Below are 57,671 nucleotides of genomic sequence, written 5' to 3' on the forward strand. Positions count from 1 at the left end.
GCGCCTATCCCGCTGCGCCGGAGGCGATGCGCGAGCTGCTCGGCAACCAGCTCGCCGCGCCGGTGCGCTTCGTCGAGCTGGTGGAGTCGCTCCACGCAGCAGGCGCGACCACCTTCCTCGAGGTCGGTCCGCGCACGGTGCTCGGCGGCCTCGTCCGCGCGATCCTCGGCGAGCGACCCCACCATGCTATCGCCGTCGATGCGTCGCAGGGGCAGCGCGACGGCCTCGTCGATCTCGCCCACGCCCTGGCGGCGCTCGCGGCCCGTGGCCACGAGGTGCGCCTCGAGGCCTGGGAGAATCGGCAGCAGCCGCCCCGCAGCGGCGCCGCGCCCCGGCGCCAGATGCGCATGAACGTTCCCCTGACCGGCGCGAACCACCGCGCGCCCCAGCCCCCGCTTCCGCGCAAGGAGCGGCAGGCGCCGCGCGAGATCCCCGCGCAGCCCGAGCCGCCGGCACGCACCCCGGAGATGCCGATGTCCCAGCCCACCGATCCCCAGTCGACCGCGCTGCTGCTCGAGGCGCTCCGCGCCAACGGCGAGACCCTGCGTGCCCTGCAGCTGCTCCAGGAGCAGACCGCGCTGGTGCACCAGCGCTTCCTCGAGGGGCAGGTGGCGGCGCAGCAGAGCTTCGCCGCGCTCCTCGGCGCGCAGCAGCAGCTGGTGACGCAGGCGGTGGGCGGTCCGGTGCCGATGCCGATGCCTATGCCGGTGATTCAGCCGATGCAGCCGATGCAGCTGCCGACGCTTCCCGTCGCGGCGGCGCCGGCGCCCGCGTTCGTGCAGCAGCCGATCCCGGCGACCGCGTTCGTCCAGCAGCCCGTGCCCGCACCTGCGCCTGTGCACGCCGCGCACGCGAATGGCTACGCCGCTGCTGCGCAGCAGAATGGCCACGCGCCCGGCAACGGCGTCTCCCACGCCAACGGCGTCCAGCACCACGCGCCCGCTCCCGCCCCCCGCCCCGCAGCGCCCGCCCCCGTCGCCAACACCGCGGTGGCAGCAGGCAAGGACGTGGTCGCCGAGCTCCTCGCCGTGGTCTCCGAGGCCACCGGCTACCCGCAGGAGATGCTCGAGCTCGACATGGATCTCGAGTCCGATCTCGGCATCGACTCGATCAAGCGCGTCGAGATCCTCTCGCTCCTCGGCAAGCGGATCCCCGACGCCCCCGCCGTCGATCCCGAGAAGCTCGGCAACCTCCGCACCCTGCGCCAGGTGGCAGCCTTCGTTGGCGGCGGCGACGCGAAGCCCGCGCCCGCCCCCGCCGTGGCAGCGGCTGCCCAGCCCGGCGACGCACAGGGCGTCCTCCTCGCCGTGGTCTCCGAGCTCACCGGCTACCCGGAGGAGATGCTCGACCTCGAGATGGATCTCGAGGCCGACCTCGGCATCGACTCGATCAAGCGCGTCGAGATCCTCTCGCTCCTCGGCAAGCGCCTCCCCGACGCCCCCGCCGTCGATCCCGAGAAGCTCTCGGGCCTGCGCACCCTGCGCCAGGTCCTCGAGTTCTGCGCCCCCCGCGAGCGCGGCGCCCGTGCCGCCACCGCCACCAGCGCGGCAGAGCCCGCCCCCGACGCACAACGAGCGTCGCTCCTCCGCCGTGAGGTCGTCGCATCCAGGCTGGGCGAAGGCGCGCCGCGTGCGCTGCCGCAGGGCCCGATCGCCATCACCGACGACGGCGACGGCCTCGCGGGCGCCCTGGCTGCCCACCTCGTCGCGCAGGGCGCCGACGCGAAGGTGCTCCCCCTCGGCGCGGCAACCGACTGTGCCGCGCTGGTGATCTGCGCCGGCCCCGACTGGACCGAGGCGCGCCTCGCCGACGCCTTCGCCCAGGTGCGCGCCGCAGCGCCCACCCTGCGGGAGAAGCGCGGCCTGCTCGCCACCGTCGCCCGCCGCGACGGCGGCTTCGGCCGCCTCGACGCGAGCGCAGGCAACCCCGCCCACGGCGGCCTCGCCGGCCTCGCCAAGACCGCAGCGCGGGAGTGGCCCGAGGTCGCCTGCAGGGCCCTCGATCTCCACGCGCACCTCGCCCCTGCGGAAGCAGCGGCGCTCCTCGCTGCCGAGCTCCGCAGCGAGGGTCCCGAGGAGGTCGGCCTCGGTCCCGCAGGCCGCGTCGGCCTCGCCCTCGCCGCAGCGGAGCAGCCGCAGGCCACCGACCGGATCCGCCCCGGCGAGCTGGTGGTGGTCACCGGCGGCGCCCGCGGCGTCACCGCCGCCTGCGCCGTCGAGCTCGCGAAGGCACGGCGTCCCACCCTCCTCCTCCTCGGCCGCTCGCCCCTCGAGGCGGCGGAGCCCGCCTGGCTCGCAGGCGCCGACGACGAGGCGGCGATCCAGCGCGCGCTCCTCGCCCACCGCTTCACCGGCACGCGCCCCACGCCGCTGCAGCTGCGCAAGGCCTGTGCGGAGGTGCTCGCCCAGCGCGAGATCCGCTCGACCCTCGCCGCCATCGAGGCGGCTGGCGCCACCGCCCTCTACCGCGCCGTCGACACCCGCGACGCGGCGGCCCTCGCGCAGATCCTCGAAGGGACGCGGCGCACCCACGGCCCGGTCCGCGGCGTCGTCCACGGCGCCGGCGTGCTGCGCGACAAGCGGATCGAGGAGAAGAGCGACGAGGATTTCGCCGCGGTCTTCTCCACCAAGGTCGACGGCCTCAAGGCCCTGCTCGCCGCCTCGGCAGGCGACGACCTCGCCTTCCTCGCCCTCTTCACCTCGGTGAGCGGCCGCTTCGGCCGCCGCGGCCAGGTCGACTACGCGATGGCGAACGAGACCCTCACCGCCCTCGCCCTCGCCGAGTCCGACCGCAGGCCGGGCTGCCGCGTGGTGGCGCTCGACTGGGGCCCGTGGGAGGGCGGCATGGTCACCCCCGCGCTGGCGAAGGAATTCGCCCGCGAGGGGATCGCGCTCATCCCGGTGCAGGCCGGCGCGGCGCTCCTCGCCGGCGAGGTCTGCGCAGCGCCCGGCGGCGCGGTGGAGCTGGTGATCGGCGCGGGCTTTCCCGGCGGCAGCGCACCCGAGGTCCCCGAGAAGCGCATCGCCGCAGCGGTGCGCGTCGATCCCGTGACGCACCGCTACCTCGCGGATCACCAGCTCGCCGGCAAGCCGGTGCTGCCGGTGGTGATGCAGATCGAGTTCCTCGCAGCGGCAGCTGCACGCGCCGTCCCCGGCGGCGTGGTGCTGGCGGTGGAGGATTTCCGCCTGCTCAAGGGCGTGATCGTCGAGGGCCCGGTGGATCTCACCGTCTGGCTCGCGGCCCCGACGAACGGCAGGATCGAAGCGGAGCTCCGCGGCGCAGGCGACAGGATCCACGCCCGCTGCACGGTGGTGCTCGGCGCCGGCGCGCCCCTCGCGCCGCTGGTCGAGCCGCAGTCCCTCGCCCCGGCGCCCTACGACGCAGAAGCGATCTACGCCGAACGGCAGCTCTTCCACGGCCCGCGCTTCCACGCGATCGCGGCGGTGGACGGGATCGGCGCGAAGGCGATCGCCACCACGCTCCACACGAAGGCGATCGATTGGATCGAAGGCGCCACCTTCACCACCGCGCCCCTCGCCCTCGACGGCGTCTTCCAGGCGCTGGTGCTCTGGTGCCGCGCCCACCTCGGCGCCCCCTCGCTACCGAGCCGCCTCGGCGCCTGGCGCCAGCGTGCGCTCCCCTTGCCGGCGCAGGTGCGGGCGGTGGCGCGGGTCCGCGCCATCGAGGGGAGCACCGCGGTGGCGGACGTCGATCTGCTCGACGAGAGCGGCGCCGTGGTCGCGCAGGTGGAGGGTTACGCCTGCACCGCCAGCGCCTCCCTCGAAGCAGCCTACGGGAGCGCCGCAGCTTGAAGCCTTTTGCGATCGCGATCTGCGCGGCGGCCTGCCGCTTCCCCGCCGCCCCCGATCTCGAGGGGCTCTGGGATCTGGTGGTCGCCAGGAAGAGCGCCGTGCGCGAGGTGCCGAAGGGCCGCTGGCCGGTGGATCCCGCGGCGATGCACGTCGGCAAACTCGGCGTCCCCGACCGCGCCGCGTCGCTGCGCGGCTGCTTCCTCGATCCGGTGGCGCTCGATCCGGCGCTGCGCATCCCCGGCCTCGATCCCGACCGCCTCGACGAGGTCCACCGCCTCGCGCTCCAGGTGGGCGCGGAGGCGTGGCGCGGCGCAAAGACCGACGGTCTCGACAAGGCCCGCGTCGGCGTGATCCTCGCCAACATCGCCCTGCCCACCGAGCGCCTCTCGGCGCAGACCCGCGCCCTGCTCGGCGACGACTTCGCCAGGCGCGCCACCGGCACCGAGGCGCATTTCACGCCGGCAGGCGCGAAGCCTGCGGCAATCGAGCGCCACACCCTCGCCCTCCCCGCAGCGCTCCTCGGGCAGGCGCTCGGCCTCGGCGGCGGCACCACCACCCTCGACGCCGCGTGCGCCTCCTCGCTCTACGCGATCCAGCTCGCCTGCATGGAGCTCGAAGCGGGCCGCGCCGACGCGATGCTCGCCGGCGGCGTCTGCCGCCCCCAGTCGATCTACACCCAGGTCGGCTTCAGCCAGCTCCAGGCCCTCTCGCCCAGCGGCCGCTGCGCCCCCTTCGACCAGAGCGCCGACGGCCTCGTGGTCGGCGAAGGCGCGGGCCTCTTCGTGCTCAAGCGCCTCGAGGATGCGGAGGCGCAGGGCGACACCATCCTCGGCGTGATCCGGGCGGTGGGCCTCTCCAACGATCGCGGCGGCTCGCTCCTCTCACCAGAGAGCGAGGGGCAGCTCCGCGCCATGCGCGCCGCGTGGGATGCGGCGGGCTGGGCCCCGGGCGACGTCGACCTGGTGGAATGCCACGGCACCGGCACGCCCCGCGGCGACGCGGTGGAGCTTTCGAGCCTCGTGGAGCTGCTCGGCGACAGCGACGCCGCCTTCGGATCGGTGAAGGCCAACGTCGGCCACACCCTCACCGCCGCAGGCGCAGCGGCGCTCTGCAAGGTGCTCCTCGCCCTGCGCCACCAGACGCTTCCCCCCGCCACCAACGCCGCAGCAGCGAGCGCCCGCGCGCACGGAAACCTGCGCCTCCTCGAGGCGCCCGCAGCCTGGGAGGCGAAGGAGCGGCCCCGCCGCGCTGCGGTGAGCGCCTTCGGCTTCGGCGGAATCAACGCCCACCTCCTCGTCGAGGAGCACCGGCCCACGCAGCGCGCCACGCAGCGCGCCGCACCGCAGCCCGTGCCGGTGGCGATCGTCGGCATCGGCGCCCACGTGGGCAGGCTCGCGGGCAAGCGGCGCTTTCGCGAAGCGCTCCTCCGCGGCGAGAGCGTGCTCGACGCCCGTCCCGCCTCCCGCTGGCATGGCGTGGAAGGCGAGCCGCTCCCGGGCGCCTGGCTCGAAAGCCTCGAGGTCCCGGTCGGCAGGTACAAGGTGCCGCCCCGGGAGATCCCCGCGCTCCTGCCGCAGCAGCTCCTCGCGCTCGAGACCGCCCGCGAAGCGGCGGCGGACGCGAAGGCCCTCGGCGAGAAGAGCCGCACCGGCGCCGTGGTGGGCCTCGGCCTCGATCCCGACACCAGCTCGTTCCACCTGCGCTGGACGCTGCGCCAGAGCGCGAAGTGTTGGGCGGAGGAGGCGGGCCACCCGCTCGACGACGCGGCCCTCGACGCCTGGGTGGAGGAATTGTTGCCGGCCCTCGGCCCCGCGTTGGACGCCCCCCGCGTCCTCGGCGCCCTCGGCGGCGTGGTGGCGGGGCGGATCGGCAGGGAGCTCTCCCTCGGCGGCCCGAGCTTCGCCATCGCCGGCGCGGAAGGCGCCGGACTCCGCGCCCTCGAGGCGGCGGTGCGCCTGCTCCAGCGCGGCGAGGTCGACGCGATGATCGTCGGCGCGGTGGATCTCGCCGGCGATCTGCGCGCGGTCCGCGCCACCGACGAGCTGCGCCGCTACAGCCGCAGCGGCAGCACCCGCCCCTTCGACGAGAGCGGCGACGGCCCCACCGTCGGCGAGGGCGCGATCGCCCTGGTGGTGAAGCGCCTCGACGACGCAGCCCGCGACGGCAACCGGATCTACGCGGTGGTCCGCGGCCTCGGCAGCGCCACCGACTACGAACAGGCCCTGTCCGCTGCCTGGGCGGAGAGCGGGATCGATCCCGCCAGGGCGACGCTCCTCGCTGCCCACGGCAGCGGCGATCCCGAAGAGGATCACACCGAGGCAGCGGCGCTCCACCGCTTCTTCCCGGCAGGTGACGAGAAACGCTGCGCCATCACCTCCACCCGCGGCGTCCTCGGCGACACCGGCGCCGCAGCGGGCCTGGCCTCGGTGGCCCACGCGGCCCTCGCCCTCTTCCACGAGGTGCTGCCGCCGCTCGCCGGGATCCACACGCCCCGGAAGGGCCTGCCCTGGGACGAGGGCCCCTTCCACCTGCCGCGGGATCCGCAGCCCTGGCTGCGCGACCGCGCCGAGGGAGCCCGGGTCGCCGGCGTCTCCTCCGTCGGCCTCGACGGCATCTGCCAGCACCTCGTCCTCGAGGGCTTCGAGCACGCCCCCGAGGCCTTCCGCGACGAGCGGGCGCTGCCGCTGGGCGAGCGCGCCGCCTCGCTCTTCGTGGTGCAGGGACGCGACGAGGCGGAGCTCGCCGCGCGCATCGCCGATCTGCGCCGCCGCGCCACGGGCGCCCTCGAGCCGCTCGCCGCAGCGTGGTGGCGGGAGCACGGCGTGCAGCCCGGCCTCGCCACCCGCGCCTTCGTGGCGGGGGATCGCGACGAGCTCCTGCGCGCCCTCGAGCGTCCGACGGTGGCCAGGCCGATCGAGGGACGGATCGCCTTCGTCTACCCCGGCTCCGGCAACCATTACGTCGGCATGGGCCGCGCCCTCGGCCTCGCCTTCCCCGAGCCGATCCGCGCCCTCGATCGCACCACCGGCCAGCTGCGCAAGCAGGCGATGCAGGCCTTCTACGCGCCGTGGCGCTGCGACTGGGGCGAAGGCGCCGAGGCCGACGCGGCGCGGCGTCTCGCCGGCGAGCCGGCCCGGATGATGCTCGGCCAGGTGGGCCACGGCATCACCACCAGCGCGGTGCTCCGCCACCTCGGCGTGCACCCGCAGGCGGCGATCGGCTACAGCCTCGGCGAGTCCGCGGCGCTCTTCTCGGTGGGTGCGTGGACCGACCGCGACGGCATGTTCGAGCGCACGCTCGCGACGCCGCTCTTCACCGAGGAGCTCGCCGGCAGCTACGAGGCGGCGCGCCGCGCCTACGGCGAAGCGGGCTGGCACGTGGCGGTGGTGAACCGCGCCGCGCCGGAGGTGCGCGCGTCGCTCCGCGGCGCGGCGGCGCTCCTCATCGTCAACGCGCCGGGTGAGTGTGTGATCGGCGGCAGCCGCGCCGACGTCGAGGCCACCATCGCGGCGCTGGGCTGCGAGGCCCTGCCGCTCGAGGGTGTGCCCACCGTCCATTGCGAGCTGGCGCGCGACGCGGCGCAGGCCTACCACGCGCTCCACGTGCAGCCGACGCAGGTGCCCGACGGTGTCACCGTCTACTCCTGTGGCGACGCTGCGCCCTACGTGCCCACGCCTGGCGCCTGCGCCGACTCGATCCTGCAGAACGCGCTCCATGGCTTCGATTTCCCCGCGGTGATCGAGCGGGCCTGGAACGACGGCGTGCGGATCTTCGTGGAGGCGGGGCCGCAGGGCTCCTGCACCCGGATGATCGGCCGCATCCTCGCGGGGCGCGAGCACCTCGCGGTGAGCGTCTGCCAGCGCGGCGTCGATCCGGCGCGGAGCGTGCTGCAGGCGCTGGCAAAGCTGGCGGAGGCAGGTGTCCCGATCGATCTCGCGCCGCTCTATGGGGTGGAGGGCGGGATCGAAGTCGCGGCGCCGGAGCGGCCCGCGGCGACGGTGCGGGTGGTGGTGGGGCGGGAGTCCGCGCCGCTGCCGCTGCCGCTGCCGCCCTGGAGGAGGAGCGTGGTGGAGAAGAAGGCCCCCGATTACCAGGCGCCCGCGCCCGCCGCGGCACCGGCGCCCGCCGCAGCAACGGCCGACCGCCTCCGCGCGGCGCAGGGTCTGCTCGCACAGGCCGCGCAGACCGCTGCAGCCCACGGCCGCTTCCTCGAGCACGCCGCAGGCTCCTTCGCGCTGCAGCAGCAGGCGATCGCCCAGCGCACGCAGCTGCTGGCCCGGCTCGGCGGCGCCACGGTCGCGCCGGCACCGACGCCGATGCAGGCGACCCCCGTCGCGCCCAGCCACACGGCCGCCCCGATGCAGCCCAACGCCGCGGCGCCCAACCACGCGGTCACGTTCGAAGCCCCCCGCAGCCTCGACCGCGACGCCTGCATGGAATACGCGATCGGCTCGATCGCGAAGGTCCTCGGCCCCCGCTTCGCCGAGGTCGACGGCTACCCCACCCGCGTGCGCCTCCCCGACGAGCCGCTGATGCTCGTCGACCGGATCACCGCCATCGCGGGAACGCCCGGCAGGATCGGCCCCGGCCGCGTCGTCACCGAACACGACGTGCACGAAGGCGCCTGGTACCTCGACGGCGGCCGCGCCCCGGTCTGCATCAGCGTCGAGGCAGGCCAGGCCGATCTCTTCCTCTCCGGCTACCTCGGCATCGATCTCCTCACGAAGGGCGAGCGCGTCTACCGCCTCCTCGACGCGCAGGTGATCTTCCACCGCGATCTCCCGAAGGCCGGCGAGCGGATCCGCTACGACATCCGCATCGATCGCTTCATCCGCCAGGGCGACACCCACCTCTTCTTCTTCGCCTTCGACGGCACCATCGACGGCGAGCCGCTCATCACCATGCGGAGCGGCTGCGCCGGCTTCTTCAGCCCGGCGCAGCTCGCCTCGGGCAAGGGGATCATCGGCGACCTGCCGAAGGACGACGCCCCGCCCCGTGCCGGCAGCAAGCCCTTCGCGCCGCTCCTCCCCGTGGCGCGGGAGAGCTACGGCGACGCCGAGGTGGAGGCGCTCCGCCGCGGCGATCTCGCGGCGGCCTTCGGCCCCGCCTTCGCCGGCATCGACCTCGCCGAATCGCTCCGCCTGCCCGGCGGGCGGATGGCGCTGGTCGATCGCATCGTCGAGCTCGATCCGGCAGGCGGCCGCTACGGCAAGGGGCGGATCACCGGCGAGGCCGACATCGCCCCGGACGATTGGTTCCTCACCTGCCACTTCTCCGACGATCCGGTGATGCCGGGCACGCTGATGTACGAGTGCTGCCTGCACACGCTCCGTGTCTACCTGCTCCGCCTCGGCTGGGTCTTCGACGCGGCGGACGCCCCGGCGGATCTGCACGTCGCGCCCTTGCCCGGCAACACCAGCAAGCTGCGCTGCCGCGGCCAGGTGACGCCGACCACGAGGCGGGTGCGCTACCGCGTCGACATCCGCGAGATCGGCTACGGCCCCGAGCCCTACGTCCTCGCGGACGCCTCGATGTTCGTCGACGACCTCCACGCCATCGAGATGGAGGGGATGAGCCTGCGCTACGCCGGCGCCACCGCCGCGCCGATCGAGGCGCGCTGGCGCGAGGAGCGCCACCCGACCTTCGGCAGGGATCACGTGCGCGCCTTCGCCGGCGGCAAACCCTCCGCCGCCTTCGGCGATCGCTACGCCCGCTTCGACGGCGGGATGCGCATGGCGCGGCTGCCGCGGGCGCCCTTCTCCTTCGTCGACGAGATCCGGGCCACCGCCGGCAGGCGCTGGGAGCTGAAGGCCGGCGCCGCTGCAGAAGGGCGCTTCGCCGTCGTTCCCGACGCCTGGTATTTCGGCGCCGGCCGCTCCGGCGAGATGCCCTACGCCGTGCTCCTCGAGGTGGCGCTCCAGCCCTGCGGCTGGCTCGCCGCCTACCTGGGCGCTGCGCTGAAGAGCGAAAACGAGCTCTTCTTCCGCAACCTCGAGGGCAGCGCCACGCAGCACCGCCCCGTGCTTCCCGACGAAGGGGAGCTCGTCACCACCTGCACCCTCGACTCGGTCTCCGAGGCAGGCGGGATGATCCTGCTCCAATACCGCTTCGCCACCGTGGGCGAGCGGGGCCCGGTGATCGAGGGCACCACCCGCTTCGGCTTCTTCCCCGAGCGCTCGCTGGAGAAGCAGGCGGGGCTCGGCGTCGACGGCGCCTCCCTCGAGCGGCCCACCGCCGCACCGGTGGAGCTGCCACGCGAGGCGCCGCTCCAGCCCCACGAGGCAGGCGTCACCGGCGATCCCGATCAGCTCCGGACCAGCTGGCCCGCCCCTGCCCTCGGCCTGCCCGCAGGCGCCTGGCAGATGCTCGACCGCGTGGCGCTGCAGCACGAGGGCGGCCCCGACGGCCTCGGCCTCGCCGCGGGCCTGCTCGACGTCGATCCGCAGGCCTGGTTCTTCCACGCCCACTTCTTCCAGGATCCGGTGATGCCCGGCTCGCTCGGCGTCGAGGCCTTCCTCCAGCTCCTGCAGCGCTGGCTCCTCGGCCGCTTCCCGGAGAAGGCGGCGACCCACCGCGTCGCCTCCGCCAACGGCGCGCCCCACCGCTGGATCTACCGGGGCCAGGTCCGCCCGAAGGATCGGACGGTCGAGGTGATCGTCCACCCGACCGCCATCACCCAGGGTGAAACACCGACGGTGAAGGCAGACGGCTGGCTCCTCTGCGACGGACAGGTGATCTACTCCATGCGCGACTTCAGCCTGCAGCTCGTGCCCAAGGATGCCCGCTGATGCGCTGGTCCCGGGTCCACGTCGAGGCGATCGGCTACGAGCTCCCCGAGGAGAAGGTGCGCTCCACCGATCTCGAGGCGCGCCTCGCGCCGCTCTACGAGAGCTTGCGCCTGCAGCCCGGGCAGCTCGAGGCCCTCACCGGGATCCGGGAGCGCCGCGTCTGGCCGGCGGGCACCCGGATGTCCGACGTCGCGGCGAAGGCAGCACGCAAGGCCCTCGCCGACGCGGCCCTCGACCCGCACGATCTCGGCGCGGTGGTCTACGCAGGCGTCTGCAAGGACGACCTCGAGCCCGCCACCGCCTGCGCCGTCGCGGCGGCGCTGGGCACCAGCCCCGACGCCTGGGTCTTCGACGTGGCCAACGCCTGCCTGGGCGTCCTCAACGGCATGGTGGAGATCGCCAATCGGATCGAGCTCGGCCAGATTCACGCCGGCCTCGTGGTCTCGGCGGAGAGCTCCCGCCACATCGTCGACCAGACCATCGACCGGCTGCTGGCGGCGCCCTCCCTCGAGGAGCTGCGCAGCTGCCTCGCCACGCTGACTGGCGGCTCCGGCGCCGTCGCGGTGCTGCTCACCGACGCCTCGCTGGCGAAGAAGCGCCACCGCCTCCTCGGCGGCGCCGCCCTCTCCGCTCCGGCCCACCACGGCCTCTGCCGCTGGGGCCCGCCGGCGGGCCTGCTCGGCGAGATGCCCTCGGTGGCCAACACCGACGCCTCGGCGATCCTCACCCACGGCGTCGATCTCGGAAAGCGCACCTTCGCCCGCTTCCTGGGCGCACTCGACTGGCAGGGCGCCGACATCGACAAGGTGATCTGCCACCAGGTCGGCGGCGGCAACCGCAAGGCGATCCTCGGCACCCTGGGGATCGACGAGCGCCGCGACTTCTCCACCTTCCCGACCCTCGGCAACATGGGCACGGTGGCGCTCCCCGCCACCGCCGCCATCGCGGATCAGGTGGGCTTCCTCCGGGCGGGCGACCGCGTCGGCTTTCTCGGCATCGGCAGCGGCCTCAACTGCCTGATGCTCGGTGTGCAGTGGTGACCGCCATGACCTTCGACCTCGCCCCGCATCGCAGCGAATATCCCTGGACCGGCAAGCACCTCGACGTCGGCGGCGGCGTGCGCCTCCACTACCTCGACGAAGGGAGCGGCGAGCCGGTGGTGATGCTCCACGGCAATCCCACCTGGTCCTTCTACTTCCGCCACCTGGTGCGGGCGCTCGCGCCGACCCACCGGGTGATCGTGCCGGATCACGTGGGCTGCGGCCTCTCCGACAAGCCCGGCGACGATCGCTACGACTACACCCTGGAGCGCCGCGCTCGGGACATCGGCGCCCTCCTCGATCGGCTGGAGCCCGAGCGGAAGATCACCCTCGTGCTCCACGACTGGGGCGGGATGATCGGCCTGGTCTGGGCGATGCGGCACCTCGAGCGGATCGAGCGGATCGTGGTGCTCAACACCGCCGGTTTCGGTCTGCCCGAGGGGCGGATCCTCCCCTGGCAGATCGGGATCATCCGCCACCTGCCCCAGGTGCTCACCGGCGCGGTGCGCGGCTTCAACGCCTTCGCCCGCGGCGCAGCGGCGCTCTGCTCCACCGTGCCCGGCAGGATGACGCCGGCGGTGAAGGCCGCCTACCTGGCGCCCTACGACAGCTGGCAGAACCGCATCGCGGTGCAGCGCTTCGTCGAGGACATCCCCCTGCAGCCCGGTGACAAGAGCTGGGAGCTGGTCGCGGCGGTGAAGAACGACCTGCCCCGGCTCGCCGGCATCCCGGTGTTGATCTGCTGGGGCGCGAAGGATTTCTGCTTCGACGACCACTTCCTCGCGGAGTGGAAGAAGCGCGTGCCCCATGCCGACGTCCACTACTTCGAGGACGCGGGCCACTACGTGCTCGAGGACGCCCACGAGCGGATCGTGCCGCTGGTGCGCTCCTTCGTCGGGGTCGGGGCGTGATCCGGGAAGCAGCGCCGCAGCAGCCGGGCTGCAACATCGCCTCCCACCTGCCGGCGATGGCCAGGCTCCAGCCCCACCGCCGCGCGGTGGTGGCGCCTGCAGGCAGGGACGCGCAGGGCCGGGTCACCTGGTCCCACCTCACCTTCGCCCAGCTCGACCAGCGCTCCGACGCCATCGCCAGGGGCCTGCGCCGCGTAGGCGTCGCGCGCGGCACCCGCACCGTGCTGCTGGTGAAGCCCTCCCTCGACTTCTTCGCCCTCACCTTCGCCCTCTTCAAGCTCGGCGCGGTGATCGTGCTCATCGATCCGGGCATCGGCCGCAAGGCGCTGGTGCGCTGCCTCGACGAGGTGGAGCCGGAGGCCTTCGTCGGCATCCCCGCCGCCCACGTGGCGCGGCTCCTCTTCCGCAAGCCCTTCCGCAAGGTCCACACCCTGGTGACCGTGGGCCGGAAGCTGTGGGGTGGCCACACCCTCGAAGATCTCGTCGATCCGGGCCCCTTCGAGATGGCGCCGACGACGCCCGATGAGGTGGCGGCGATCCTCTTCACCTCCGGCAGCACCGGGATCCCCAAGGGCGCGGTCTACACCCACGGGATCTTCGACGCGCAGGTCCGCCTCATCCGCGCGCTCTACGGCATCGAGCCCGGCGAGATCGATCTGCCTACGTTTCCGCTCTTCGCCCTCTTCGATCCGGCGCTGGGGATGACGGCGATCCTGCCCGACATGGACGCGCGCTTCCCGGCCCGCGCCGATCCGGCCAGGCTCCTCGAGGCCATCACCGATCACGGCGTGACCAATATGTTCGGCTCGCCGGCGCTCCTCGACAATCTCTCCCGGCACTGCGTCGCCAGGGGGCTCCGCCTGCCCACCCTGCGCCGCGTCCTCTCCGCCGGCGCGCCGGTGCGCAGCGACGTGCTCGCGCGGACCGCCGCGCTCCTCGATGCGCCGGCGCAGGTCTTCACCCCATTCGGCGCCACCGAATCGCTGCCGGTCTGCAGCATCGGCAGCGAAGAGGTGCTCCGCGAGACCGCCGCGGGCACCGCAGCGGGGAAGGGGATCTGCGTGGGCCGCCCTGCGCCGGAGATGCTGGTGCGGATCATCCACACCAGCGACGAGGCGATCGAGCGCTGGTCCGACGAGCTGCTCGTGCCCCGCGGCACCGTGGGCGAGATCACCGTGCGCGGCCCCGTGGTCACACCCGGCTATTTCGCCAGGCCCGAGCAGACGCGGCTCGCCAAGATCGACGACGGCGGCCAGGTGGTCCATCGCATGGGCGATCTCGGCTGGGAGGACGAGGAGGGCCGGATCTGGATGTGCGGCCGCAAATCGCATCGGGTCGAGACGGCGGCAGGTACGCTCTACCCGGTGATGGTGGAAGAGGTGCTCAACCAGCACCCGGCCGTGCTCCGCACCGCGCTGGTCGGCGTGGGGCCGAAGGGTGCGCAGCAGCCGGTGCTGCTGGTGGAGCCCGAAGCCCACGCCTCCACCGCCTGCCTCGTCGACGAGCTGCGCACGCTGGCCGCCGGCAACGCGGCCACGGCGGGCATCGAGGATCTCCGGCTCCACGAGAAACCCTTCCCCGTCGACGTCCGCCACAACGCGAAGATCGAGCGGGAGAAGCTCGCCCGCGCCGCGGCGAAGCGGAGCGCGCGGTGAAGGCCCTCGTCACCGGCGGCGGCGGCTTTCTCGGCTCCAACCTGGTGCGGGCGCTCCTCGCCCGCGGCGACGAGGTGCGGGTCCTCGCGAGGGGCGACTATCCGGCGCTGCGCGCCCTCGGTGCCGAGACGCTCCGTGGCGACGTGAGCGACGGGGAGGCGGTCCGCGCCGCGTGCGCCGGCATGGAGGTTGTCTTTCACACCGCCGCCCTCGCCGGCGGCTGGGGCGATCCGCGGCGTTACGAGGCGGTGAACGTCGGCGGCACCGAGAACGTGCTCGCCGGCTGCAGCGCTGCAGGTGTGCCCGTGCTCGTCCACACCAGCACGCCCAGCGTGGTGCACGTGGGCGGCGACATCGAGGGGGGCGACGAGTCGCTTCCCTACGCCGACGAGTTTCTCGCCGACTACCCGCGCACCAAGGCGGAGGCGGAGCGGCGGGTCCGCGCGGCGAGCGACGAGCGCCTGCGCACCGTCTCGATCCGCCCGCACTTCATCTGGGGTCCGGGGGATCGCCACCTGCTGCCGCGGCTCGTCGAGCGTTCCCGCGCCGGCAGGCTGCGGCGGGTGGGCGGCGGCGATCCGCTGGTCGACACCATCTACGTGGACAATTGCGTCCACGCCCACCTGCTCGCCGCCGACCGCCTGCGCGCTGGTGCGGCGATCGGCGGCAGGGCCTATTTCGTCAGCGACGGCGAGCCGGTGGGCGTCTGGACCATGGCCAACCGCATGCTCGAAGCTGCTGGCGAGAAGCCGATCGCGGGGTCGGTCCCCCGCTTCGTCGCCCACGGCGCCGGCGTGATGCTCGAGGCGTGGCACCGCCTGACCGGCAACGAGCGCGAGCCGCTGATGACCCGCTTCGGCGCCTCGCAGCTCGGCCACGCGCAGTGGTTCGACATCGGCGCCGCCCGGCGCGACCTGGGCTACGAGCCGATCGTCTCCCGGGAGGAAGGGCTCCGCCGCCTGGCGGCGCGCTTCGCCACGCCGTCGGTGTGAGCATCTTTGAACGACCGGCAGGAACGTGGGTGGCAAGGGGCCGAGGGGTATCGTGACCGAGTCGAAAAGCGGAGCGCTGGCAGGCTTCGGCAGGCAGATCCTCGACGGCCTGGACGTGATGGTGGTGGTCGTGGGCCTCGAGGGCGGCGTTCTCGAGGTGAACCGCGCGGTCGAGCGGGCGACCGGGTTGGCCCGAGGAGCCCTCCTCGGCCGCAGGGTCTGGGAGGTGGTGGAGGAGCTCTCCCGCAACCCGCCACAGGCACGGAGCGGCGCCGACTTCGCGGCGATGACCTACCCGTGGTACCGCGAGCACGAGATCCGTGGAGCGGACGGCTCGCTTCGCACCATCCGCTGGTGCACCGACGCCGTGCGCGACGAGGCCGGCGCCGTTCTCTTCTACGTCGCCACCGGCGAGGACGTCACCGAGGCCCGGGCGGCACGCGCCGCCCTCGAGGAGCAGCTGCGCCTGCAGCAGACCCTGATCGACACCATCCCCGCGCCGATCTTCTACAAGGGGACCGACGGCAGGTACCTGGGCTGCAACGAGGCCTTCCTCCAGATGCTGGGCAAGCGCCGGGAGGAGATCGTCGGCAGGACCACCGCCGCCACCTCCCCGTCGGCCCTCGCTTCGGAGTACGACGCGCGGGATCGGGCGCTCTTCGAGAACCCGGGGGTGCAGCGCTACGAGTGGCAGGTGCGCTGGGCGGACGGAAGCGTCCGGGACGTGCTCTTCTCCAAGGCCACCTGGACCACGGGCGAGGGTGCCGTCCAGGGGCTCGTCGGCGTGATCCTCGACATCACCGAGCGCAAGCGCTCCGAGCAGGCCCTCGAGGCCCGGGTCCGGGAACGGACCGCGGAGCTCGCAGCAGCCAAGGAAGCGGCGGAGTCGGCGGATCGCGCCAAGAGCGAGTTCTTGAACATCGCCTCCCACGAGCTGCGCACGCCGCTCACGGCCCTGCGGGTGGCGCTGCAGCGCGGGCGCCGCGAGATCGAGGACGGACGCCCGGTGAGCGGCGAGCTCCTCGCCAGGATGGAGCGCTACCTCGGCCGCCTCGTCCGCCTGGCGAGCGACCTGCTCGAGGCGTCCCGGCTCGAGCGGGGGCAGCTGCTCATCCACCCAGCGCCGGTGCAGCTCGAGCGGCTCCTCACCTCGGTGGTCGAGGACTACGCGGCCCTCGCGCCGGGACGGGCGATCGATCTGGCCCTCGGCGACTCGCCGGCGGTGGTGCTGGGCGACGCCGACCGGCTCGCCCAGACCTTCGCCAACCTCCTCGACAACGCCCTCAAATACGCACCTCCCGAGGCGCCGATCGAGATCGCTGCCGAGCGCGCGGCGGGTGGGGTCCAGATCTGCGTCAGCGATCGCGGCCCCGGCATCCCGCCGGAGGGCGAGCCGCAGCTCTTCACCCGCTTCTTCCGGCTCCCCGCCTCGACCCACCTGCCGGGGCTGGGGCTCGGGCTCAACATCGCCCGGGAGATCGTCGAGCTGCACGGCGGCACCCTGCGCTACGAGGCGCGGCCCGGCGGCGGGAGCCGCTTCCTCGTCTGGCTCCCGACCGGCGATCAGGCGATGGCCCTGTAGCGCAGAATCTCGGGGGGGCGGTCCACCAGCGAGCCGAGGCCGGCGGCGGTCTCGGAGATGTGGACCGAGGAGAGGTGCGCGTCGAGATGGGCGTCGCTCACCCACGTCTCGACGAAGACGAAGGCGCCGGACCGCTCCCGCTGCTCGTGGAGCTCGTAGCGCAGGCAGCCGGCCTCGACGCGCGTCGGCGCCACCAGGGCGTGGAGCAGCCGGCGCAGCTCGTCTTCCTTCCCCGGCTTCGCAAAGAGACGCGCCACCACGTGGACCCGTTCGGACATTCCTGCCTCCCGTCGATAGGCGTCAGGGTCGCAGAATTCGACGGCGCCCGCGATCGGGGATCGCGGGCGCCGATTCGTTCGGATCGCGGTGGGTCGGTCAGTGACCGACGTTGCGGTGCACCTTCTCCGGCGCGAACTCGGAGTTCTGGCCGTGGCAGGTGGCGCAGCTCTCGCGGGCCTCGGCACCGGTGCCGATGGTGTTGAGTTCGATGTGGACCCGCGTGGTCTCGGAGTCGTGGCACGAGGTGCAGACGCTGGCGCCTGCGGGCGTGACCTTCACCACCGTTCCGACCTTGTCGACGATCGTGGTGGGGAGGCGCTTCGCCGCACCACCGAGGTTGGTGGTGTCGTCGTTCAGGTGGCAGACCGTGCAGTTGGCCGTGCTGGTGGGGAACCCGAAGTGCGAGAAGTCGTGCATCGAGTTGCCGTAGCCGTAGACCACGTAGGGGTTCTCGCGGTTGGCCGCACCGTGGATGGCGTGGATCATCACGCGCATGTCGATGGTCTCCGGATCCCCTGCGTCCACGGGCCGCCGCGCCGCGTCGCTGCCGTTGGCGTTGTGGCACATCACGCAATACTCGGGGTTGTTCCGGTTGCCGCCATGCATCTCGATGTTGCTGTGGCAGCTGTTGCAGGTGTCGGCGGTGACCACCTCGCGAGGCGGCACGGCCTGCGCGTCGGTGACCGCCACGTAGGAGACGGGGTTCGGCGCGCCGACCTGGCCGCCGGCGCTGAGGGCGAGGCGGCCCTCCATCGCCACCGCCCAGGTGCCGTCGATGTCGGCGGGCAGGGCTGCGGGAGCGACGTAGGTGTAGCTGCCGTTGCCGTTGGCGGTGAGCGTGCCGGCGCCGGAGCCGATGACGTTCCAGGTGATGTAGCGCTCGTAGCCGACCGTCGGGCCTGCCACCGTCACGGCGAGGCGGTTGAGCGTCGCGCCCGCAGGCGGTGCGGCGACGTCGAAGGGAGCGCCCGTGCCGTCCGTCGCGGTGAAGCGGATGGTGGGCGTGCCGCCCGGCGTGAAGTCCTGCACGCCGTCGATGGCCAGCCGCAGCGCGGGCCGCGAGGGGTCGAGGCTCGGCAGCAGATGGGCCTGCGCCATCGCGTTCTCGTTGTGGCAGCCGGTGCAGGTGGCGGTAGCGCCGAGGGCGCCACCGCTGTGGAGGGTGTAGCCGTCGGGGACCGCGCCGGACTCGATCCAGGTGCGGTCGTGGCAGGAGAGGCAGGCCTTCGCCGAGGCGCGCGTGTCCGGGACCGCCGTGTCGGCGGCGTGGCAGGTCTGGCAGTTGCGCATGTCCTGCGGGTAGCCGACGTGGCTGTAGTCGTGGACCGAGCCGCCGTACCCGATGATCTCGTAGGTCCCGCCTGCCTGCACCGAGGGCAGGTTCATGCCCCGGTGGATCTTGTGGACCAGCGAGGTGAAGCCGATGTCGTTGCCCGACTGCGCATCCTTGTAGCCCGTGATGTGGCAGGTGACGCAGTAGTCGGGATCGTTGCGGGCGCCGCCGTGGAGTTCGAGCTTCACGTGGCAGGTGTTGCAGGACATGGCGTCGACGACGTGGCGCTTCGCCAGCGGCGCGCCACCTGCGGGGACGAAGGAGAAGGTCCAGTTGTCCGTCTCGCGCCTGCCGTCGATCATCCTGCGATCGGCCTGGCCGGAGACGACGTAGGTGGCGCTCGTGTCGTAGCCCTCGGGCAGCGCCGTCTTGAAGGTATAGGTGTAGACGCCGGGGCTCGTCTGCGTCGTCACGCCGCCGCCATCGGTGGTCGGCTGGGGCGCCGTGACGTCGCCGGCGGTCTCGATGCGCATCACGATCGGCTCGTACTCACCTGCGGAGCCGTCGGGGTTCTGCGTCGCCTTCACGATGTTGAAGCGGACGGAGAGGGTCTCCGCGTCCTTGTCGATGCCGACGTTGAAGCGGTCGGTGACGATGTAGTCGACCACCGGCTTGCGGTCCTGTCCGATGGTGACGCCGCGCACGGTCAGCTGCATGCCGTCGCTGGTGGGACCTCCGATCGGATCACCGGGAGGCCCCTCCGGTCCCCGCGGACCGATGGGACCGGGGTCGCCGGTATCTCCCTTGTCACCCGTGTCTCCCTTCTCACCAGGTGCGCCCGGTTCCCCGGGCGTGCCGGGTGCGCCGGTTTCGCCCGGTGCGCCATCCACACCCGCTTCGCCTATCGGCCCCCGGCAACCACCAACTGCAACGAGCAGGATGGCGCAGGCGGTCCATCGCACGACCGATCTCATAGTTCCTCCACCGCGGGCCTCGATCGGCCAGCGGGTTCCACGACGACGGAAGCCCCACGAGGAAGGTCGACGAACCGGCCCTCCGTTCGAGTGGTGCAACGGGCCGCAATGCATCGGGCGGGCCGCTCCGTCGAAATGGGGATGGATCGGGAGCGGGAGGCGGTTGAAAGCCCGCCGACGGAGCCGGCGCAGCCCCATCGCGGCGGTGCAGCGCCCCCCGGGCAGCCCCCGCTCCCCCGCGCCGGGATGGCGGCAGGTCGCGCAAAGCGTGCAGCAGGCGGAAGGCAGCGCGCAGCGGCTGCGCGCTGCCACAGCGGCCAAGCGCATCGCTTTGTCCGGGCTGCGAGCGTCGCTGCAGGGCAGATGCGCCGGCTTTCGCGCCGTTTCGACGCGCTGGCACGGCGAGTGCCTTAGCGGTCCGCCGAACCCCGCTCAAGGGATTCTGCGTTCCGCAGGGAGTCCGCCGTGCATCCCGAAACCACGACCGAAAGAGAGCCGGTTCGCCCCGCAGTCCTCGCCGTGTTGGCGATGGTCTTTGCGCTGCTGGCGGCCGTGCTCGTACAGACCTGGCCTGCCTCGGCCCACGCAGAGGAGGCGAGCCCCGGCGACGAGTCCGGCGGCGCGATGGAGATGGAGCTCGACCTCGACGCGCTCGAGGAGCCGCCGATCCCCGCCAATCCGCACGGTGGTGGCGGCGGCGGGATCACCGCCTTCGACGGCAAGGTGCGGATCATGGGCCGCTTCGACGCGACCTACGAGCTCACCAATCCCGCGGAGGACGATCACGAGATCCGCAACGGTGACTTCAAGAGCTACCACCACCACATCTTCATCAAGGCATCGCCCTCGCAGAAGGTGGGGCTCTTCGCCGAGGTGGTCGACGGGCTCTTCTTCGAGGCGAGCTGGAAGCCCTTCGAGCGCATGGAGTTCAAGGCCGGCAAGATCCTCGTGCCCTTCGGCGACCCCGGCTTCCATCGGTACTACGCCGCGGTGCAGGGCGATCCCACCACGGGCATCCTGCTGCCGAACGTGTGGGCGGAGTACGGCGCCACCCTGGGCTGGGAGCTCGGCTACATCGGGCCGGTGTCGGTGCACTCGGACACCTACACGGTGAAGGGATCCTTCGACAAGGATCCGACCAAGACCCTCCAGCTCAACCGGCCTGCCACCGGCAACCGCTTCGCCGTCGGCGAGCGCCTCACCTTCGGCTGGAACCGGATCACGCTCTCCGGCTCGCTCTACTACGACGAGTGGAACCTCGGCTACGACCTCTTCCTCTACGGCGTCGACCTGAAGATCGACTACGGCCTCATCGCCGTGCCCTTCCTCAAGGACCTGCGTTTCAAGGGCGGCATCGCCCGGGCCGAGGTCGAGAACGGCGAGACTGGCGACTACTACAAATACGCCGACTACTTCGAGCTGGCGTACGGCGGCTTCGCGGAGTGGGTCACGCCGCGGCTGCGCTACGGCTCGTACATCGACGACAGCAGGCTGATCACCAACAAGGACCTGCACAACTGGAGCGCGGCGCTCGTCATCCCCGCCGACGTCCTCACCTTCACCGCCGAGTACCTCTGGCAGATGGAGGAGGTCGACGAGGTGGACAACGATCTCTTCCGCCTGATGGTCGCTCTCGACTTCTGATTTCCGAGCGCGCGAGCGCCCGAAGGAGCTTTGCCATGTTCGGCATCACGCTGCGCAAACTGCCCTGGTACGCGAAGGTGATGATCACCGGCTACCTGATCGCCATCGCCGGCGGCTACGTCTACGCGATGGGCAACCTGGCCCTGGCGGTGGGCCTCACCCCCGACGACATCGTCACCCACTACTACGGCAACGAGGCCACCCAGCAGCATCTGCGGGAGGAAGCCGCCGGGCCGAAGGTCGCCGCGGGCGAGGCGGTGGAGGAGGAGCTCGACCTCGACCTCGGTGGCGACGAGGAAGCTGCACCTGCAGCGGCGGCTGCCGCAGAAGCTGCGCCCGAGGAGGAGATCCTGCCCATCCCCTCCTTCAAGAGCCTGGTGGGCGAGGGCCACTTCCACATGTTCGGCATGACCTCGTTCTTCTTCGGGCTCACGCTGATCGCGCTCTTCCTCGAGGTCGGCGAGAAGCGCAAGGCGGTCCTCGTGCTCACGCCGTACGTCGGCATCCTCTTCGACAACCTCTCGATGCTGGCCACCCGCTTCCTCGGCCCGGGCTTTGCTTTCCTGATGATGGCATCGGGAACGCTGATGGCCCTCAGCTTCCTCGGGATCTTCGTCCACGCAATGTACGAGATGTGGCTCAAGCGCAGTGTCGTCGAGCCCGTCAAGGAGTCTGCTCATGCGCTCGCTGCTTAAGTTCGTCCTCCCCTCGCTGCTCGCCTTCACCCTGCTCACGCCCTCCGTCGGCGCCGCCGAGGAGCTGGTGAGTTTCAAGGAAGGCGCCAAGCGCATGCTCTCCGGGGCCAAGAAGGCCTCGAAGCTCGACGTCACGCCCACCGACGAGGAGAAGGCGAAGATCAAGGGCATGGGCGTGAATCCCGATGCCACCTACTCCTTCCTCATCGGCAAGGACGAGGCGGGCGCGCCGGTTGCGGCGGGCATCGTGGTCGACCAGGCCGGCAAGGAGGGGCCGATGCGCGTCGGCGTCGCCCTCGACCCTGCCAACGGCAAGGTGAAGGAAGCGTTCGTGATGCGCTTCGAGGAGGAGCGCGGCAAGCCGGTGAAGGAGGCCTCCTTCCTCGGCCAGTTCAAGGGCAAGGGGCCGTCCGACGCCATCACCGGCGGCAAGGACATCGACATCGTCTCCGGCGCGACGCACTCCTCGAAGGCGGTGGCCGAGGCGGTGAAGCGGGCGGTGGCGAGCTACAAGGTGCTCGTGCTCGACCGCGGCACGAAGTGAGGTGGGCCATGCGTAGGTTCGTAGTCCTGGCAGCTGTCGCGCTCTTCGCGGTCGCATGCGGCACCAACGATCCCTTCGGCCGCGGCGAGGCGACCGAGAAGGCCGACGAGGGCGGCGGCACCGGGGCGACCGGTGGCGGCACCGGTGGCACCGGCGCCACGGGTGGTGGCTCCGGCGGCGGCGCGGGGGGCGCAGGTGGCGGCGGCATCGGCGTCTCGTTCACGGTGGACGTCGATCCGATCCTCGACGCGAAGTGCGCCTCCTGCCACGCGGGTGGGCCGGGTGGCCTGGTGATCACCGGCGATCCGTCGAGCGATTACGACAACGTGATCGACCGGGTGGTGCCGGGGGATCCGGACAACTCGCCGCTGCTGACGAAGGGGCGCGGGATGAGCCACGGTGGCGGGGCGATCCTCTCCGAGGGCGACGACGACGACTCGGTGATCGACGCGTGGATCAGCGTGGGGGCGCCGAACAACTAGCGGCGCGTTTGGAAGTGACGGAACCCGGCGCGGCAGGTCCGCTCCGGGTTTTCGTCTTTCGCTCGCGCTTCGCGCGAGAATCGCTCCTTCTTGCGATCGCTCCGCCTTCGGCTTCGCTGGAGATTTTGTTTCACAAACTCTCAGCGGCTGGGGCAGGCGATCTCCTCGAGGGCCGTGTAGTCGACCTCGACGACGGAGCCCGGGCCCGGGACGGAGAGCGGGAAGAACTCGATGGCGCGGAGGTCGGGCAGGTACTGCCAGATCCGCGTGCCGCGTTCGTTCACGGAGGGGCGGCGTTCGGCGTCCACCCGAATTTCGAGATCGGCGTCGGCGATGCGGCTGTCGCCATCGAGGTCGAGGGGTTCGGCGCGCAGGAGGTAGCGGCCCCTGAAGGTGAAGATGCCTCCACCGGCGATGCTCCAATCCCAGTCGTGGCAGATGGTCCGGTCGACCCCGTGAAACGCCTCGGTGAACGCACGGTAGCGGGTGCCGTCCGCGGCAGGGAGGCAGGAGCCGTCCGCCGGCGCGACCAGCGCGGCGACCCGCGTCTCCTCGCCGCGGCGGAGGTTCTGCAGCCGGAAGACGTAGTCGTTCACCGGCTCCGGCCCCATGTCGTCCTCGGTGGCGATCAAGAGGAGCAGGAGCGGAATACCCGGCCTGGCGAACTCCTCCGCCGCGCGGACCGCCGTCTCGAGGCCCCGGTTGCCGATGCTGCCGCTCCTGCAGGCGGGAGGCTGCAGGTTGGCGGCGAGGTGCTCCTCCAGCTGCGGCATTTCCAGCGTGAGCACGGAGGGACGCGTGCCGTCGAGGGGCAGCAGGCGCCCCGCCTCGCCGCCGCAGCCGCCCTGGGCCTCGAGGGAGGTGGTGGTCACGGCGAAGCGCAGCTCCGACCACATCGGGGCGATGACGCTCCACTCGCTTGCCATGCCGGCGAGATGCTGGGTGTAGGCGCCCATCGAGGCGGCATCGTCGACGACGAAGAGCACGTCGAGGCGGTTCTCCGGCTCGGCGAAGCGGTCGTGCATCGGCACCGCGGCCAGCGGCGATGCGGTGGCGTGGAGCGGTACCTCCCGTGCGGCGCCCTGCCCCGTGCTAGTGAGCAGGATGCCCCGGTGTTCTTCGACGGTGTCCGGCGAGAAGCCGACTTGCGCGGTGAAGCTCGCGCCCGGCGCGAGCCAGTGGGGCAGAAGCGGATGCTGCACCAGGGCGAAGGGGCCGCCTGTGGGCAGGGCGGCGAGGGAGACCGAAGCCGGTACGTCGCAGCGGTTGGTGATCGTGAGGGGGCGCCAGGGCGCGCTGCAGCCGGGCTGCACGGGATCGAAGGTGAGGTCGGTCGTGTCGACGTCGAGGCAGGCCGGCTCGCCGCTCACGCTGCTCCCGCGTAGCAGCAGGTGGACCTCTTCTGCGTCCGATCGCAGATCGATCACCGCTTCATGCTGGCCGGGCGTGAGCGGCGTGAAGCGCAGGTGCAGCGTGGTGCTCTCGCCTGGCGCCACCACGCGATCGTCGAGGAGGGCCGCGAAGGGCGCCGGAGCGGTGGGTGGCTCGAGGTGGAGTTCGCCGGTTCCGTCTGCACGGAGGGTGATCTCCCGCGTCGCGGTGGTGCCGAGGGGCACGGCGCCGAAGTCGACGACGAAGCCGTGCTCCGTCGGCACGAGGTCGACCAGCAGCACCGGCGCCGCAGCGACGGGATCGGCAGGGCTTCCACACGCGGCGAGGGCGAGAACGAGCGCTGCTGCGGGCAGGGTGCGCATGGTGTGGTTCCTCGGGCCGGGGTCGAGTTCAGCGTGGCGAACAGGGATGGTCTTCGTAGACACGGTAGTCGACTTCGATCACCGCACCGGGTTCCGGTGCGTTGATCGGTGCGAAATCGATCCGCCGGAAGTCGGGCACGTACGACCAGATGCGCGTTCCCCGCTCGTTGGTGGACGGGACCTGGATGCCGTCGATGCGGAGCTGCAGATCGGCGTCGTCGAAGCGGCCGTTGCCGTCCACGTCGACTGGTGATGCGGATAGGTAGTACGCAGGCCTCGAGGCGAAGTGCGCACGCTGTGCGTGGGCGAAGAAGCTGCCCTCGTCGCAGATCGGTGCGCCGTAGCCGTCGAAGGCCTCGGCGAAGGCGCGGTAGCGGATGCCGTCCGCCGCGTCGAGGCAGCCGGAGCCCGGCAGCCCCACGAGGGCGACGGCGCGCGTCTGCTCGTGCCGCGGCGAGCGCAGCGCCCGGAGCCGATTGACGTAGTGGCTCACCGTCTCCGGACCGGCATCGTCCTCGGTGGCGACGAAGGCGATCAGCAGCGGCACGCCGGGCCTGGCGAAGCTCGATGCGGCACGGACGGCGGTCTCGAGGCCGTGGTTGCCGGCGCGGTCGAATCTGCAGGCGGGCACCTGCATGTTGGCGCTGAAATGCGCATCGAGGTCCGGTGTCCCGAGGGTGAGCACGTCGGGGCGCGAGCCGTCGACCGGCACGAGGCGCCCGGCTTCACCGCCGCAGCCATCGCGGGCCACGAGGGAGGTGGTGGTCACGGCGAGGCGGAAATCGCTGAAGCCGTGCATGACCCAGAACTGGAGGAGCTCGGTGAACCAGTCGTGGTAGGCGGCCATCGCCGCGGCGTCGTCCACGACGTAGAGGACGTCGAGTTGCGGGGCGGGGATGTCGAAGAGGTCGCGCCTCGGCTGGGTGGCGAGGGGGAGCGCCGTCGCCTGGAGCGGGAGCTCCCGTGCGGCGCCCTGTCGCCCGTTCCCGATGAGGAGCAGCCCCGTGAGATCGCCTGCCGCCTCGGGGGCGAAGCCGATGTGCGCGGCGACGCTTTCGCCCGGCGCGAGCCAGTGGGGCAGCGGCGGGTGCTGCACCATGGCGAAGGGGCCGCCTGTGGGCAGGGCGGCGAGGGAGACCGAAGCCGGTACGTCGCAGCGGTTGGTGATCGTGAGGGGGCGCCAGGGCGCGCTGCAGCCGGGCTGCACGGGATCGAAGGTGAGGTCGGTCGTGTCGACGTCGAGGCAGGTGGGCTCGCCGCCCACGCTCGTGCCACGGAGCTGGAAGGTGATCGGGGCTGCGTTCGAATGCAGGTCGAGCAGGTGCTCGGTCGTGCCAGGGGCTGTCGGCGTGAAGGTGAGCCGCAGCGTGGTCGTGCCGCCGGCGGGGACGACGAGCTCGTCGAGGGTGGCGCCGAAAGGTGTGGCTGCCGCTGGTGGCTCGAGATGGAGGTCGCCGGTCCCGTCTGCGTGGAGGGTGATCTCCCGCGTCGCGGTGGTGCCGAGGGGCACGGCGCCGAAGTCGACGACGAAGCCGTCCTCTGTCGGCACGAGGTCCACCAGCAGCACCGGAGGCGCGGCGACGCGCTCGGCAGGGCTGCCACACGCGGCGAGGACGAGGACGAGCGCTGCTGCGGGCCAGGTGCGCATGGTGGGGCTCCGGGTGCGGGATCGCCACGGCCCATGTCACCAGACGGCGCTCGCGATCACCCAGCGCCCGATCTCAACCACAGCGCCGCGGGTCGAAGTAGGCGCGCGCTCAGGGCGCGATGCGCACCGCGGCGAGGAGGAGATCCCCCCGCCGCTGCAGCTCCACCTCCGGCAGATAGGCCCCCTCGCCGTGCGCGAGCGCGAGGGTGGCCGCTGGCGGGTCGAGCGCGACGGTCGCCTCGGAGAAGGCGACGTAGCGCTGCACGTGTGGATGCACCGCCTTGTAGATCGCCTCCTTGATCGCGAAGCGGGCGAGGATCGCGGGCCATTGCGCCGCCTCGGGTAGCGCTGCAACCTCTGCGCCTTCCGCCTCGGTGAGGATCCGCCGGGCGATGCTGGGCCGCGGTGGCTCGAGCTCCTCCACGTCGAGTCCGACCGTCGCCGCGCCGTGCGCCACGAGGGCCAGGGCGATGCTGCGCTTGTGGCTCACCGAGGCCTGCACGCCTGCGGGCAGGAGCGGCTCCCCCCGGGGCCCCGGCAGCACCGCAGGCAGCGCCACCCCCGCAGCGGCGGCAGCGAGGCGGAGCGCCAACCGCCCGCCCGTCCACTCGATCTGCCGCCGCGCCCTGAGGCCCGCAGCGTGGGCCGCCTCCTCCGGCACCAGCCTGGCGAGGACCTCCACCGGCACCGGATCCAGCCCCGCCGGCAGGTGCACCGCTGCCAGGTGGCCGAAGGGGTGGCGCTCGACGAAGGCCGCGGCGAAGGGGGTGGCGGAAGTCATGGGAGCCGTTATCGGGAGGGGTGGTGGAACGTGGCGCCGACGTTCGGCATCTGACACCATGCCGGGCTTCACCGGAAGCCCGGCGCGTACCACCTTTTCGCAGGGCGGGGAAGGCAACGAGCTTTGATCCAGCGGCTTCTCGACAGGCGACTCGTGCTGGTGACCGGCAAGGGCGGCGTGGGCAAGAGCACCCTCTCCGCGGCGCTGGCACTGGTGGCTGCGCGATCCGGCAAGCGGGTGGTGGTCTGCGAGGTGGAGGGGCCCTCCGCCGTGGCGCCGCTCCTCGGCAGCGCCGAGGTCCGCTCCGGCCAGCCGCCCCGCCCCATCGGCGAGGGCGTGCACCTCGCGGTGCTCTGCCCCGAGGACGGGATCAAGCGCTACCTCTCCGACAAGATCCGGGTGCCGGGCATCGTCGACCTCGTCTTCAAGCAGCAGGTGGTGAGCCGCTTCTTCCGGGCGGCGCCCGCCTTCTCCGAGATGGGGGTGCTCTACTCCATCGCCCAGCTCCTCGACGAGCGGGACGAGCGCGGCAGGCCCCGCTGGGATCACGTGATCGTCGACCTGCCCGCCTCCGGCCACGCGGTGGGCATGCTCGAGGCCCCCTTCGTGGGCAAGCGGATCTTCCTCGCCGGCCCGGTGCGGTCGCTCTGCGACTCGATCGAGAAGATCCTCGTCGACCACGAGCTCGCCACCTGCGCGGTGGTCACCCTCCCCGAGGAGCTGCCGGTGAACGAGGCGCTGGAGCTCTCCGGCAAGCTCCGCTCCCGCGGCCTGCACGTGGAGGCGGTCCTCGCCAACGCGGTAGAGGAGGAGGAGCTCAGGCCCGCCGAACGCGAGCTGCTCGAGCGGATCCAGCAGGTGGCCCAGGCCCCCCTCATCGACGGCGCGATCACCGCGGCGCGGCGGGCGGCCCGGGGCAGCGAGACGCTGCGCCGCCTCGAGGAGGGGATCCGCAGCGCGCCGATTCCGATCTCCTTCCGCCTCGAGCGCGGCCGGCAGCTGGTGCGGGAGATCGCCGACGAGCTCGAGGGACGCGAGCCGGCGTGAGAGTCCTTCGATCGAACTCGAGTTCTTCCCACGCTCCGGATCAGCAGGCGACGAGTCGAATGGCCTCGCCGGCGGTGCAGCAGAGGATGGCGTTCTGGCCGTAGCGCCGGCCGATCGCCACCGCCTCGAGCTCCCCGATCCCCAGCACCAGCCAGCTCTGCTCCGGCGGCCAGCTGCCGTCGTGCCCCACCCCATGCCCCGGCAGCAGCGCGTAGCCGTGCAGATCCGAGGCGAGGTGCGCCCGCCGGCTCCGGTTCCTGGCTGCAGGGAGGAGCCCCGAGCCGGGGTTGTCGCTGGTGACGAAGGCGCAGGTGGCGACCCCGTGGGCTGCGAGGAGGTCGTCCAGGGCAGCGCTGGGCTCGCCGATCCGAAGCGCGATCCAGCGATCCGGGGCTTCGACCCAATAGGTGGTGTTGCGGTAGGCCGCTTCGTGTTCGGGCGTCATGCCTTTCGCTTATGCGCCTTTCCGCCGGGTGACGCATCCTAGGGGGCCGTGAAGATCTCCGAGACCATCCGCAAGCAGCTCAAGGACAGCTTCGCCCAGGTGCCCCGCACCCTGGCGCTGGTGTGGCGCTCCTCGCCGCGGACCACCCTCGTCCTCGGCGGCCTCACCCTCGTGGCCGCGGGCCTGCCGCCGCTCATCGCCTGGGTGGGCAAGATGATCGTCGACGCGGTGGTGGCGGGCTCCACCGAGGAGACGCTGCGTTGGGTGCTGATCGAGCTGGGCGTGGTGGCGGTGCAGGCGCTGGTGCAGCGCAGCCTCGCCCTCATCCGCCAGACGCTCGGCGCCCGCCTCGCCCTCGACGTCAACGTGATGATCCTCGAGAAGGCGCAGACGCTGGAGCTGCGCCACTTCGAGGATCCCGAGTTCTACGACCAGCTCACCAGGGCCAGGCGCGAGGCCTCGTCCCGGCCGATCTCCGTGGTCACCGAGATCTTCCAGCTCGCCCAGAACGTGCTCACCCTCGCAGGCTATGCGGCGCTGCTGCTCCAGTTCAGCGGCTGGGCGGTGCTGGTGCTCCTCCTCGCTGCGGTCCCCGCCACCGTGGCCGAGATGCGCTTCTCCTCGATGGCCTTCCGTCTGCGCAACTGGCGGGCGCCGGAGAGCCGCAAGCTCTTCTACCTGGAATACGCGCTGGCCAACGACGCCCACGCCAAGGAGATCCGCCTCTTCGAGCTCGGGCCCGCGCTGCTGCAGCGCTACAAGGAGCTCGGCGAGAAGCTCTACGTGGAGGACACGGCGCTGGCCCACCGCCGCGCCCGCTGGGCCTACGGGCTCTCGCTCATCGGCACCGTGGCCTTCTACGGCTGCTACGTGGTGCTGGCGCTGGGCGCCGCTGCGGGCCGGATCACCCTGGGCAACCTCACCCTCTACCTGGTGGCGTTCCGGCAGGGGCAGCAGGCCTTCCTCTCCATCCTCACCGCGATCGGCGGCATGTACGAGGACAACCTCTACATGTCGAACCTCTTCCGCTACATGGGGATCGACACCGCCGAGGGGGGCGCTGCGCCGCGGCTCGCGCTGGTGCCGAGCGAGGGCGAGCGGGGCCTGCGCTTCGATCGCGTGGGCTTCCGCTACCCCGGCGCCGAGGGCTGGGCGATCCGGGACGTCGATCTCTTCATCCCCGCCGGGCAGAGCGTGGCGCTGGTGGGCGAGAACGGCGCCGGCAAGACCACGCTGATCAAGCTGCTCACCCGGCTCTACGAGCCCACCGAGGGGCGGGTGCTCCTCGACGGCCGCGACGTGCGCGAGTGGGATCCCGAGGCGCTGCGGCGGCGGATCGGCGTGGTCTTCCAGGACTTCAACCGCTACCAGCTCTCGCTCCGCGAGAACGTCGGCGTGGGCAGCATCGCGCACGTCGCCGACGACGTGCGGCTGCAGCGGGCGATCGAGCGGGGCGGCGCCGCCGAGGTGGTGGCGGAGATGCAGGGCGGCCTCGACACCCAGCTCGGCCGCTGGTTCCACCAGGGCGTCGAGCTCTCCGGCGGCCAGTGGCAGAAGGTGGCGCTGGCCCGGGCCTTCATGCGCGAGGAGGCCGACATCCTCGTCCTCGACGAGCCCACCGCCGCCCTCGACGCGGAGGCCGAGGCCGCGGTCTTCCACCGCTTCCGCGAGCTGGCGGAGGGGCGGACGACGCTGGTCATCTCCCACCGCTTTCCCACCGTGCGCACCGCCGACAGGATCCTCGTGCTCGAGCGGGGGCGCATCGTCGAGGAGGGCACCCACGACGAGCTGGTGGCCAGGCCCACGCGCTACGCGCGCCTCTTCGAGCTGCAGGCCGAGGGCTACCGCTGAGGTGGCAGGGAGCCGTTCACATGTGGTGAAGGACGGCACGCCGGTCGATTGAAGCGCACACGAGGGCTCCGGTAGGTTTGCCGGATGCTCCGCTCCCTTTGCCTCGCGCTCGTCCTGCTCTGCCCCGCCGCCGCGCTGGCGGCGCCGGGCTGGGTGGCCCACTTCACCGGCAACGGCACGATCGAGGACCCGCGCACCGGCGCGGCGATCGAGCTGCCGCTGGAGCGCCGGGTCCACGTGGCGCTGCTGGCAGAGGGCTACACGCAGGCCGATCTCGACGCGGGCCGCTTCGACCGGGACGTCGAGCGCTGGATGGCCGAGGTGCTCGCGGTGGAGCCCTACGCGACCTACCGCCAGGCGCTGGTGGTGTGGAAGCTGCCGGTGGCGTCGGCGGAGCGGATCCGGGCCGGCGTCGGCGACACCGCGCTGCGGCTCCCCGTGCGCGCAGACCGCCGCGGCGTCGACATGGAAGCGATCCGCGCCGACGGCGAGACGGCCGCGCGCATCTGGGCGGCGCTGCGGCGGCTGCCCCACGCGCCTGCCCGCTTCTTCCCGCCCGGCGGCCGCACCTCGCGGCTGGCGAAGGACGTGGTCGCCCACGTGCTCGTCCTCGATCCGCGGAAGGGGCAGCGCGGGCTCTCGGGCGTAGCCCTGCCGATGATCGATCCCGAGCGGCGGGGGCGCCGGGTGGCGGTCGCCATCGGCCACGACCTCGCCCACGAGTTCAGCCACGCCTTCGCCAGGCTGCAGGACGAGTACATGGAGGATTGCTGCGGGCCCCGCGGGGCGGAGCCGGTCGCGGGCGGATCCTCCTCCGCGCAACTCGCCAACGTGGTCAAGGGCAACGCCTGCGAGACGCTGCCGTGGCGCCACCTGCTCGCTGGCGGCGCGATCAACCCGTCGGGCGAGGGGCTGGTCGGCGCCTTCGGCTTCGGGGAGGTGGGCTACCATCCCGAGCTCAAATGCCTGCTCAACGGCGCCCACGACAACCGCGCCTTCTACGGCGGCGACGGCTGGCTCCGCACGCCGACGCGGCTCTGCAACTTCTGCCGCGAGGTGACCGCGCTGCGCTTCTTCGAGCGCACCGGCGTGCTCGAGGACAGCACGCGCTCGCTGCAGATCTGGGAGCGGGAGTTCCGCGCGCCCTTCTTCGCCCGCTACGGCTTCGACGTTCCCGGCGAGGTGCCGCAGCGCACCAGCGACGGCAGAGCGTGGTTCCAGGCCTGCGAGCAGGCGCCTGCAGCTGCGGTGACGCGGCGGTAAGGCCGAAGGCGCCGTGCCACCCGGGACGACACGGCGCCATTGGTTCGGGCTACTCGCTCTTCACCTTGTCCGGCTTCGTGAGCTCGAGGAGCTCCCAGCCGCCGTCCGGGTGGAGGTTCATCGGATTGGCCATGCCGAGGTAGAGCGCGTGGTCGTCCGCCGCCATGGTGCGGACGCCGTAGTTGGTGAAGTTGCCCACGCCGCGCAGGGACTCCGCCACGAACGGGCCGCTCTTCTGGTCGAAACGGAAGAGGTCCGCGCCCTCCCGCGGCACGATGGCGCCGAGGCGGTCCAGCATCTCCCGCGTCGGGTTGGGCTGCGCCTGCAGCTCCGGCAGCGAGAAGATCTCCTGGAGGCCGACCCGGGCCAGCTGGCTCCAATCGAAGGTGCCGATGTAGAGGGATCCGTTCCACTCCTGCATCGCCCAGGTATAGGCGTTGAAGAAGTTGCCGACGCCCGAGGAGCCGTGCACGGGCCGCGAGCCGGTGCCGTGGGCCGCGTCGTAGCGGATGGTGTAGAGGTCCTTCTCCGCGTCGTAGGTCGGCAGGAACTTCTCGCCGTAGACCGTCTTGAACACCGGGTTCTCGGTGGAGAGATCCTCGCCGCGGAAGATCGAGATCGAGCGGTGCGAGCCCAGCGCCGTCGCCGCCAGCTCGAGGGCGCCCAGGCTTCCGTCGCCGTCGGCGTCGAGGTCGATGAGCCCGCCCTCGTGGAGCTGCAGCGCGGCGGCGGTGGCGAGGAAGGGCACGTGCATCGAGCCCCAGTAGAGCTTGCCCTCGAAGGAGGCGAGCGCGCCGCCGCCGGTGACCGCAGCGGCGATCGGATCGGGGTCGTAATCGCGGTACTCCCAGATCTTGTCCCAGTTTTCCGCGTCGCCTGCGGTGAGCCCGCCTGCGGGGATCGGCGGGCTGCGGTAGAGCCCCATCCCCCGCTGGTTCGCGCTGGCGAAGGGGTTCAGGGTCGAAGGCCAGGTGGTGACGAAGAGCCGCCCCTCGTGCACCGCGAGGTTCGCCGCCTCGGTGTCGAGGGCGCCGACCTCTTCGAAGAGGAAGGGATTGGCTGCGTCGCCGACCCACTTGAGCACGAAGCCCGCCGGGTCGTCCGGTAGCAGCACGTCCGCTGCGGCGACGCCGGCGTAGAGCTCGCCGTCGTGCGCGACCCAGGTGCGGATGTCCGAGTACTCGGCGAACTCGTGGGCGCCGAGGAGATCGCCGGTCGCCGCGTCGAACGCGAACATGGCGAGCGAATCGGTGAAGGTCGGCCCGGCGAGGAAGACCACGCCGCCGGCGAAGCCAGCGGAGCGCAGGCCGATCGTCTTCTCGATCAGGATCGGCAGCCCGGACTTCTCCTCCAGGGTGCCGGTGGCGAGGTCGTAGCGCCAGATCTCGGGGCGGCGCCAATCGCCCGGCCGCCCCAGGCCGTCCGCGCCGAATTCGCAGGCCCAGTACGAGGTCTCGTGGGCGAAGTCGATCCCGAGGAAGCCCTGGAGAACCAGGCAGTGGGTATTGGCGACCGTGCCGAACCAGAGCGCGTCCGTTGCGTGGGTGAGGCCCCAGACGTAGGCCTGGTTCGTCTTCGGGATGCCCACGGGGCAGCTGCCGTCGGGTTCCGGCACGAGGCTCTGGCCACCGAGGCCGTCGTAGCACTCGTCCGGCTCCGCCTTGGCGAGAAGGTCGATGGCGAGTTTCGGCTGCTCGGTCACCGGCACGTCGCCGTTGATGAAGAAGCGATCCACCGCCCAGAAGCGCGCCAGCCGCGCCACCTCGCAGGCGAGATCGCCCGGATCGCAATCGCACACCGCCTTGCCCCCGCAGGCCCAGTCGTCGCAGTCGACGAGGTGGTTGCCGTCGTTGTCGAGGCCGTCGTCGCAGACTTCGGCCTTGGGCTCCCTGGTGCTGCCGCCGGTTCCGCCGTTGCCCGCCTGGCCCCCGGCGAAGCCGCCCGTTCCTCCGGTGCCGCCGCTCCCGCCGTTGCCGGCCCACTGCGGGCCGTCTCCCGCGCCCGGGAGGTGGCCCCCGGGTTCCCCCTTGTCGACCTTCGCGCCGTCGGTCGGCAGCAGGTCGGATAGCTCGCCGCCTGGCGAGACCTCGCCCTGCGGCTTGCCGTCCCGGCTTCCGCCCTCGTCGCCGCAGCCGGCGACCCCCAGGGCCATCGCTGCCACGAGGCCGCCCCATCCCCTCTTCCAACCCATCTTCCGGCCCTCCCCAGGGCCCGCGAACGCACGCGGGCCCGCCGCGAGAGGAGCAAGCAGCGGGCCGTCGGCCCGAGGGGCGGTGCCACCGCCGCTGCTTCGTCCAGCCCGGCAGCGGCGGAGCATCCGGTGTGCACGACTCGGTAACGGAGCCCCCACCCTGTGCAGAAAACGCTCGTGGCAAGGGGGGTTGCGCACGCTCGCCCGGCTGGAAACCGGTCGGGATTGCCCCGCCCCCGCGGTGGGTTGGGCACCGACGACCAGGGCCCCCATTGCGGTTGCGGCCCGTCACGAGTAGAGAGCGCCGATGCGATTTGCCGATTTCTCCCTTGCCGAACCCCTGCAGCGTGCCCTCGCGGCGCGGGGCTATGAAGATCCCACCCCCGTACAGCAGGCCATGCTCGACCCGGCGCACCGCTCCGGCGACCTCCTCGTCTCCTCGCGCACCGGCTCGGGAAAGACCGTGGCCTTCGGGCTCGGCATCGCCGACATGCTGCTGGCCCGCGGTGTTCCCGCAGCGGGCGATCCCCTCGCCCTCGTGGTGGCGCCCACCCGTGAGCTGGCGATGCAGGTGCAGCGCGAGCTGCAGTGGCTGCTGGCCGAGACCGGCGCCCGGGTGATCGCCTGCGTGGGCGGCACCGACGTACGCGGCGAGCAGCGCCGCCTCGCCTCCGGCGCCCACGTGGTGGTGGGCACCCCGGGCCGCTTGAACGATCACCTCGACCGCGGGGCCCTCAAGCTGGGCGATCTGCAGGTCCTCGTCCTCGACGAAGCCGACGAGATGCTCGACATGGGCTTCCGGGACGAGCTCGAGTCGATCCTCGGCAAGGCCCCCGCCGAGCGCCGCACCCTTCTCTTCTCCGCCACCCTGCCGAAGGGGATCGAGGAGCTCGCCGCCCGCTACCAGAAGGAGGCGCGCCGGATCGCCGCCACCAACCAGGCGGAGGCCCACCACGACATCGAGTACCAGCTCCACCTGATCGCGCCCCGCGAGCGCGAGCACGCGGTGGTCAACGTGCTCCGCTTCCACGACGCGCCCCGCGCGCTGGTCTTCTGTGCCACGCGCGAGGGTGTCTCCCACCTGCAGGCGAGCCTCGCCGAGCGCGGCTTCTCCGCGGTGGCCATCTCCGGCGAGCTGGCGCAGGGCGAGCGCAACCGCGCGCTGCAGGCGCTGCGCGACGGCGCCGCCCGGGTGCTCGTCGCCACCGACGTGGCGGCCCGCGGCCTCGATCTGCCCGAGGTGGCGCTGGTGATCCACGCCGACCTGCCCATGGACGCCTCGGTGCTCCAGCACCGCAGCGGCCGCACCGGCCGCGCCGGGCGCAAGGGCAAGGCGGTGGTGCTCTCCGTGCCGCACCGGCGTGCCACCGCGGAGCGTCTGCTCCGCACCGCGAAGGTGCAGCCGAAGTGGAGCCCCGTGCCCGACGCCGATCAGATCGTGGCACAGGATCGCGAGGTCCTGCTGCGCGAGGTGGCGACGCTGGCGGCAGAGGTCGGCGACGAGGAGCGCGAGATTGCCCGGGCGCTCATCGAGGCCCACGGGGCCGAGGGGCTGGTGGCGGCGCTGGTGCGCAGCGAGCGGGCGAAGCGGCCCGCTCCCGAGGAGCTGCCGCAGACCGTAGCGCTGCAGACGCGGCAGCGGCCTGCTGCTGCTGCCGGGCGGATGCGGCATGACCGGTTCGCCGACGACGGCGCCCGGATGCCGGGGGATCGTTTCGGTCGGCGGGGCGATCGCTTCGAGCGTGGGTTCGAGCGGGCCGGCGCCGCGGGCGGTGGCATCGAGCGGAACGGTCTCGAGCGGAACGGCTTCGAGCGGAGCGGCTTCGAGCGGAACGGCTTCGAGCGGAGCGGCGAGCGGGGTGGTGATCGGCCGCCGCGGCAGCAGCGCTACGACGACGCTACCGGCGGGGAGCGCCCGCCGCGCCGCGGCGGCGGCACCGGCGTCTGGTTCCGCGTCAACGTGGGCCGCGACGGCAACGCCGATCCCCGCTGGCTGGTGCCGATGATCTGCAGGCGCGGGAAGATCGCCAAGGACTCGATCGGCCGGATCGAGATCCGCGACGGCGAGACCCGCTTCGAGATCGCCCCGCAGGCTGCGGAGCACTTCGACTCCTGGGCGCGCAGGCCCGACCGCAAGGACCCCAACCTGCGCTTCGAGCCGGTGCAGCGCGGCACGTGACCGGGGGAAGCGGCGCCGCTATCCTGCGGCGCATGCTGCTCTCCACCTGGAACGTGAACTCGATCCGCGCCCGCCACGATCGGCTGCTGGCGTGGCTCGAGAAGCAGAAGCCCGACGTCCTCTGCCTGCAGGAGCTCAAATGCGAGCTCCCCGCGCTGCAGGCGATGGGGCTCGAAGCGCAGGGCTGGCACCTCGCCGCCAACTGCCAGAAGACCTACAACGGCGTGGCGATCTTCTCGCGCACGCCGCTCACCGACGTCTTCGTCGGCATGCAGGACGGCGAGGAGGATCCGCAGGCCCGGCTCGTCGCCGCCACCGTCGACGGCGTGCGCGTGATCTCCGCCTACATCCCCAACGGCAGCGCAGTGGGCAGCGAGAAATACGCCTACAAGCTGCGCTGGCTGGAGCGACTGCGGGTGTGGCTCGAGCGGCATTGCGATCCGGCCCAGCCGCTGGCGCTCTGCGGCGACTTCAACGTGGCGCCGGAGGCCCGCGACGTGCACGACCCCGCTGCGTGGGAGAACGAGACGCTCTTCCACGTCGACTCGCGGGAGCGGCTGCAGGCGCTCCTGGACTGGGGGCTCGTCGACGCCTTCCGGATCCACAACGACGCTGCCGGGCTCTACTCGTGGTGGGATTACCGAATGCTCGGCTTTCCCAAGAACCTGGGCTTGCGGATCGATCACGTGCTCGTGACCCGATCGCTCGCCGAACGGGTCACGGGCTCGTTCATCGACCGCGAGGAGCGGAAGGGCAAGCAGCCCTCCGACCACGCGCCGGTCTGCGTGCGGATCGGCTGACGCGCTTCTGGTGCGGGTGCCGGCCGTCAGAAGATCCGGTAGCCCACCGCGAACGAGACCGTCGGCGTGTGCACGTAGCGGTCGAGGATCTCCTCGAGCTCCCTCTCGGCGATCGCGGCGAAGGCGTCGCTGATGACTGGCAGGGCGCCATTGCGCGGCTCCACCGTGGCGCTCGAGCCGAGGGTGGTGGCGATGCCCAGGCCCGTGCGAATCGAGACCACGTCGTCGATCCACCACTCCCAGCCCAGCTCCGCGTCGAGCATGTGGAGCGTCGCGTCCACGTCGTAGTCCCGCCCGGCGTCGTCGGGGGGCTCGAGTCCGAAGGCGAGGGCGATGAGCGCCGCCTCGCTGGTGCCGCCACCGAGGGTGACGAGGCCGTAGCCCCCTTCGAAATAGAAGCCGGCACCGGCGAAGGGACGCCAGCCGAGGTGCGTGCGCCAGACGAGGGAGGAGGAGAGCGAATCCTCGATCACGTCGGCGGTGTCGTCGTCGTAGGCGTCGAAGGCGATGGCGAGCTCGTTGATCCCGTCGACGTAGGGCGCAGGCAGGATGCCTACCGAGGTCGAGAGGCGGAGCCTTGCCGGCAGCTCCGCTGCGAGGCGGCCGCCGACGTAGATCGGAACGGCGGTGGCAGCTTCGAGGCGGAGGTGCTCGCCGGGCTGCGCCTTCGCTGCGGCGGGGAGGAGGGCGAGAAGGAGCAGGGCTGCGAGGGCGGCGCGGATCATCCGGCGTGCACCTCGTCCTGCGTCGGCGTGACCGGGGCGGCGTCGATCGCGTTCTTCTCCATCGAGGTGAACGTGCGGAAGGCCCACCAGCCGAGGTTGAACCAGGGCGGCAGGGGGAGCTTGCCGGTGGCCACCACCTCGGCGGCGCCGGCGGTGGCGAAGGTCGCTGCGGCGAGGGTGCCGAGGTCGATGCGGCCGCCGGAGGCGCGCAGGACCTCGAGATTCATCGACTTGAAGAAGCAGGCGGCGGCCCTGGCGAGATCGCTGCCGTGGTGGAGCGCCGCCTGGGCGAGGGCCTCCTCCTCGGCGAGGCTGCGCTCGCCGGGTTGCAGCACGGTGGCGATGCCGGTGCGCTCCTGGGCGGCGGCGAGGATGTCGCTGCTGCGGAGCTGGTGTCGATCGAAGGTGCAGAGGACGCTGCCGGTGTAGGGCTTGATCTGGACCTCCTCCATTCCCTGCAGGCCGGCGAGGTGATCGGCGAGCGGGTCGACCGCATCCGGCGCGTGGCGCAGGTAGGGCAGGCGCAGCCGGAGGCGGCCGGGGCTTTCGTGGACGAGATAGATGACGCGGACCATCGGGCCTTCCTAGTGGTGGTGCGATGCGTGGTGGGGCTTCGCCTTCCCGTCGGCGCCGCTGCTGGGGTGGGTCCGGTCGCGGGCGCGGGCGCGGGCGCGGGCTTCGGCGAAGAGGTCCTCGAGGTCCTCCTGCTTGATCGCCGCCTTCGCCGCTACCGCGTCGACGAAGCGGTAGGCGACGGTGGCGACCTCGAGGAGGACGGGGCGGAGCTGTCTGGCGAGGAGCACCGAGCTCGCGCCAGCGCCGTAGCCGAGGAGGAAGGAGGGAAGGTGGAAATTCATGCGAGCGACTCCGTGCGTTGGGGACTGCCGCGCCTGGTGACGACGTGCATCGCGGACTTGCGGCTGAAGGCCCAGGGCAGCGCGAGGCCGGTGAAGAAGCCGCCGAGGACGAGGGGTGTTGGGCCCTTGATCCCGAGCAGGGCGCGCAGCGGCGGCAGGGTGAGCGCAAGGAATTGCAGGCCGGCGCCGCCGCCGAGCAGCCCCGCGAAGCGGCGGTCGGCGGCGCGGCGCTCCTCGCCGTGGAGGCGCTGCGGTGCCCGGCAGATCCCGGCGTAGGAGAGCTGCGCCGCGGTGAGCGTGGAGAAAGCGAGTGTGGGGCCGCCGATGGCGAGGCCTGCTGCGCCGACACCGGCGAGGAGGAGCGCGTCCCTGCCCACCCGCTGCAATTCGGGAGCGGCGAGGAGATCGTCACCCGGCGGCGCCGGCGGCCTGTCGAGGACATCGGGCTCGCCGGGCTCGAGGGCGAGGGCGAGGCCCGGCAGCGTGTCGGTGAGCAGGTTGATCCAGAGCAGCTGCATCGGCGTGAGCGGGTCGCGGGCACCCGTGATCGCGGCGCCGAGGACCAGCGCCATCTCCGAGAGGTTGGTGGCGAAGAGGAAGCGCAGGGCGCGGCGCAGGTTGTCCTGCACGACGCGCCCCTCCCCCACCGCGGCGAGGATGCTGCGGAGGTCCTCGCCTGCCATGACCACGTCCGCCACCTGCCGGGCGAGATCGGTGGCGCTTGCGCCGACGGCGATGCCCACGTCCGCCGCCTTGAGGGCGGGTGCGTCGTTGATGCCGTCGCCGGCCATGGCGACCACCTCGCCGCTCGCGCGCAGGGCGCGGACGATCGCGAGCTTGTCCTCGGGGGTGACGCGGGCGAGGACGGCGGTCGCGGCGAGCCTCCGGGTCAGGGCATCGGGGGAGAGCCCGACCACGTCCGCTGCGACGAGGGTCTCGCCCTTGAGGCCGAGCTCGCGGGCGACCGCTGCTGCGGTGCGGCGCTGATCGCCGGTGAGGATCACGGTGCGGATGCCCGCGGCGCGGGCGCGCTCGATGGCTTCGGCGGCGCCTTCGCGGAGCGGATCGCGGAGGGCGGCGAGGCCGAGGAAGTTGAAGCCGCCGGTGGGCTCTTCGCTGCGATCGTCGAGGGGCCGCCAGCCGAAGCCGAGGACGCGCAGGCCCGCTGCAGCGAGCGCGTCGTTGCGGGCGAGGATCGCGCGCCGCGCGGCGGGGGAGGAGGTGCAGAGGGCGAGGACCTGCTCGGGCGCGCCCTTCACGAAGGCCACGTGGCCGCCCTCGGGCGTGCGGTGGACGCTGCGCACGTAGTGGACGCCCTGGCGCCGCTCGTAGAGGTGGAGGCGCGGGAAGGAGCGCCGGAGCTCGGCGCCGTCGAGGCCTGCTGCGTGGGCGGCGTCGACGAGGGCGCGCTCGGTGGCGCTGCCGGAGATGGCGAGGTGCGCTGCGCGGCCTCCGGCGAGCACGTCGACGTCGCTGTTCAGCAGGCCGGCGGCGAGGGCGGTGGTGACGGGATCGACGAAGAGCCTGGCGCGGTCCGCGCTGAGCACTTCGCGCGGGTAGGAGCGACCTGCGGCCTCGAGGATCTCGAGACGCATGTCGTTGCAGGTGAGGGTTCCGGTCTTGTCGGCGCAGATTACCGTGACTCCGCCCAGCGCCTCCGCGGCGGCGACACGGCGGACGACCATGCCCTGCTCGTGGAGCCGCTGCATCGAGCGCACGAGGGCCGAGGTGGCGACGAGGGGCAGGCCCTCGGGAAGCGCCGCGACGGCGAGGGCCACGGCGCCCTTGAGAACCTGGCGGGTGGGCTTGCCGTGGAGGACGCTCGCCGCGGTGGCGACGCCGGCGGCGCCGACGGAGATCGCGGCGACGCGGCGTCCGAGGCGCTGCATCCGCTCGGCGAGGGGCGGTGGGGGCGCGGCGGCGGCCTCCACCAGCGCCCGGACGTGGGCGACCTCGGTGGCGCTGCCGGTGGCCACGACGATGGCGCGCCCGTGTCCGCCGACGAGGCTGGTGCCGGCGTAGAGCATCGAGGTCCGTTCGGCGAGGGCGGCGTCGGGTGGGACGGGGTCGGGTTGCTTGTGCTGCGGCTCGCTCTCGCCGGTGAGCGGCGCCTCGTCGGCGGAGAGGCGGTGGGCGTCGATGACGCGGGCGTCTGCCGGGAGGATGTCGCCGGCGCGGACGAGGATCACGTCACCGGGGACGAGCTCGGTGGCGGGGAGGTGCTGGAGGGCGCCGCCGCGCACCACCTGGGCGAGGCCCGCCTCGAGTTTGCGCCAGGAGGTGAGGACCTGCTGGTTGCGGTGCTCGATGTGGTAGCCGATGCCGGCATTGAGACCGACGACGACGAGGATGGCGCTGGATTCGACCAGGTCGGCGAGCAGGAGCGAGACGCCGGCGGAGCCGAGGAGCATCGCCATCGGGGCGTTGGTGAGCTGGGCTGCGAGGATGCCGAGGCGCGAGCGCGGGTCGGGCGGCTCGGCGAGGTTGTGGCCGTAGAGGCGCAGCCGGCGGGCGGCCTCACGGACGGTGAGACCGTCGGGGGCGGTGGCGAGCTGGGCTACGATCTCCTCGACGGGGCGGGTGTGCCAACGGTCACGCACCTGCACGACACGGGGGGCGAAGGTGCTGCGGGGTGGGGGCGGGGCGTTGCGCTCGTCGAGGTCGCACAGCAGGGGCGCACCGGGGGCGTACTCGAGGAGCATCCGGCCGCTGCGGGGATCTGCGCTGGCGGCGACGATGCCGGGCCAGGCGTGGGCGATCTGCTCGTAGCGGCGGGCGAGGTGGCGGTCGCCCTGGAGAGCCGGTACGGCGAGTCGCAAGCGCCTGGCGCGCCGGCTGTGGCGGATCAGATGGGCCGCATCGGTGCGGTTATCGTGCAGGAAGGCAATCATGCGGCGCCAGGCGACCCGTGCAAATTGGGCATCGGGGCGCAGGTGCCGCAAAGCTCCGTCGGGGCTTGCGGCCTGCACGCCGACACGACGTCGCTCGCGCTCGCGGGGTGAATGTCAGGGGTGCGTGGCAGGCTTCCTCTCGTCTTCCTTTGACGGGGGCGGGCATGGACGCGTTCGAGGCGGAGAAGCTGGGGGATCGGGAAGCGATCATCGAGTGGCTGCAGCGGTTCGGGCGGGAGGAGGGTGCGCGGGACGTCGAGGTGGGGCGGTGGCTGCTCGCGGCGCAGCGCACGAAGGCCCATGGGCTGGCGGGAGCGGCGTCGGTCTACGAGCTGGCGGACAAGCTCCTCGGGTGGGGCGGCCATACGGTGACCGAGCGGCTCCGGGTGGCCCGGGCGCTCGAGTCGCTGCCGAGAATGGCGGCGGCGATCGGGGCCGGGGAACTGGCCTGGTCGAAGGCGCGGGAGCTCACGCGGATCGCCACGCCGGAGAACGAGGCGGGGTGGATCGAGCGGGCCAGGGAGCTGTCGGTCCGCCAGCTCGAGCACGAGATGCGAGGACGGCGGCCCGGGGACGGGCCGGACGATCCGCGGGATCCCTCGCTCTCGCGGGAGACGTTCCGCTTCGAGCTGGGGGCGGAAACTGCGGCGACCTACCGCCAGGCGGCAGACTGGGTGCGGCGGGAGGTCGACCCGTCGCTGACGGAGGAGCAGGTGCTGCTCCATCTCGCGAAGGTGGCCATGGCAAGTGGAGGAGGCGGTAGCGAGGGTGACCCGGGGAAGGTCTCTGCCAGGCCGGCGTGCCAGTTGGCGCTGACCGTATGCGTCTGCTGCCAGCGCGGGTTCCAGAACGCGGCTGGGCTGGAGGCGCCGGTACCCAACGCGGTGGTCGAGCGGGCGCTATGCGATGCGGAGTGTATCGGCTTCGTCGATCCAGCTTGCGAGAAGCTGGCGGCGCAGGTCAGCACGGAGGGGCTCCCGCCGCTCCTTGCGTCCCACGTGGGACCGGCGCCGCAGCCGAACAACCGGCAGATCCCGCCGGAGACGGCGAGGAAGGTGATGCGGCGGGACAAGGCGGCGTGCCGGGTGCCGGGGTGCAACCACCGGCGGTTCATCGAGATCCACCACATCGAGCTACGGGTGGACGGCGGGAGCAACGAGCCGGACAACCTGTTGGTGCTCTGCGGGACACACCACAAGCTGCTGCACGACGGCTACCTATTCATCGAGCGGCAGCCGTCGGGCGAGCTCCTGTTCGGCCATGCGGATGGGCGGACGTACGGCACGGTGCTGCTGCCGTCGGATCTGGCCGCGAACGCGGCGGCATTCAGCGCCCTGCGCGCGCTCAGGTTCGGGGAGAGGGTCTCCCGGCGGCTGCTCAAGGCGGCACGGAAGCGGCTCGGCAGTGGGTCAACTGCCGAGGCGCTTACGAAGGAGGCGGTGCGGCTGAGCCGGGTGGGAACCGCGCCATCCGTGGTGCGGGAGGAGGCGGCGGTCTACCGGGTCTCGCCGGTCCCACGTGGGAGCGGCTGCCGTGCGGCGTAGGCGGGCTACAGGCCCCGGTTCACACAGGTACCCTCGCCGTTGAAGCGGCCCTGGGAGCGCGAGGCGGCGAGCAGGTAGGCCTGCAGGTTGGCGTCGCCCAGCGGCACGCTCTCGGGATCGTAGACGATCCGGTTTCCTTGCTCGTCGAGGAGCGGCCCGCCGCTGGTGTCGCGGAGATCGGCGAGGCGCTGCGCCGTGAGATCTTCCCAGGCGACGACGCCATCGTCCGCGACGGCAGCAATGGCATCGAAGCGCAGTTCGACGCCGGCGTGGGAACCGAGGGTGTCGTAGAAGAGGTGGTCGAGGTGGAGGGTGATCTGGTAGGCGGCGGTGCCGTTGTTGCGGACGACCACGCCCGGTGAGTCGTCGGCGCTGTTGACGCAGTCGTCGTTGGCGGTCGGGGCGGCGAGGCCCCACGCGAAGGTGATGTGCACGTCGCCGCGGGAGGCGGTGCCTTCGATCCAGTAGTTGAAACCGCCATCAATCATCCGCTGGACGTCGGCGGCATCGACGGTGCCCACGGCCCGCGCAGTAGCGGTCGGCGCGACGATGTCGTAGCCGAAGCGCTCCCAGCGCCGTGCGCCCAGCCCTTCGAAGCGAAAGACCTCCTGCTCGCCTGCGGTGAGGTCGGCGACGACGACCTCATCGTCGGCAACCGCGCCGTTTCCGTCGGCGCCAGCCACCCGCACCCGCCCGATGCCGACGAGGTATTTCTCGAAGCGAACCGACCAGCCATCGGCGAAGACGAGCTCGTCGGAGCCCGGGACGGGGAAGCCGGTCTGCGCCGCCTCCTCCCCGCTCAGCGAGAGCATGAGCTCGCCGCTACCACCTTCGTCCTCGGTGCCGCAGGCAGCGAGCGAGAGGGCGAGAACGCTAGAAGCAAAGGAACGGAACTGCAGCCTCATCGAATACTCCTGCTTCCCCTCGGGAACGAACCAACCAGATGGACTCACTGGACGGTGAACGCACCGTACGCACGGGCGCCGAGACGCCAGGCGGCGTGAACCTGCCCTGCCGGATCGATCCCACGCACCCCGTCCTCCTCGGCCTCGGGCAGCGACCCGAAATCCGCGTCGTCGAACCAGCGCTGCGGGTGGACTTCGAGCAGCACCTCGCTCCCCTCGCCCAACACCAGCTGCGCCGGGATCCCGCTCACGCGCCGGCTCTTCCGATCAGCCGGCAACACGAGCCCGCCCTCGAAGCGCACCACTTCCGCGCCCCTCGTCGCGGTACCGCGGACCCAGGCCTGTGCGCCCCGCAGGGCGGCATCCTCCACGGGCTGCAGTTCGAGGGACGCCGAGCGCACCGGTCCAGCGATCCCCGTGAGCTCGAACCGCCGGCCCCCGGTGTCGAGGAGATCGATCGCCACCGGTTCGAGCAGCTCCCCCCGCACCGCCCCGCCGTCGTACTCGTCGAAGCCCGCGTGCGCATGGGCGACGGGCATCACGAGCCCGCGCACGCGCTGCCAGAACGACGCCGTCGGTGCGGCGTTGGTGAAGAGCGCCAGCGGTCCCACCGCCAGATGGGCCTCCTCCAACTCGACCTGCCAGCCAGCCCTGGTGGTGAAGCTCTGTCCCGCAGGATCCGCTGCTATGACGAGCGTGAACGGCACGGCCTCCTCACCGGTGCCGCTCTCGACACCGCAGGCGGCAACCAGCACGAGGAGCCCAGGCAATAGCAGGCGTTTCATGGCAACTCCGCAGCATCCGGATCGGGATCGGGATCGAGGATCAACGCGACGGTAGCCAGCAGCATCCGCGGCGGCGCCGCCGCGTAGTGGAGCGCCGCGATCCGCGACGGCACCGCTGCCGGTCCGGCAAAGTTGGACGGATAGGCGAACTCCGCCTGGCGGTAGCGGGCGTCGAGGAGGTTCTCGATCGACAGCCCCATCTCCACCAGCCCCCAACGGACATGTCCGCCGACGTCCACCATGACGTACGGATCGCCGAATTGCTCGTTGGGCAGCGGCCGGGCGCCCACCCAGGTGACGCCGAGTCCCGCCCGGGCCGGCAACAGCTCTGCCACGCCAAAGGAGGGCAGCGCGCCGCCGATGCTCGCGTCGAGCCGCCCCGACCAACGCGGCACGTAGGGAAGCCGCGGCCCCTCGCCCGCGGAGAAGAACCCTGCCCCCTCCGGCGTGAGGTGGGCCTCGGACCAGGTGACGCTCCCCTGCACCGCCATCCCGGTAAAGGGCGCTGCCTCGGCAACGAGGAGCGCGCCGTGCCGGGTAGAACTCCCCAGGAAGACGTTGCGAGCCAGGCGCTCGTCGAACACCAGATCGCGATCCACGTGGGTAAGGAAGCCGACCAGGCGCAGCCCGTGCTCGAAGGGCCCCTCCCCCGCCCACGCGAGGCCGGTCTCCGCCGCGCGCACCCGCGCAAAGGGAGCGAACTCACCAGCGGAGAGCGCCGCCGCCTCGGACGACCGCACGCCGATCCCGAAGGCGGCGAGCCAGTCGAGCCCCTCCACCAGCGTGATCCGCCCCGACACCCGCGGCTGCGTCGCGAGGCCGCCCGCATCGTAGGATTCGGTGGGCTCCCGGGGCCCGGCACGGGTCTCGGTGGGCCGGTTGCGGTCGACCACGTCGAAGGTGAAGGAATCGATCCGCAGCCCGCCCTGCAGCGAGAGCCAGTCCAGCGGCCGCAGCTGCAGCGAGGCGAAGGCACCGAGCTGGGTGATCCGCAGCTCGTTGTCGAGGAGCCGGGCATAGGGCACGCCGCCGCTGCGCGCGAGGCGGCGCACGGTGGCGCTCCCGTCGTCGTGCCGCGCGTCGTAGCCGACGGTGAGGGTCTGCCGCCTGCCGAGCAGGCGGTGGTGGAGCGCGAGGCTGCCGTGGAGGCCGAGGGTCACCGCATCGTAGAGCTGCTCGGTGCCATCGCCCCGCCCCTCCTCGTCGAGCAGCCACCCGGTGAAATCCTCGCGCAGGCGCAGCCGCCTCGTGGAGAAGAAGGCCACCTGCCGCAGCTCCCGCTTGGCCGTGGTCCGCTCGAGCACGGCATAGAGCCCGTGGCGCGACGAGGCACCGCCCTGGTTCTCGTCGGCCGCGCAGAAGAACTGGCTGTCGGCGTCCCCGGCGCACGGAAGCCGCCCCGCAGCCCGGTCGTCCACGCGCACCACGCCGGCGCTGTCGAAGCGGGTGGCGTGGCTGTGGGCCACGAGCCGCAGGCGCGAGCGCTGCGAGAGCCGGTGCTCGAAGCCCGCCATGGCGGTGGCGCCGGAGTAGGCGCGGTTGACCCCGAACCCGTCGCCCCGGCGCACGCGCACGCCGACGAAGGTGCCATCCTCCGCGCTCTCGGGACCCCAGAGAAGCAGCATCTCCTGCGCCCCGAAGGAGCCGTAGCCCGCCTGCAACCGGAGCCCGCGCTCCGGCAGGCCGAGCCGGTAGTGGGCGCTGCCCGCGACGGCGAAATCGCCCTGCGCGGGATCGAAGGGCCCCTCGATCACCCGCACCTCCTCCACCAGCTCCGGGAGGATGAAGTGGGTGTCCGCATAACCGTGGCCATGGGGGTTGGAGACCTCGTTGAGCGGAACGCCGTCGAGACGGAACTCGATGTCCTGCCCCTCGCCGGCGTCGAAGCCCCGCAGGAAGACGGCGGAGGCGTGGCCCACGCCGGCGTGGTTGCGCAGCAGCACGCCGGGAGCAAGCGTGAGGAGCTGCTCGGCACTGGCCCGCGGCACCGCGGCGTAGCGGCGGGGATCGATCCGGAAGTCGCCGGCGGCGGCGGGCTCCGGCTCGGGCGCCTCACCGACCACCTCCGTCTCGAAGGAGGGAAGCGCCGCTGCGTCCGTGGCCGAAGGCGCCTCCTCCTGCGCCGGCACCGCCGCAGCCGCAGCCGCAGCCGCAGCCACGTCGACCGCCGCGACGCCGCCGGGCGCCTCGAATCGCACCACGTACTCGATCTCCACCGCCACCGGCTCGCCGCCAAGCAGCGCCGGCTGGAAGCGCAGCCCCGCGCCGAAGCGCCGCGCCGCCTCCACGAAAACAGGCGCCGCCTCGCACGGCAGCACCCGCACCTCCGCCACCTCGCCCCTCTCGTCGATCACCAGCGCCAGTGACACGGCGGCAGCAGCGCCGTCCGCCCCCGCGGGATAGGGCGCCACCTGCAGCCCCACGGGCCGCGGCGGAAGCGGCGCGCCCTCGGCGACGGCGATGACAGGCCCGGCGACCAACGCGATGCAGAGCAGAAGGACGACACGCAAGGAGACGACTCCCCCGGCGCACGCGATCCACCTGCGCATACGCCCGGACGAAGGCCATCACGGCCGACGAGGGTCGAGGACGATTGGGAGGAAGAGGAACCCACCGCCGACTACCGGCGCATGGGACGATCCGCCCGAATCGCTAGGGCGCGCCCGGCCGAATCGGCGTGAGCAGGCTGCGCCGCTGCGGCGCCCGCGCCGGCGGCAGCAACGCAGCCGCCTCCTGCGCCGCCTCGGGTGGCAGCAGCGCAGGCGGCTCCACCTCGAGGAGCGCGAGGCCGAAGTGGGCCAGCTCGCCCGCGCCGTGCTCGGCATCGCCGTGCGGCAACCCCGCCTCGTGGGCGTGCTGGTGGGCAGCAGCTGCCCCGTGCACGTGATCGAGGCGGTGACCCGCAAGATGCAGCACCGGGAGCACGACCACACCGCAGACGAAGATCGCCAGCGCCCAGAGGATCACCTCCGGCGTCTTGCGTACCGCTGCGAGTAGCCCGATCCGCTCCATCCGTCACCGACCCCTGCAAACAGGCGAGCAGGGACTCCTGCGCGCAGGAATAGTGCCGAAAGGGCCAGGCGACAAGGAAGGAACGCCCCCGCGAGGCGTGGCTACGGGTGCGCGCTCGCCCGCAGCGCCGGCTCGATCAGCGCCTGCAGCATGTGCAGCGGCAGCGCGCCGCTCTGGCGCCCGACCTCGGCGCCACCGGAGAAGACGGCAAACGTCGGGATCCCGCGGACTCCGTGCCGCGCCCCGGCGCCGGGATGGGCTTCGGTGTTCACCTTGAGGACCACCACCCGCCCCGCCTGATCGCGGGCCAGGCGATCGACGGTGGGCGCCACCATCCGACACGGGCCACACCACGGCGCCCAGAAGTCGACGAGCAAAGGCACCGGCGATCCCGCGATCGCCCGCACCAGCCCTGCCTCGTCCACCTCCTGCGGCGCGCCGCTCGTGGAGAGGGCCCGGTGGCACCGGCCACACGAAGGTGCGCCGGTCTTCCCCGCTGGCACCCGGTTGAAGGCGCCGCAGCTCTCGCAGCGAAAGACGTTCGCGTCCATCCCTTCCCTCCGCGCGCGGCGTGCCGGCCGCCTCTCCCAGCAAGTAGTCCCTCGAACGCACGTGCGCACGCCGCCGGCTTCTTTGGACCACAAACCTTGTGCCACCCTGCCCGGGTGTTTATGGTGGGCCACGATGTCGTCCCGGCCCACCGCCCGGCGGACGAGCAGCCGTTCCCGCCGGATGCGGGTGCTCTACCACCGCGATCAACTTCGCCACCGGCCCCGCTTCGAATGGGTCTCCGGGAAGCGCGTGGAGCATTTCGAGCGCAGCTCGCGCCCCGGGCGAATCCTGACCGCGCTGGAACGCTGCCACCGCTTCGAGATCACCCCGCCGAAGAAGCCGCTGCCCATGGCAGAGCTCGAGCGCACCCACACGCCGGAGCTGGTGCGCTTCCTCCGCCGGGCCTGCGGGCAGATCCGGGAAGGCACCTACTACCCGAACGTCTTTCCGAAGCGCTACTCGCTCACCGCCCCGGCGGAGGGCCTGGCGCGCGCCGGCTTCTACTGCCTCGACGCGGGCACGCCCCTGACCCGCTGGTCGTACGACGCAGCCCGCCTCGCCGCCGCCTGCGCGGTGGAGGGAGCGCAGCTCCTGCTGGACGGCCGGGAGTCGGAGGTCTATGCGCTCAGCAGGCCGCCCGGCCACCACGCAGAAGCCGATCTCTTCGGCGGTTACTGCTATTTCAACAACGCGGCGCTTGCCGCGAACCGGCTCCGCGCCGCAGGCCGCGTGGCCATCGTCGACATCGACTTCCACCACGGGAACGGCACGCAGGCGATCTTCTGGAAGGATCCCGACGTGCTGTTCGTCTCGATCCACGGACGGCCGGAAGATTTCTACCCCTACTTCAGCGGGTATGCCGGCGAGACCGGCGAGGGGCGGGGAAAGGGCACCACGCTCAACCTGCCGATGCCCGCCGGTGTGGACGATGCCGCCTACCGGCGGCAGATCGAGCGGCGCGTCGTCCCCGCGCTGCAGGCCTTTGCGCCGCGGAGCCTGATCGTCTCCGCGGGATTCGATACCTGGCTCGGTGATCCGGTCGGCGAATTCGACCTCACCACGCCCTTCTACGCGGAGCTCGGCGATCGATTCGCCAGGCTCGGCCTTCCCACGCTGGTCGTGCAGGAGGGTGGCTACCAGGTTTCCCAGCTGGGCGAGAACGTTCGCACCTTCCTCGAGGGCTTCCTCGATGCGCGCGGCGACTCGACCCCGAGGAGGATGAAATGAAGCTCGTCGCAACGCAGGCACGCGCGCGCGCCGCGCAGCCCGAGACGACCGAAGCCCATACGACGAAGCCGAAGGCAACGGCGCCGAAGCAGTCGGCACCGGCGAAGGCCGCCACCCGCGCGGCGAAGCCGAAAGCGAAGGCCTCCACGAAGGCCAGGGCCACCACCAAGGCCAAGCCCCGCGCCCGCGCCGCCGGCAGGATCGCAGCCCCCCGCCCAGCGGCGAAGGCCGAGGCCCAGTCCCCGGCGCAGGCCGCGCCCGCAGCGCCCGATCGCACCCCGCTGCGCAAGGACGATCTCCCCAAGCCGCTCCACACCGGCAAGCGGCTCATGGGCCGGGTGCAGCTCGTTCTCGACGAGGGCCAGACCACCGACGTCCTCGGGATCTGCTACGGCCTCGAGCACGAGGTGAGCGCTCCCGGCTACCGGGTGAAGCTCTTCCTCGATTATTACAACCGCCGCCTCAAGGTGATGGACTACCGCGCCCAGGACTACGGCGCGATGGTGGCGAAGCTGCGCTTCCTCGCCGACGCCAACAAATTCGACAAGGTCTGGATCAAGGCCGACGAGAAGGATTGGCAGCACTTCCTCCGCTACGGCTACGTCCTCGAGGGCCTGCTCAAATACGCCAACCGCGGCAGGACGGCGTACATGATGTCGCGGTTCTGCTCGCAGCAGCGCCTCCACTCCCGCGATCTGATGCAGGAGATCCTGCTGATCGAGGAGATCCTCGGCCGCGGCAGGCGCGAGGGGCCGCGGCCGCTCCCCGCGGGCTACACCCTCGATTTCGCCCGCGAACGCGACGTGGACGGGATGCTCGGCCTCTACCGCCGCGTCTTCAAGACCTACCCCTCGCCGCTGACCTACCGCGAGTACCTCACGGCAGTCCTCCACCGCGACGCGCTCTTCCGCGTCATCCGCAACAAGAGTGGCCAGGTGGTTTCGGTGGCGTCCGCCGAATTCGACCGGCCGCATCTCTCCGCGGAGCTCACCGATTGCGCCACCCACCCCGACGAGCGGGGCAAAGGGCTGATGAGCGTGATCCTCCACGCCCTCGAGAACGATCTCCGCAAGCACGGCTACATCTGCGCCTACACCATGGCCCGCGCCAGGAGCTACGGCATGAACGCCGCATTCCACGCGCTCGGCTACGAGTTCAATGGCAGGATGATCAACAACTGCGACATCTACGGCGCCTTCGAGGACATGAACCTCTGGGTGAAGGACCTGCGCCCCGAGCGCGTCCGCGGCAAGAAGGCGAAGCCGGCCCGGGCCTGAAGCACCAAACGACAACGGGAAACGCAGCGAGGCGGAAGCCCCCGGGCCCGCCTCGTCGCGGTCCTGGGCAGCGCGCGGGCCCGGTATACAAAGCGGGCGGCGGGAGGCAACGGGCGCCTTTCCGAATACAGCCTGAATACGCCAGTCCTTACGCGGCCTTACATCACGCGAATGTGGCCACCCGGACCGTCCGGCGCCTCCCCCTCGCTGGACACGAACCACCCTTCCCCGCCATCTTGTTAAACATGGCAAAGGCGATCGACGTCTTCGGCTACATGGACTATCGGTCCTTCCTCCGCGACTTCTACGCGGAGAAGAAGGCCGGCAAGCGCGGCTTCTCCTTCCGCGCCTTCTCGATGCGCGCCGGCCTCGGCTCCCCGAACTACCTCAAGCTGGTGATGGACGGGGACCGCAACCTCACCCCGGAGATGGCGGAGCGCTTCGCCACGGCCTGCGGCCTCAAAGGGGATTCGGCTGCGTTCTTCTGCGAGCTGGTGGGCTTCAACCAGGCGAAGAACCTGGCGGAGCGCAGCGACAAATTCGCCAAGCTCACCACCTACCGGAAATACCGCGCGGCCCACCAGCTCGAGGTGGCGCAGGCCGCCTACTGCACCAACTGGTACCTGCCGGCGATCCGGGAGCTGGCCCTGCGCAAGGACTTCCGGGCGGACGCAGCCTGGATCGCGCAGACCCTCGTCCCCTCGATCACCGAAGCGGAAGCGTCGATGGCGCTGGAGAAGCTCCTCGAGCTGCGGCTCCTCGTCCTCGACGAGGAGGGCAGGGTCGTGCAGGGGACGGAGCTGGTCTCGACCGCCGCCGACACCTCGCTCATGCACGTGCGCAGCTACCACCGCACGATGATCGCCCGGGGAATCGAGGCGATGGACGACATCCCCTGGCAGGAGCGCGACATCTCCTCGCTCACCCTCTGCCTTGGGCCTACGGGGATCAAGCGCTACAAGGATCGCCTGCAGCGCTTCCAGAACGAACTGCTCGAGCTCTCCTCGCTCGAGAGCGATCCGCAGCAGGTGATCCAGATCAATTTCCAGCTCTTCCCGTTGTCGAAGGGCCGTGAAGAGGGGGATGCAGGATGAGGCAGGCAAGCTGGATCGTAGGCACGATGCTCCTCGTCACGGGCTGCGGTGACGGGGCGGTCTCTGGCACGAAGATCGGAAACCCCACCGCCACGGTGCAGATGCGCACCACCGCCTGGTCGAGCGACGAGAACGTCGCCACCATCCCGCAGGCGCAGGCCCTCACCACCGGCGTGGTGGTGACCCGCGCCATCCTCGGCATCGAGGAGATCCGGTTGATCGAGGCGCTGCCCGACGGCACCTGCCCGCTCTCGGACGACGGCCCGGAGATCGAGCGGGCCTTCACCACCGACCTCATCCGCGGCGACGACCTCGCCCCGATCACGGTCGCGAAGGCCACCCGCTTCTGCCAGGTCCGCTTCAAGCTGGAGGAAGGCGAGGATCTCGTGGGCTCCGAGCATGGGACGCTCCTCGGCGAGGCGGAGATCCTGGTCGAGGGCGCCCGGCAGGACGGCACGCCCTTCGAGCTGCGCAGCCGGGAGATCGGCGACATCCGGATCGGCGACGGCTTCACCTCCTTCTCCTTCGACCAGGACGAGGTGCGCTGGAACCTCGCCTTCGACGTGGCGCGCTGGTTCGAGAACGTCGATCTCGACGGCGGGATACCGAGCGGCGGCACGATCCGCATCGACGAGGACAACAACCGCGGCCTCCTCGAGCAGTTCGAGGACGCCGTGGAGCGCGGCGCGAACGCCTGCGAGGACGACGAGGGTCCCGCGGACGACGACTGCCGGGACCCCCTCCTCGGCGAGCACCCCGAAGACGACGACGGCACGGAGGCCTGAGTCCGCATCCTGCGCCCGTATACGGAAGCGGCCCGGATGCCACCCTGCCAGGCAGGGACGGCACCGGGCCGCAGCTGCGTATACCGGGCTGCTGCGACTTTACAGGTGCATACCCGGCGAGCGATTCTGTCTACATGGGCAAGCAGTCCATCGACGTCTTCGGCTACATGAACTACCGGGCCTATCTCCACGACTTCTATCGGGAGAAGAAGGCCACGGGCCGCGGATTCTCGTTCCGCGTCTTCTCTCGCCTCGCCGGCCTCGGCTCACCGAATTACCTGAAGCTGGTGATGGACGGCGACCGCAACCTCACCGCGCAGATGGCGGAGCGCTTCGCCGACGCCTGCGGCCTCAAGGGCGAATCGGCTGCCTTCTTCTGCGAGCTGGTCGGCTTCAACCAGGCGAAGGACACGGTGGAGCGGACGGAACGCTTCGGCCGCCTCACCACCTTTCGCAAATACCGCGCGGCGCACCAACTCGAGCTGGCGCAGGCCGCCTACTACAGCAACTGGTACCTGCCGGCGATCCGCGAGCTCGCCGCCCGCAAGGACTTCAGCGACGATCCCGCCTGGGTGGCGCGCAACCTCCTGCCGGTGATCACGGTGGCGGAGGCGACGATGGCCCTCGAGAAGCTCCGCGAGCTGGGCCTCCTCGTCACCAACGAGGCGGGGCGGCTGGTGCAGGGAGCCGATCTTGTCACCACCGGCGACGAGACGCGTCTGATCCACGTTCGCAGCTTCCACCGCACGATGATCACCCGGGCATTGGAAGCGATCGATCAGCTACCGAAGGAGGATCGGGAGATCTCGTCGCTCACGCTCTGCCTGGGATCGGCCGGGCTCAAGCGCTTCAAGGAGCGGATCCAGCGCTTCCAGGACGAGCTCCTCGACCTCTCGGCGTTGGAGAGCGATCCGGAGCAGGTGATCCAGATCAATTTCCAGCTCTTCCCGCTCTCGCAGCGCCGGAACGAGGATGACGTATGAAGAAGACCACGATCGCCTGGGGCATGGCGGGGGCCGTCTGGCTCGCCGGCTGCGGAGTCGGCGGCACGAAGACCGGCAACCCGGACCAGGTGGTGCCCGACGTCGACGCGGAGATCGAGGTCGAGCTGCGCGCCTGGTCGAGCGAGGAGAGCGTCGCGTCGCTGCCGGAAGGGCAGCAGGCGCTCACCCAGGGCGCAGCGCTGCGCCGGATGCTCCTCAGCGTGTACGAGGTCCGGCTGGTGGAGGCGATCGCCGACGGCGCGTGCTCGGGTGCGGTGGATGGACCGGTGATCGACGGGGCTCGCGCGATCGACCTGCTCCGCGGCGAGGCCCTCCCCCCGCTCACGGTCGCGAAGAAGACCCGCTTCTGCGGCCTCCGCCTCTCCCTCCAGCCCGGCAGCTTCCTCGAGGAGCGCAGCGAGGAGGCGGAGCTCCTCGGCGACGCGTCGATCTTCATCGAGGGCAGCAGGGCGGACGGCACGCCTTTCATCGTCCACAGCAGGGGCGTCCGCGAGATCCTGCTGCGCAGCCAGCGGGCCTTCGGCTTCACGGAGGACGAGCGCTGGTTCGTCGCCTTCGATGCGGCCCGCATGTTCGCCCCGGTGGATCTCGAGGGGGCGGAGGTGGAGGGCGGCCTGATCTTGATCAGCGGCTACCAGAACTACGAGCAGCTGGTCCAATTCGAAGAGGTGGCGCCCCGATCGGTGAATGCCTGCCTCGACGACGAGGACGGCGCCCTCGACGAGGCGTGCAGGGCGCCGGTGCTGGGTGAGCCGCCCGGCGCCTGATCCGCCCGGCCCACGAACGAAGACGGCGGAAGCCCGGGACGAGACGCTCCCGGGCTTCGTGCCCTGTCGGACCGCGCGACCGCCTACCCCGCGGGCACACCGCCCGTCGAGGCAGCCAGCTGCCGGATCCGCCGGGGCGTCGGCTCGCGCCCTGCGGCGAAGCGCTCCTGCATCGCGGTGAGCTGGCTGGAGAGCACGTCGATCCGCCTGCCGAGCACCGGGGAGGCGTCGCCGCGCAGCGACTGCAGCTCGCTCCCCGCCTCGTTGAGGAGCACCTCCGCCTGTGCCCAATTCCGGTTCTCCGCCTCCTTCGCCGCAGCCCGGAGGCGCAGCCGCACGGGCACCAGCGGCGCGCTGGTCCGCAGCTCGGCGATCGGTTCGGGGACGCCCTGCACCAGGTTGCGCGCGAGGCCGGCGTTGCCCGCCTCCAGCTCCGCCAGCGCGGCGCGGGCGTGGGCGAAGGCCTCTTCGGCGGCATCGAGGCCGAGATCGGCCATCACCCAGTTGCGCGCGCCGAGGAGCGAGCGGGTCGCCGAAACCGCGTCACCCGCTGCGAGCTGCCGCTTCGCGTCCCGGACCAGCGTAAGGGTCTCGGCGGGAAGCACCGCGGCGAGCTGTTCGACCTCCTCGACGAGCGGGTCGATCTCCATCACCTGCCCCTCGGGCAGCTGCAGGCGCGCAGCAGTCTCGCCGAGCCGCGTCGCCAGCGAAGCGCCGGGGCCCTCGGAGAGGATCGCCTGCAGCGTCTGCGTGGAGAGCTCGAGCGAGGACTGCGCCGCGGGGAAGTCGTTCCGGGCGAGCGAGAGCTCGGCGGCCGCCAGCTGCTCCGCAGCGATCTGCGAGCGCTCGGCCACGTCGAGCTGCGGGTTGAGCAGCCCGCGCCAGGCCTGATCGGCAGGCGCTGCGGTCCCGCGGCGCAGGCGCAACGGACGCTGCGGCTGCGCCACCTGCCCCGCGTCGGAGTCCGGCTGGACGGAGGGCCCCGGTGCCGGTGCCTCGGTCGGCGCCTGCTCCTCTGCGACGGCGGCGCCGTTCTGCTCGGCCCCGGCAGCGCCGTCCTCTGCCGCTCCAGCAGCAGCGCCGTCCTGCGCCGCCCCTGCATCGCCATTCGCTGCCGCCGCGGCTGCAGCTCCACCCTGCGCCGCAGCCGCAGCCCCGTCGGCTCCCGACGCCGCGCCGTCCGCCGCGGGAGGCGCCATCTGCCCCGTCTCCTGCCCCGTCTCCGGAACAGCGGCCCCGTCCTCCTGCGCCAGCGCTCCACTCGCCGGAAAGACGATCAGGAGCGCCGCCGCACCGATCCACGTGCTCCGCCGCATCACCCACCTCCTCGCCCGCAACGGGCGCTCGCGGTAACGATGCGGATGGAACTCGGCCCTCGCAGCGCGGGCCCCTGCCCGCCTGCCCGGCCCCCGAGCTCGAAACGAAGCGGCCCCGCGTCGCACGAGGCGAGCGGGGCCGCTCCAAGGCAGAACCGAACGAAGCGCCGCTACTGCTCCGCGGCGATCTCCTGCAGGCCGAGCTTCCACACGCCCGCCTGCCCGGTGCCCACGAAGATCGCCTCGTGCCCCGCGGCGAGCGGTCCCGGCAGCACCGCCGCCTCGGAGCCGCCGACCTTCCAGGTCGCCCCGCCGTCGCTCGAGACGAGGAGCGGGCTCTTCTCCCCCTCGCCGCCGACGACGCTCGCCGCGAGCAGGTTGTCCCGCGAGGCGAGCGCCTGCACGCTCCCTGCGAAGACGGCTTCGTCGCCGATCAGCGCCCAGCTCTGCCCCTCGTCGGTGGAGCGGTAGAGCGCCGTCGAGGCCCCCTCCTCCACCGCCACCGCTGCGACCACGCCCTCGGTGGTCTCCGCCAGCGCCCGGACCTGCGCCCCGGCGGGAAGCCCGGCAGCAGCTGCCTTCCAGCTCTCGCCGCCGTCGCTGCTCGCAAAGAGCCCGCCGCCGGAAGTAGCGGCGTAGAGCACGTCACCGCTCGCACGCAGCGCGAGGATCGCCTCGTAGCTCGCCTCGTCGATCTGCGGCAGGCCGGCGCGTGCAGGTGCCCAGCTCGCGCCGCCATCGGTGGAGCGGAGCACGCCGCTGCCGACGGTCCCGCCGACCATCGCGTCGGTGGTGCCGATCCAGGCGCTGTCGCCGCTGAAGGCGAAGGCGCTCACCTGCACCGGCGTCCCGGCGCCGCCGGGGAGCTGGGGCAGGCCGCTGCTGGCGGGGAGCCAGCTCTCGCCGTCGAAGGAAGTGAAGAGGCCATGCTGCGCAGTGGCGGCGAAGGCCGTGTTGCCGTGAAGCGCCAGCTGGTTCACCTGCGCGTTGGTGGGCAGGCCCTTGCTGCTGCGCGACCAGGTCGCACCACCGTCGAAGGAGCGGTGGACCGCGTCGCTGCCGCTGGAGGCGAGGAGCGTCCCGGCCTCCTCGGCCAGCGCAACCACGCGGGTCTCGACCAGCGTGAGGTCGATCGCCTCCCACTTCCGCGAGCCTGCGCTCCAACGGAAGAGGAGGTCGTCGGCACCGAGCCAGATCCCGGCGGCGCCACCGGCGAGGGCGGTGATCCGCCCGCCGGGCAGGCCGGTCCCTGCATCGACCCAACGGGCGAGGGCGGGATCCCAGCGAAAGACGCTGCCGCTCCCGAGGGCGGCAAAGAGCTCGTCGCCAGCGCCCACCAGCGCAGGGAGCCCGAACCCCGTGTGGTCGAAGGCGGAGAGGACGACCTCGCTCCAGCTCAGGCCGCGGTCGGTGGAGCGGAAGACGCTCGCAGCGCCGGGGGCCATGGCGAAGAGGTCGGTACCGTGGGCGGCGAAGCTGGTCGCCCAGCCGGCGCGGCCCTCCTCGACGATGGCCCAGGAGACGCCGCCGTCGGTGGAGCGATGGAGCTTGCCGCTGTAGAGGCCGGTAGCGAGGAGCACGTCCTCCGCCGCGAAGATCTCGCCGACCGCCTCGTTGTCGGGAAGCGGCGCGAGGGCGGTCCAGCTGCTGCCTGCGTCGTCCGAGACGACGATCGCGCTGCGGTCGCCGACGTCCTTGCCGCCGGCGACGGCGAAGAACCTGCCGGCGCCTGCCTGCACGGAGAAGATCTCGCCCGGCGCGCCGACACCCGCGGCGCTTCTCCAGCTCGCGCCACCGTCCACCGAGCGGTAGACGCCGGCATCGGTGAAGAGGGCCACCAGGGCGCCGTCGACGGCGGCGACGTCCATGGCCTGGCCCTTCGCCACCTCGTCCCAATTCCGTCCGCCGTTGGTGGAGCGGAGGAGATGGGCAGGGCTGCCGAGGAAGAGCTGCCCCTGGTCGGAGACGAAGACGGGCGCCGCGCCGGTCCCGACGGGACCTGCGGTCGGTCCCCACTCGCCGGTGGGGACGACCTCGACCGCCTCCGGCAGCTCGGTGGCGCAGCCGCCGTCGACGCAGTAGGGCAGGCCCCACACGTGGCATTCGGCGTCCTGCTCGCAGGCGGCGAGGCAGACGCCAGGGGCCCGAAAGCTATCGATCACGCACTCGCCGTAGAGCTTCGGGAGCTGTGCCGTCACGCAGACGGTGTCCTCGCCGATCTCGCCGCAGCCCGCGTCGCTGAAGCAGCCGAGGGTGCAAGTGCCGCAGACGCAGGCCATGCCTTCGCCGCAGGTCTCGTC

General features: G+C 72.0%; 41 protein-coding genes (2 of these 41 running past the window's edge). 23 read left to right on the forward strand and 18 right to left on the reverse strand.

The window, feature by feature from the left end:
* The 7 genes in view from ACESMR_RS19510 to ACESMR_RS19540 are tightly spaced (at most 52 nt apart) and all read left to right on the forward strand, a layout consistent with a single transcriptional unit that may run on beyond the window.
* Positions 1 to 3,812 carry the end of a PfaD family polyunsaturated fatty acid/polyketide biosynthesis protein gene (locus ACESMR_RS19510; RefSeq protein ID WP_373048793.1) on the forward strand. It extends 4,072 nt beyond the left edge of the window, so the window shows 3,812 of its 7,884 coding nt (coding positions 4,073-7,884); its start codon lies beyond the left edge, outside the window; its stop codon occupies positions 3,810 to 3,812.
* Positions 3,809 to 10,600, forward strand: coding sequence for a beta-ketoacyl synthase N-terminal-like domain-containing protein (locus tag ACESMR_RS19515; protein ID WP_373048794.1), 6,792 nt, complete (start codon positions 3,809 to 3,811; stop codon positions 10,598 to 10,600). The genes ACESMR_RS19510 and ACESMR_RS19515 overlap by 4 nt, the downstream gene beginning before the upstream one ends.
* Entirely contained in the window at positions 10,600 to 11,640 is a 1,041-nt protein-coding gene (locus ACESMR_RS19520; RefSeq protein WP_373048795.1) for a 3-oxoacyl-ACP synthase III, read from the forward strand. Before ACESMR_RS19515 ends, ACESMR_RS19520 begins: the two co-directional genes overlap by 1 nt.
* Before the next feature lie 5 nt (positions 11,641 to 11,645).
* Positions 11,646 to 12,551, forward strand: coding sequence for an alpha/beta fold hydrolase (locus tag ACESMR_RS19525; RefSeq protein WP_373048873.1), 906 nt, complete (start codon positions 11,646 to 11,648; stop codon positions 12,549 to 12,551).
* Positions 12,548 to 14,206 (forward strand): fatty acid CoA ligase family protein, encoded by a 1,659-nt coding sequence (locus ACESMR_RS19530; RefSeq protein ID WP_373048796.1) that lies wholly within the window; start codon positions 12,548 to 12,550, stop codon positions 14,204 to 14,206. The genes ACESMR_RS19525 and ACESMR_RS19530 overlap by 4 nt, the downstream gene beginning before the upstream one ends.
* Positions 14,203 to 15,198, forward strand: coding sequence for an NAD-dependent epimerase/dehydratase family protein (locus ACESMR_RS19535; RefSeq protein ID WP_373048797.1), 996 nt, complete (start codon positions 14,203 to 14,205; stop codon positions 15,196 to 15,198). The genes ACESMR_RS19530 and ACESMR_RS19535 overlap by 4 nt, the downstream gene beginning before the upstream one ends.
* 52 nt (positions 15,199 to 15,250) lie before the next feature.
* The gene (locus ACESMR_RS19540) at positions 15,251 to 16,780 is read left to right on the forward strand and encodes a sensor histidine kinase (protein WP_373048798.1); all 1,530 of its coding nucleotides are present in this window, start codon (positions 15,251 to 15,253) and stop codon (positions 16,778 to 16,780) included.
* Here the strand turns inward: ACESMR_RS19540 and ACESMR_RS19545 are convergent.
* Together ACESMR_RS19545 and ACESMR_RS19550 are read right to left on the reverse strand one after the other, a co-directional pair.
* Positions 16,762 to 17,058 (reverse strand): putative quinol monooxygenase, encoded by a 297-nt coding sequence (locus ACESMR_RS19545; protein ID WP_373048799.1) that lies wholly within the window; start codon positions 17,056 to 17,058, stop codon positions 16,762 to 16,764. The genes ACESMR_RS19540 and ACESMR_RS19545 overlap by 19 nt on opposite strands.
* Before the next feature lie 97 nt (positions 17,059 to 17,155).
* Positions 17,156 to 19,048 (reverse strand): OmcA/MtrC family decaheme c-type cytochrome, encoded by a 1,893-nt coding sequence (locus tag ACESMR_RS19550; RefSeq protein ID WP_373048800.1) that lies wholly within the window; start codon positions 19,046 to 19,048, stop codon positions 17,156 to 17,158.
* A 786-nt stretch (positions 19,049 to 19,834) separates the two neighbouring features.
* Between ACESMR_RS19550 and ACESMR_RS19555 the strand changes: the two genes are divergently transcribed.
* From ACESMR_RS19555 to ACESMR_RS19570, 4 genes are read left to right on the forward strand one after another with little or no spacing between them, the layout of a single operon-like run.
* Positions 19,835 to 20,950, forward strand: a complete 1,116-nt coding sequence (locus ACESMR_RS19555) for a hypothetical protein (RefSeq protein ID WP_373048801.1) — start codon at positions 19,835 to 19,837, stop codon at positions 20,948 to 20,950.
* A 35-nt stretch (positions 20,951 to 20,985) separates the two neighbouring features.
* Complete coding sequence (locus ACESMR_RS19560) at positions 20,986 to 21,645, forward strand: hypothetical protein (protein ID WP_373048802.1); 660 nt, start codon at positions 20,986 to 20,988, stop codon at positions 21,643 to 21,645.
* Positions 21,629 to 22,189, forward strand: coding sequence for an FMN-binding protein (locus tag ACESMR_RS19565; protein ID WP_373048803.1), 561 nt, complete (start codon positions 21,629 to 21,631; stop codon positions 22,187 to 22,189). Before ACESMR_RS19560 ends, ACESMR_RS19565 begins: the two co-directional genes overlap by 17 nt.
* Positions 22,190 to 22,197: 8 nt before the next feature.
* A complete protein-coding gene (locus ACESMR_RS19570; protein WP_373048804.1) occupies positions 22,198 to 22,671 on the forward strand; it encodes a hypothetical protein in 474 nt (157 codons plus the stop codon).
* Positions 22,672 to 22,811: 140 nt separating this feature from the next.
* Here the strand turns inward: ACESMR_RS19570 and ACESMR_RS19575 are convergent, their stop codons facing one another.
* The 3 genes from ACESMR_RS19575 to ACESMR_RS19585 form a co-directional block, all read right to left on the reverse strand.
* Positions 22,812 to 24,425, reverse strand: coding sequence for a choice-of-anchor D domain-containing protein (locus ACESMR_RS19575; protein ID WP_373048805.1), 1,614 nt, complete (start codon positions 24,423 to 24,425; stop codon positions 22,812 to 22,814).
* A 28-nt stretch (positions 24,426 to 24,453) separates the two neighbouring features.
* The gene (locus ACESMR_RS19580; RefSeq protein WP_373048806.1) at positions 24,454 to 26,073 is read right to left on the reverse strand and encodes a choice-of-anchor D domain-containing protein; all 1,620 of its coding nucleotides are present in this window, start codon (positions 26,071 to 26,073) and stop codon (positions 24,454 to 24,456) included.
* Between the two features lie 109 nt (positions 26,074 to 26,182).
* Positions 26,183 to 26,854, reverse strand: coding sequence for a 4'-phosphopantetheinyl transferase superfamily protein (locus ACESMR_RS19585; protein ID WP_373048807.1), 672 nt, complete (start codon positions 26,852 to 26,854; stop codon positions 26,183 to 26,185).
* 123 nt (positions 26,855 to 26,977) lie between these two features.
* Here ACESMR_RS19585 and ACESMR_RS19590 point away from each other — a divergent pair, with 123 nt between their 5' ends.
* Positions 26,978 to 27,901, forward strand: a complete 924-nt coding sequence (locus ACESMR_RS19590) for an ArsA family ATPase (protein ID WP_373048808.1) — start codon at positions 26,978 to 26,980, stop codon at positions 27,899 to 27,901.
* A gap of 40 nt (positions 27,902 to 27,941) precedes the next feature.
* Here ACESMR_RS19590 and ACESMR_RS19595 read toward each other — a convergent pair whose 3' ends face one another.
* Positions 27,942 to 28,346: a DUF3293 domain-containing protein gene (locus tag ACESMR_RS19595; RefSeq protein ID WP_373048809.1), complete on the reverse strand. Its 405-nt coding sequence runs from the start codon at positions 28,344 to 28,346 to the stop codon at positions 27,942 to 27,944.
* Positions 28,347 to 28,394: 48 nt separating this feature from the next.
* On the opposite strand from ACESMR_RS19595, the gene ACESMR_RS19600 reads away from it, so the two are divergent.
* Together ACESMR_RS19600 and ACESMR_RS19605 are read left to right on the forward strand one after the other, a co-directional pair.
* Positions 28,395 to 30,197 (forward strand): ABC transporter ATP-binding protein, encoded by a 1,803-nt coding sequence (locus ACESMR_RS19600; RefSeq protein WP_373048810.1) that lies wholly within the window; start codon positions 28,395 to 28,397, stop codon positions 30,195 to 30,197.
* Positions 30,198 to 30,281: 84 nt separating this feature from the next.
* Positions 30,282 to 31,460, forward strand: coding sequence for a M64 family metallopeptidase (locus ACESMR_RS19605; RefSeq protein ID WP_373048811.1), 1,179 nt, complete (start codon positions 30,282 to 30,284; stop codon positions 31,458 to 31,460).
* Between the two features lie 49 nt (positions 31,461 to 31,509).
* Here the strand turns inward: ACESMR_RS19605 and ACESMR_RS19610 are convergent, their stop codons facing one another.
* Positions 31,510 to 33,651, reverse strand: a complete 2,142-nt coding sequence (locus ACESMR_RS19610) for a hypothetical protein (protein WP_373048812.1) — start codon at positions 33,649 to 33,651, stop codon at positions 31,510 to 31,512.
* 307 nt (positions 33,652 to 33,958) lie between these two features.
* Between ACESMR_RS19610 and ACESMR_RS19615 the strand changes: the two genes are divergently transcribed.
* On the forward strand, positions 33,959 to 35,830 hold the full coding sequence (locus ACESMR_RS19615; protein WP_373048813.1) for a DEAD/DEAH box helicase: 1,872 nt from the start codon (positions 33,959 to 33,961) through the stop codon (positions 35,828 to 35,830).
* 32 nt (positions 35,831 to 35,862) lie between these two features.
* Positions 35,863 to 36,630: an exodeoxyribonuclease III gene (gene xth, locus ACESMR_RS19620; protein WP_373048814.1), complete on the forward strand. Its 768-nt coding sequence runs from the start codon at positions 35,863 to 35,865 to the stop codon at positions 36,628 to 36,630.
* A 26-nt stretch (positions 36,631 to 36,656) separates the two neighbouring features.
* Here xth and ACESMR_RS19625 read toward each other — a convergent pair whose 3' ends face one another.
* Genes ACESMR_RS19625 through ACESMR_RS19640 form a run of 4 tightly spaced genes read right to left on the reverse strand, consistent with a single transcriptional unit; the run spans position 36,657 to position 41,103 of the window.
* Positions 36,657 to 37,355 (reverse strand): hypothetical protein, encoded by a 699-nt coding sequence (locus ACESMR_RS19625; protein ID WP_373048815.1) that lies wholly within the window; start codon positions 37,353 to 37,355, stop codon positions 36,657 to 36,659.
* A complete protein-coding gene (locus ACESMR_RS19630) occupies positions 37,352 to 37,930 on the reverse strand; it encodes an HMA2 domain-containing protein (protein WP_373048816.1) in 579 nt (192 codons plus the stop codon). Before ACESMR_RS19630 ends, ACESMR_RS19625 begins: the two co-directional genes overlap by 4 nt.
* Positions 37,931 to 37,939: 9 nt before the next feature.
* On the reverse strand, positions 37,940 to 38,212 hold the full coding sequence (locus ACESMR_RS19635; protein WP_373048817.1) for a hypothetical protein: 273 nt from the start codon (positions 38,210 to 38,212) through the stop codon (positions 37,940 to 37,942).
* Positions 38,209 to 41,103: a cation-translocating P-type ATPase gene (locus ACESMR_RS19640; protein ID WP_373048818.1), complete on the reverse strand. Its 2,895-nt coding sequence runs from the start codon at positions 41,101 to 41,103 to the stop codon at positions 38,209 to 38,211. Before ACESMR_RS19640 ends, ACESMR_RS19635 begins: the two co-directional genes overlap by 4 nt.
* Before the next feature lie 164 nt (positions 41,104 to 41,267).
* On the opposite strand from ACESMR_RS19640, the gene ACESMR_RS19645 reads away from it, so the two are divergent.
* Positions 41,268 to 42,647, forward strand: coding sequence for an HNH endonuclease signature motif containing protein (locus tag ACESMR_RS19645; protein ID WP_373048819.1), 1,380 nt, complete (start codon positions 41,268 to 41,270; stop codon positions 42,645 to 42,647).
* A gap of 5 nt (positions 42,648 to 42,652) precedes the next feature.
* Here the strand turns inward: ACESMR_RS19645 and ACESMR_RS19650 are convergent, their stop codons facing one another.
* The 5 genes from ACESMR_RS19650 to ACESMR_RS19670 all read right to left on the reverse strand — a co-directional run bounded on the left by ACESMR_RS19650 (position 42,653) and on the right by ACESMR_RS19670 (position 47,900).
* Positions 42,653 to 43,552 (reverse strand): hypothetical protein, encoded by a 900-nt coding sequence (locus ACESMR_RS19650; protein ID WP_373048820.1) that lies wholly within the window; start codon positions 43,550 to 43,552, stop codon positions 42,653 to 42,655.
* 44 nt (positions 43,553 to 43,596) lie between these two features.
* Positions 43,597 to 44,337 carry a hypothetical protein gene (locus ACESMR_RS19655; RefSeq protein ID WP_373048821.1) on the reverse strand — a complete coding sequence of 247 codons (741 nt, stop codon included), beginning with the start codon at positions 44,335 to 44,337 and terminating at the stop codon, positions 43,597 to 43,599.
* Positions 44,334 to 46,847 (reverse strand): TonB-dependent receptor domain-containing protein, encoded by a 2,514-nt coding sequence (locus tag ACESMR_RS19660; protein WP_373048822.1) that lies wholly within the window; start codon positions 46,845 to 46,847, stop codon positions 44,334 to 44,336. The genes ACESMR_RS19655 and ACESMR_RS19660 overlap by 4 nt, the downstream gene beginning before the upstream one ends.
* Positions 46,848 to 46,989: 142 nt before the next feature.
* Complete coding sequence (locus ACESMR_RS19665; protein WP_373048823.1) at positions 46,990 to 47,349, reverse strand: hypothetical protein; 360 nt, start codon at positions 47,347 to 47,349, stop codon at positions 46,990 to 46,992.
* A gap of 101 nt (positions 47,350 to 47,450) precedes the next feature.
* Positions 47,451 to 47,900, reverse strand: a complete 450-nt coding sequence (locus ACESMR_RS19670; RefSeq protein WP_373048824.1) for a thioredoxin family protein — start codon at positions 47,898 to 47,900, stop codon at positions 47,451 to 47,453.
* Between the two features lie 133 nt (positions 47,901 to 48,033).
* Here ACESMR_RS19670 and ACESMR_RS19675 point away from each other — a divergent pair, with 133 nt between their 5' ends.
* The 6 genes from ACESMR_RS19675 to ACESMR_RS19700 all read left to right on the forward strand — a co-directional run bounded on the left by ACESMR_RS19675 (position 48,034) and on the right by ACESMR_RS19700 (position 54,055).
* Positions 48,034 to 49,128 carry a histone deacetylase family protein gene (locus ACESMR_RS19675; protein WP_373048825.1) on the forward strand — a complete coding sequence of 365 codons (1,095 nt, stop codon included), beginning with the start codon at positions 48,034 to 48,036 and terminating at the stop codon, positions 49,126 to 49,128.
* Positions 49,125 to 50,405 carry a putative beta-lysine N-acetyltransferase gene (ablB, locus tag ACESMR_RS19680; RefSeq protein WP_373048826.1) on the forward strand — a complete coding sequence of 427 codons (1,281 nt, stop codon included), beginning with the start codon at positions 49,125 to 49,127 and terminating at the stop codon, positions 50,403 to 50,405. Before ACESMR_RS19675 ends, ablB begins: the two co-directional genes overlap by 4 nt.
* Before the next feature lie 245 nt (positions 50,406 to 50,650).
* The gene (locus ACESMR_RS19685) at positions 50,651 to 51,499 is read left to right on the forward strand and encodes a TIGR02147 family protein (RefSeq protein ID WP_373048827.1); all 849 of its coding nucleotides are present in this window, start codon (positions 50,651 to 50,653) and stop codon (positions 51,497 to 51,499) included.
* Positions 51,496 to 52,284, forward strand: a complete 789-nt coding sequence (locus ACESMR_RS19690; RefSeq protein ID WP_373048828.1) for a hypothetical protein — start codon at positions 51,496 to 51,498, stop codon at positions 52,282 to 52,284. Before ACESMR_RS19685 ends, ACESMR_RS19690 begins: the two co-directional genes overlap by 4 nt.
* Positions 52,285 to 52,418: 134 nt before the next feature.
* Entirely contained in the window at positions 52,419 to 53,267 is an 849-nt protein-coding gene (locus ACESMR_RS19695; RefSeq protein WP_373048829.1) for a TIGR02147 family protein, read from the forward strand.
* Positions 53,264 to 54,055: a hypothetical protein gene (locus tag ACESMR_RS19700; protein ID WP_373048830.1), complete on the forward strand. Its 792-nt coding sequence runs from the start codon at positions 53,264 to 53,266 to the stop codon at positions 54,053 to 54,055. Before ACESMR_RS19695 ends, ACESMR_RS19700 begins: the two co-directional genes overlap by 4 nt.
* A gap of 83 nt (positions 54,056 to 54,138) precedes the next feature.
* On the opposite strand, the gene ACESMR_RS19705 is transcribed toward ACESMR_RS19700, so the two are convergent.
* Positions 54,139 to 55,371 carry a hypothetical protein gene (locus ACESMR_RS19705; RefSeq protein ID WP_373048831.1) on the reverse strand — a complete coding sequence of 411 codons (1,233 nt, stop codon included), beginning with the start codon at positions 55,369 to 55,371 and terminating at the stop codon, positions 54,139 to 54,141.
* 170 nt (positions 55,372 to 55,541) lie between these two features.
* Positions 55,542 to 57,671, reverse strand: partial view of a WD40/YVTN/BNR-like repeat-containing protein gene (locus tag ACESMR_RS19710; RefSeq protein WP_373048832.1) — the 3' portion only. Its footprint extends 105 nt past the window's final position; the window shows 2,130 of its 2,235 coding nt (coding positions 106-2,235); its start codon lies off the right edge, out of view — the gene reads right to left on this strand; it ends in the stop codon at positions 55,542 to 55,544.

Origin of the sequence: Vulgatibacter sp. (genome assembly GCF_041687135.1) — a bacterium.
In the GTDB taxonomy this organism is placed as follows: domain Bacteria; phylum Myxococcota; class Myxococcia; order Myxococcales; family Vulgatibacteraceae; genus JAWLCN01.

Coding starts and splice junctions, on each gene's coding strand:
- ACESMR_RS19520 (WP_373048795.1), top strand. CDS start 10,600: ATGCGCTGGTCCCGGGTCCACGTCGAGGCGATCGGCTACGAGCTCCCC.
- ACESMR_RS19525 (WP_373048873.1), top strand. CDS start 11,646: ATGACCTTCGACCTCGCCCCGCATCGCAGCGAATATCCCTGGACCGGC.
- ACESMR_RS19545 (WP_373048799.1), bottom strand. CDS start 17,058: ATGTCCGAACGGGTCCACGTGGTGGCGCGTCTCTTTGCGAAGCCGGGG.
- ACESMR_RS19550 (WP_373048800.1), bottom strand. CDS start 19,048: ATGCAGCTGACCGTGCGCGGCGTCACCATCGGACAGGACCGCAAGCCG.
- ACESMR_RS19555 (WP_373048801.1), top strand. CDS start 19,835: ATGGTCTTTGCGCTGCTGGCGGCCGTGCTCGTACAGACCTGGCCTGCC.
- ACESMR_RS19560 (WP_373048802.1), top strand. CDS start 20,986: ATGTTCGGCATCACGCTGCGCAAACTGCCCTGGTACGCGAAGGTGATG.
- ACESMR_RS19565 (WP_373048803.1), top strand. CDS start 21,629: ATGCGCTCGCTGCTTAAGTTCGTCCTCCCCTCGCTGCTCGCCTTCACC.
- ACESMR_RS19570 (WP_373048804.1), top strand. CDS start 22,198: ATGCGTAGGTTCGTAGTCCTGGCAGCTGTCGCGCTCTTCGCGGTCGCA.
- ACESMR_RS19575 (WP_373048805.1), bottom strand. CDS start 24,425: ATGCGCACCCTGCCCGCAGCAGCGCTCGTTCTCGCCCTCGCCGCGTGT.
- ACESMR_RS19580 (WP_373048806.1), bottom strand. CDS start 26,073: ATGCGCACCTGGCCCGCAGCAGCGCTCGTCCTCGTCCTCGCCGCGTGT.
- ACESMR_RS19585 (WP_373048807.1), bottom strand. CDS start 26,854: ATGACTTCCGCCACCCCCTTCGCCGCGGCCTTCGTCGAGCGCCACCCC.
- ACESMR_RS19595 (WP_373048809.1), bottom strand. CDS start 28,346: ATGACGCCCGAACACGAAGCGGCCTACCGCAACACCACCTATTGGGTC.
- ACESMR_RS19605 (WP_373048811.1), top strand. CDS start 30,282: ATGCTCCGCTCCCTTTGCCTCGCGCTCGTCCTGCTCTGCCCCGCCGCC.
- ACESMR_RS19610 (WP_373048812.1), bottom strand. CDS start 33,651: ATGGGTTGGAAGAGGGGATGGGGCGGCCTCGTGGCAGCGATGGCCCTG.
- ACESMR_RS19615 (WP_373048813.1), top strand. CDS start 33,959: ATGCGATTTGCCGATTTCTCCCTTGCCGAACCCCTGCAGCGTGCCCTC.
- xth (WP_373048814.1), top strand. CDS start 35,863: ATGCTGCTCTCCACCTGGAACGTGAACTCGATCCGCGCCCGCCACGAT.
- ACESMR_RS19625 (WP_373048815.1), bottom strand. CDS start 37,355: ATGATCCGCGCCGCCCTCGCAGCCCTGCTCCTTCTCGCCCTCCTCCCC.
- ACESMR_RS19630 (WP_373048816.1), bottom strand. CDS start 37,930: ATGGTCCGCGTCATCTATCTCGTCCACGAAAGCCCCGGCCGCCTCCGG.
- ACESMR_RS19635 (WP_373048817.1), bottom strand. CDS start 38,212: ATGAATTTCCACCTTCCCTCCTTCCTCCTCGGCTACGGCGCTGGCGCG.
- ACESMR_RS19640 (WP_373048818.1), bottom strand. CDS start 41,103: ATGATTGCCTTCCTGCACGATAACCGCACCGATGCGGCCCATCTGATC.
- ACESMR_RS19645 (WP_373048819.1), top strand. CDS start 41,268: ATGGACGCGTTCGAGGCGGAGAAGCTGGGGGATCGGGAAGCGATCATC.
- ACESMR_RS19650 (WP_373048820.1), bottom strand. CDS start 43,552: ATGAGGCTGCAGTTCCGTTCCTTTGCTTCTAGCGTTCTCGCCCTCTCG.
- ACESMR_RS19655 (WP_373048821.1), bottom strand. CDS start 44,337: ATGAAACGCCTGCTATTGCCTGGGCTCCTCGTGCTGGTTGCCGCCTGC.
- ACESMR_RS19665 (WP_373048823.1), bottom strand. CDS start 47,349: ATGGAGCGGATCGGGCTACTCGCAGCGGTACGCAAGACGCCGGAGGTG.
- ACESMR_RS19670 (WP_373048824.1), bottom strand. CDS start 47,900: ATGGACGCGAACGTCTTTCGCTGCGAGAGCTGCGGCGCCTTCAACCGG.
- ACESMR_RS19675 (WP_373048825.1), top strand. CDS start 48,034: ATGTCGTCCCGGCCCACCGCCCGGCGGACGAGCAGCCGTTCCCGCCGG.
- ablB (WP_373048826.1), top strand. CDS start 49,125: ATGAAGCTCGTCGCAACGCAGGCACGCGCGCGCGCCGCGCAGCCCGAG.
- ACESMR_RS19685 (WP_373048827.1), top strand. CDS start 50,651: ATGGCAAAGGCGATCGACGTCTTCGGCTACATGGACTATCGGTCCTTC.
- ACESMR_RS19690 (WP_373048828.1), top strand. CDS start 51,496: ATGAGGCAGGCAAGCTGGATCGTAGGCACGATGCTCCTCGTCACGGGC.
- ACESMR_RS19695 (WP_373048829.1), top strand. CDS start 52,419: ATGGGCAAGCAGTCCATCGACGTCTTCGGCTACATGAACTACCGGGCC.
- ACESMR_RS19700 (WP_373048830.1), top strand. CDS start 53,264: ATGAAGAAGACCACGATCGCCTGGGGCATGGCGGGGGCCGTCTGGCTC.
- ACESMR_RS19705 (WP_373048831.1), bottom strand. CDS start 55,371: ATGCGGCGGAGCACGTGGATCGGTGCGGCGGCGCTCCTGATCGTCTTT.